The 56,520-nt window shown below is 57.8% G+C and carries 54 protein-coding genes (2 of these 54 running past the window's edge); 25 read left to right on the plus strand and 29 right to left on the minus strand.

The window, feature by feature from the left end; genetic code table 11:
• From phnC to AC2TDA_RS00305, 5 genes are all read left to right on the plus strand, one after another.
• A protein-coding gene (gene phnC / locus AC2TDA_RS00285) for a phosphonate ABC transporter ATP-binding protein (protein WP_480878201.1) crosses the window boundary here: on the plus strand, positions 1–436 show its 3' portion. The gene continues 386 nt to the left of window position 1, outside the view; 436 of the gene's 822 nt are visible here — the last part of the coding sequence; its start codon lies off the left edge, out of view; its stop codon occupies positions 434–436.
• A 65-nt stretch (positions 437–501) separates the two neighbouring features.
• A complete protein-coding gene (gene phnD, locus AC2TDA_RS00290) occupies positions 502–1,404 on the plus strand; it encodes a phosphonate ABC transporter substrate-binding protein (protein WP_480878203.1) in 903 nt (300 codons plus the stop codon).
• A 67-nt stretch (positions 1,405–1,471) separates the two neighbouring features.
• On the plus strand, positions 1,472–2,353 hold the full coding sequence (gene phnE / locus AC2TDA_RS00295; RefSeq protein WP_480878205.1) for a phosphonate ABC transporter, permease protein PhnE: 882 nt from the start codon (positions 1,472–1,474) through the stop codon (positions 2,351–2,353).
• Positions 2,350–3,717, plus strand: a complete 1,368-nt coding sequence (phnE, locus tag AC2TDA_RS00300; RefSeq protein ID WP_480878207.1) for a phosphonate ABC transporter, permease protein PhnE — start codon at positions 2,350–2,352, stop codon at positions 3,715–3,717. Before phnE (AC2TDA_RS00295) ends, phnE (AC2TDA_RS00300) begins: the two co-directional genes overlap by 4 nt.
• A 24-nt stretch (positions 3,718–3,741) precedes the next feature.
• On the plus strand, positions 3,742–4,356 hold the full coding sequence (locus AC2TDA_RS00305) for an LbetaH domain-containing protein (RefSeq protein ID WP_480847807.1): 615 nt from the start codon (positions 3,742–3,744) through the stop codon (positions 4,354–4,356).
• 97 nt (positions 4,357–4,453) lie between these two features.
• Here the strand turns inward: AC2TDA_RS00305 and phnF are convergent, their stop codons facing one another.
• Positions 4,454–5,164 (minus strand): phosphonate metabolism transcriptional regulator PhnF, encoded by a 711-nt coding sequence (gene phnF, locus AC2TDA_RS00310; RefSeq protein WP_480847806.1) that lies wholly within the window; start codon positions 5,162–5,164, stop codon positions 4,454–4,456.
• 103 nt (positions 5,165–5,267) lie between these two features.
• Here phnF and phnG point away from each other — a divergent pair, with 103 nt between their 5' ends.
• The 8 genes from phnG to phnN are packed head-to-tail and all read left to right on the plus strand — an operon-like array spanning position 5,268 to position 10,852.
• Entirely contained in the window at positions 5,268–5,726 is a 459-nt protein-coding gene (gene phnG, locus AC2TDA_RS00315) for a phosphonate C-P lyase system protein PhnG (RefSeq protein WP_480878209.1), read from the plus strand.
• Positions 5,726–6,301, plus strand: a complete 576-nt coding sequence (gene phnH, locus AC2TDA_RS00320; RefSeq protein ID WP_480878211.1) for a phosphonate C-P lyase system protein PhnH — start codon at positions 5,726–5,728, stop codon at positions 6,299–6,301. Before phnG ends, phnH begins: the two co-directional genes overlap by 1 nt.
• Before the next feature lie 2 nt (positions 6,302–6,303).
• Positions 6,304–7,395, plus strand: coding sequence for a carbon-phosphorus lyase complex subunit (locus tag AC2TDA_RS00325; RefSeq protein ID WP_480878213.1), 1,092 nt, complete (start codon positions 6,304–6,306; stop codon positions 7,393–7,395).
• The gene (locus AC2TDA_RS00330) at positions 7,392–7,988 is read left to right on the plus strand and encodes an HAD family hydrolase (protein ID WP_480878214.1); all 597 of its coding nucleotides are present in this window, start codon (positions 7,392–7,394) and stop codon (positions 7,986–7,988) included. Before AC2TDA_RS00325 ends, AC2TDA_RS00330 begins: the two co-directional genes overlap by 4 nt.
• Positions 7,985–8,845: an alpha-D-ribose 1-methylphosphonate 5-phosphate C-P-lyase PhnJ gene (locus AC2TDA_RS00335; RefSeq protein WP_480847801.1), complete on the plus strand. Its 861-nt coding sequence runs from the start codon at positions 7,985–7,987 to the stop codon at positions 8,843–8,845. The genes AC2TDA_RS00330 and AC2TDA_RS00335 overlap by 4 nt, the downstream gene beginning before the upstream one ends.
• Positions 8,842–9,612 carry a phosphonate C-P lyase system protein PhnK gene (gene phnK, locus AC2TDA_RS00340; protein ID WP_480878216.1) on the plus strand — a complete coding sequence of 257 codons (771 nt, stop codon included), beginning with the start codon at positions 8,842–8,844 and terminating at the stop codon, positions 9,610–9,612. Before AC2TDA_RS00335 ends, phnK begins: the two co-directional genes overlap by 4 nt.
• Positions 9,613–9,623: 11 nt before the next feature.
• Positions 9,624–10,307: a phosphonate C-P lyase system protein PhnL gene (gene phnL, locus AC2TDA_RS00345; RefSeq protein WP_480878218.1), complete on the plus strand. Its 684-nt coding sequence runs from the start codon at positions 9,624–9,626 to the stop codon at positions 10,305–10,307.
• Positions 10,304–10,852, plus strand: coding sequence for a phosphonate metabolism protein/1,5-bisphosphokinase (PRPP-forming) PhnN (phnN, locus tag AC2TDA_RS00350; RefSeq protein WP_480878221.1), 549 nt, complete (start codon positions 10,304–10,306; stop codon positions 10,850–10,852). The genes phnL and phnN overlap by 4 nt, the downstream gene beginning before the upstream one ends.
• Here phnN and AC2TDA_RS00355 read toward each other — a convergent pair.
• The gene (locus AC2TDA_RS00355; RefSeq protein WP_480878223.1) at positions 10,834–11,517 is read right to left on the minus strand and encodes a DUF1045 domain-containing protein; all 684 of its coding nucleotides are present in this window, start codon (positions 11,515–11,517) and stop codon (positions 10,834–10,836) included. The two genes, phnN and AC2TDA_RS00355, sit on opposite strands and share 19 nt — an antisense overlap.
• A 53-nt stretch (positions 11,518–11,570) precedes the next feature.
• Between AC2TDA_RS00355 and AC2TDA_RS00360 the strand changes: the two genes are divergently transcribed.
• Positions 11,571–12,713 (plus strand): alpha-D-ribose 1-methylphosphonate 5-triphosphate diphosphatase, encoded by a 1,143-nt coding sequence (locus AC2TDA_RS00360; RefSeq protein WP_480847796.1) that lies wholly within the window; start codon positions 11,571–11,573, stop codon positions 12,711–12,713.
• On the opposite strand, the gene AC2TDA_RS00365 is transcribed toward AC2TDA_RS00360, so the two are convergent.
• Genes AC2TDA_RS00365 through AC2TDA_RS00395 form a run of 7 tightly spaced genes read right to left on the minus strand, consistent with a single transcriptional unit; the run spans position 12,714 to position 19,213 of the window.
• A complete protein-coding gene (locus tag AC2TDA_RS00365; protein WP_480878225.1) occupies positions 12,714–13,190 on the minus strand; it encodes a class I SAM-dependent methyltransferase in 477 nt (158 codons plus the stop codon). It abuts the gene before it with no gap.
• A 19-nt stretch (positions 13,191–13,209) separates the two neighbouring features.
• Complete coding sequence (locus AC2TDA_RS00370; RefSeq protein ID WP_480878228.1) at positions 13,210–13,962, minus strand: polysaccharide deacetylase family protein; 753 nt, start codon at positions 13,960–13,962, stop codon at positions 13,210–13,212.
• A complete protein-coding gene (locus tag AC2TDA_RS00375) occupies positions 13,959–15,101 on the minus strand; it encodes a glycosyltransferase family protein (RefSeq protein ID WP_480878230.1) in 1,143 nt (380 codons plus the stop codon). The genes AC2TDA_RS00370 and AC2TDA_RS00375 overlap by 4 nt, the downstream gene beginning before the upstream one ends.
• Positions 15,101–15,682, minus strand: a complete 582-nt coding sequence (locus AC2TDA_RS00380; protein WP_480878232.1) for a histidine phosphatase family protein — start codon at positions 15,680–15,682, stop codon at positions 15,101–15,103. The genes AC2TDA_RS00375 and AC2TDA_RS00380 overlap by 1 nt, the downstream gene beginning before the upstream one ends.
• The gene (locus AC2TDA_RS00385; protein WP_480878235.1) at positions 15,679–16,755 is read right to left on the minus strand and encodes a glycosyltransferase family 4 protein; all 1,077 of its coding nucleotides are present in this window, start codon (positions 16,753–16,755) and stop codon (positions 15,679–15,681) included. The genes AC2TDA_RS00380 and AC2TDA_RS00385 overlap by 4 nt, the downstream gene beginning before the upstream one ends.
• Positions 16,755–18,002, minus strand: coding sequence for a glycosyltransferase family 4 protein (locus AC2TDA_RS00390; RefSeq protein WP_480878237.1), 1,248 nt, complete (start codon positions 18,000–18,002; stop codon positions 16,755–16,757). Before AC2TDA_RS00390 ends, AC2TDA_RS00385 begins: the two co-directional genes overlap by 1 nt.
• Entirely contained in the window at positions 17,999–19,213 is a 1,215-nt protein-coding gene (locus AC2TDA_RS00395) for a glycosyltransferase family protein (RefSeq protein WP_480847789.1), read from the minus strand. Before AC2TDA_RS00395 ends, AC2TDA_RS00390 begins: the two co-directional genes overlap by 4 nt.
• 365 nt (positions 19,214–19,578) lie before the next feature.
• Here AC2TDA_RS00395 and AC2TDA_RS00400 point away from each other — a divergent pair, with 365 nt between their 5' ends.
• On the plus strand, positions 19,579–21,960 hold the full coding sequence (locus AC2TDA_RS00400) for a mechanosensitive ion channel domain-containing protein (protein WP_480878239.1): 2,382 nt from the start codon (positions 19,579–19,581) through the stop codon (positions 21,958–21,960).
• Positions 21,961–22,050: 90 nt separating this feature from the next.
• Here AC2TDA_RS00400 and AC2TDA_RS00405 read toward each other — a convergent pair whose 3' ends face one another.
• The 5 genes from AC2TDA_RS00405 to AC2TDA_RS00425 are packed head-to-tail and all read right to left on the minus strand — an operon-like array spanning position 22,051 to position 29,274.
• On the minus strand, positions 22,051–23,406 hold the full coding sequence (locus AC2TDA_RS00405) for a CoA transferase (RefSeq protein WP_480878241.1): 1,356 nt from the start codon (positions 23,404–23,406) through the stop codon (positions 22,051–22,053).
• Entirely contained in the window at positions 23,403–24,557 is a 1,155-nt protein-coding gene (locus tag AC2TDA_RS00410) for an ABC transporter permease (RefSeq protein WP_480847786.1), read from the minus strand. Before AC2TDA_RS00410 ends, AC2TDA_RS00405 begins: the two co-directional genes overlap by 4 nt.
• Entirely contained in the window at positions 24,554–25,582 is a 1,029-nt protein-coding gene (locus tag AC2TDA_RS00415; RefSeq protein ID WP_480847785.1) for an ABC transporter permease, read from the minus strand. Before AC2TDA_RS00415 ends, AC2TDA_RS00410 begins: the two co-directional genes overlap by 4 nt.
• Before the next feature lie 13 nt (positions 25,583–25,595).
• On the minus strand, positions 25,596–27,509 hold the full coding sequence (locus AC2TDA_RS00420; RefSeq protein ID WP_480847784.1) for an ABC transporter substrate-binding protein: 1,914 nt from the start codon (positions 27,507–27,509) through the stop codon (positions 25,596–25,598).
• Positions 27,502–29,274, minus strand: coding sequence for an ABC transporter ATP-binding protein (locus tag AC2TDA_RS00425; RefSeq protein WP_480847783.1), 1,773 nt, complete (start codon positions 29,272–29,274; stop codon positions 27,502–27,504). The genes AC2TDA_RS00420 and AC2TDA_RS00425 overlap by 8 nt, the downstream gene beginning before the upstream one ends.
• A gap of 230 nt (positions 29,275–29,504) precedes the next feature.
• On the opposite strand from AC2TDA_RS00425, the gene AC2TDA_RS00430 reads away from it, so the two are divergent.
• The 6 genes from AC2TDA_RS00430 (at position 29,505) to AC2TDA_RS00455 (ending at position 36,759) form a co-directional block, all read left to right on the plus strand.
• Positions 29,505–30,002 carry a class I SAM-dependent methyltransferase gene (locus AC2TDA_RS00430; protein ID WP_480847782.1) on the plus strand — a complete coding sequence of 166 codons (498 nt, stop codon included), beginning with the start codon at positions 29,505–29,507 and terminating at the stop codon, positions 30,000–30,002.
• Between the two features lie 90 nt (positions 30,003–30,092).
• Positions 30,093–30,722, plus strand: a complete 630-nt coding sequence (locus AC2TDA_RS00435; RefSeq protein ID WP_480878242.1) for a glutathione S-transferase family protein — start codon at positions 30,093–30,095, stop codon at positions 30,720–30,722.
• 109 nt (positions 30,723–30,831) lie between these two features.
• Positions 30,832–33,240, plus strand: a complete 2,409-nt coding sequence (locus AC2TDA_RS00440) for a GcvT family protein (protein WP_480878244.1) — start codon at positions 30,832–30,834, stop codon at positions 33,238–33,240.
• Positions 33,237–34,787: a trimethylamine methyltransferase family protein gene (locus AC2TDA_RS00445; protein WP_480878246.1), complete on the plus strand. Its 1,551-nt coding sequence runs from the start codon at positions 33,237–33,239 to the stop codon at positions 34,785–34,787. The genes AC2TDA_RS00440 and AC2TDA_RS00445 overlap by 4 nt, the downstream gene beginning before the upstream one ends.
• Complete coding sequence (locus AC2TDA_RS00450) at positions 34,788–35,471, plus strand: TetR/AcrR family transcriptional regulator (RefSeq protein ID WP_480878248.1); 684 nt, start codon at positions 34,788–34,790, stop codon at positions 35,469–35,471.
• Complete coding sequence (locus tag AC2TDA_RS00455; RefSeq protein WP_480878250.1) at positions 35,458–36,759, plus strand: NAD(P)/FAD-dependent oxidoreductase; 1,302 nt, start codon at positions 35,458–35,460, stop codon at positions 36,757–36,759. The genes AC2TDA_RS00450 and AC2TDA_RS00455 overlap by 14 nt, the downstream gene beginning before the upstream one ends.
• Here AC2TDA_RS00455 and AC2TDA_RS00460 read toward each other — a convergent pair.
• Positions 36,756–40,151 (minus strand): indolepyruvate ferredoxin oxidoreductase family protein, encoded by a 3,396-nt coding sequence (locus AC2TDA_RS00460; RefSeq protein WP_480878252.1) that lies wholly within the window; start codon positions 40,149–40,151, stop codon positions 36,756–36,758. The genes AC2TDA_RS00455 and AC2TDA_RS00460 overlap by 4 nt on opposite strands.
• 143 nt (positions 40,152–40,294) lie before the next feature.
• On the opposite strand from AC2TDA_RS00460, the gene AC2TDA_RS00465 reads away from it, so the two are divergent.
• Complete coding sequence (locus AC2TDA_RS00465) at positions 40,295–40,756, plus strand: Lrp/AsnC family transcriptional regulator (protein WP_480847775.1); 462 nt, start codon at positions 40,295–40,297, stop codon at positions 40,754–40,756.
• A gap of 3 nt (positions 40,757–40,759) precedes the next feature.
• Here AC2TDA_RS00465 and AC2TDA_RS00470 read toward each other — a convergent pair whose 3' ends face one another.
• Positions 40,760–41,149, minus strand: coding sequence for a DUF3307 domain-containing protein (locus AC2TDA_RS00470; RefSeq protein WP_480847774.1), 390 nt, complete (start codon positions 41,147–41,149; stop codon positions 40,760–40,762).
• 213 nt (positions 41,150–41,362) lie between these two features.
• On the opposite strand from AC2TDA_RS00470, the gene AC2TDA_RS00475 reads away from it, so the two are divergent.
• On the plus strand, positions 41,363–44,359 hold the full coding sequence (locus AC2TDA_RS00475; RefSeq protein ID WP_480878954.1) for an ABC transporter transmembrane domain-containing protein: 2,997 nt from the start codon (positions 41,363–41,365) through the stop codon (positions 44,357–44,359).
• A 7-nt stretch (positions 44,360–44,366) separates the two neighbouring features.
• Here AC2TDA_RS00475 and AC2TDA_RS00480 read toward each other — a convergent pair whose 3' ends face one another.
• The 9 genes from AC2TDA_RS00480 to AC2TDA_RS00520 all read right to left on the minus strand — a co-directional run bounded on the left by AC2TDA_RS00480 (position 44,367) and on the right by AC2TDA_RS00520 (position 52,554).
• Complete coding sequence (locus AC2TDA_RS00480; RefSeq protein ID WP_480847873.1) at positions 44,367–44,654, minus strand: ArsR/SmtB family transcription factor; 288 nt, start codon at positions 44,652–44,654, stop codon at positions 44,367–44,369.
• A 112-nt stretch (positions 44,655–44,766) separates the two neighbouring features.
• Positions 44,767–45,999 (minus strand): mandelate racemase/muconate lactonizing enzyme family protein, encoded by a 1,233-nt coding sequence (locus tag AC2TDA_RS00485; protein ID WP_480878255.1) that lies wholly within the window; start codon positions 45,997–45,999, stop codon positions 44,767–44,769.
• A 21-nt stretch (positions 46,000–46,020) separates the two neighbouring features.
• Positions 46,021–47,115, minus strand: coding sequence for a Zn-dependent alcohol dehydrogenase (locus tag AC2TDA_RS00490; RefSeq protein ID WP_480878257.1), 1,095 nt, complete (start codon positions 47,113–47,115; stop codon positions 46,021–46,023).
• An 82-nt stretch (positions 47,116–47,197) separates the two neighbouring features.
• A complete protein-coding gene (locus AC2TDA_RS00495; protein WP_480878259.1) occupies positions 47,198–48,397 on the minus strand; it encodes a TCR/Tet family MFS transporter in 1,200 nt (399 codons plus the stop codon).
• A gap of 83 nt (positions 48,398–48,480) precedes the next feature.
• The gene (locus AC2TDA_RS00500) at positions 48,481–49,194 is read right to left on the minus strand and encodes an alpha/beta fold hydrolase (protein WP_480878260.1); all 714 of its coding nucleotides are present in this window, start codon (positions 49,192–49,194) and stop codon (positions 48,481–48,483) included.
• A gap of 12 nt (positions 49,195–49,206) precedes the next feature.
• Complete coding sequence (pcaD, locus tag AC2TDA_RS00505) at positions 49,207–49,995, minus strand: 3-oxoadipate enol-lactonase (RefSeq protein ID WP_480878262.1); 789 nt, start codon at positions 49,993–49,995, stop codon at positions 49,207–49,209.
• 74 nt (positions 49,996–50,069) lie between these two features.
• Positions 50,070–51,044 carry a threonine ammonia-lyase gene (locus AC2TDA_RS00510; protein ID WP_480878264.1) on the minus strand — a complete coding sequence of 325 codons (975 nt, stop codon included), beginning with the start codon at positions 51,042–51,044 and terminating at the stop codon, positions 50,070–50,072.
• Positions 51,041–51,868: an alpha/beta fold hydrolase gene (locus AC2TDA_RS00515; RefSeq protein WP_480878265.1), complete on the minus strand. Its 828-nt coding sequence runs from the start codon at positions 51,866–51,868 to the stop codon at positions 51,041–51,043. The genes AC2TDA_RS00510 and AC2TDA_RS00515 overlap by 4 nt, the downstream gene beginning before the upstream one ends.
• Positions 51,868–52,554 (minus strand): haloacid dehalogenase type II, encoded by a 687-nt coding sequence (locus AC2TDA_RS00520; protein WP_480878267.1) that lies wholly within the window; start codon positions 52,552–52,554, stop codon positions 51,868–51,870. Before AC2TDA_RS00520 ends, AC2TDA_RS00515 begins: the two co-directional genes overlap by 1 nt.
• 124 nt (positions 52,555–52,678) lie before the next feature.
• Here AC2TDA_RS00520 and AC2TDA_RS00525 point away from each other — a divergent pair, with 124 nt between their 5' ends.
• Entirely contained in the window at positions 52,679–53,107 is a 429-nt protein-coding gene (locus AC2TDA_RS00525) for an FKBP-type peptidyl-prolyl cis-trans isomerase (RefSeq protein ID WP_480847765.1), read from the plus strand.
• A 10-nt stretch (positions 53,108–53,117) separates the two neighbouring features.
• On the opposite strand, the gene AC2TDA_RS00530 is transcribed toward AC2TDA_RS00525, so the two are convergent.
• The 4 genes from AC2TDA_RS00530 to fabA are packed head-to-tail and all read right to left on the minus strand — an operon-like array spanning position 53,118 to position 55,939.
• Positions 53,118–53,312 carry a hypothetical protein gene (locus AC2TDA_RS00530; protein WP_480878268.1) on the minus strand — a complete coding sequence of 65 codons (195 nt, stop codon included), beginning with the start codon at positions 53,310–53,312 and terminating at the stop codon, positions 53,118–53,120.
• Between the two features lie 59 nt (positions 53,313–53,371).
• Complete coding sequence (locus AC2TDA_RS00535; protein ID WP_480847763.1) at positions 53,372–54,163, minus strand: enoyl-ACP reductase FabI; 792 nt, start codon at positions 54,161–54,163, stop codon at positions 53,372–53,374.
• A gap of 5 nt (positions 54,164–54,168) precedes the next feature.
• Positions 54,169–55,398 carry a beta-ketoacyl-ACP synthase I gene (gene fabB / locus AC2TDA_RS00540; protein WP_480847762.1) on the minus strand — a complete coding sequence of 410 codons (1,230 nt, stop codon included), beginning with the start codon at positions 55,396–55,398 and terminating at the stop codon, positions 54,169–54,171.
• 31 nt (positions 55,399–55,429) lie between these two features.
• Positions 55,430–55,939, minus strand: coding sequence for a bifunctional 3-hydroxydecanoyl-ACP dehydratase/trans-2-decenoyl-ACP isomerase (gene fabA, locus AC2TDA_RS00545; RefSeq protein WP_058279458.1), 510 nt, complete (start codon positions 55,937–55,939; stop codon positions 55,430–55,432).
• 188 nt (positions 55,940–56,127) lie between these two features.
• Between fabA and irrA the strand changes: the two genes are divergently transcribed.
• Positions 56,128–56,520 carry the 5' portion of an iron response transcriptional regulator IrrA gene (gene irrA / locus AC2TDA_RS00550; RefSeq protein WP_480847761.1) on the plus strand. The gene runs 27 nt beyond the window's last position, so only the first 393 of its 420 coding nucleotides appear in the window; it begins with the start codon at positions 56,128–56,130; its stop codon lies off the right edge, out of view.

Below are 56,520 nucleotides of genomic sequence, written 5' to 3' on the forward strand. Positions count from 1 at the left end.
GGATCGTCTGGGTATCGCGGAACACGCACCGAAACGGGCCGAAGCTTTATCGGGCGGTCAGCAGCAGCGTGTCGCGATTGCACGTGCCCTGATGCAGGACCCGAAGATCATTTTGGCGGATGAGCCCATTGCCTCGCTGGACCCTATGAATGCGCAAGTTGTGATGCAGGCGCTGCGCCGCATCCATGAAGAGGACGGGCGTACCGTCATCGCCAACCTGCACACGCTGGATACCGCGCGCCGGTATTGCGACCGCGTGGTCGGCATGCGCGACGGGCGCATCGTGTTCGACGGGCTGCCCGAACAACTGACCACTGGTGTCGCCCGCGAAATCTACGGCGCCGATGCCAATTTCTCGGAAGAGGCGACATCGACCGAGATCGACACGCTCGACACCACCCAAAAAGCCCTGATGGAAGCAGAGGCCACCATCTGAGCCATACCAAACCCTTTCATCGACCGGCCGATGAAAGGCCGGCACATCAAACCGGAGAGAGACAGATGAAAAAACTAATTGCCGCCCTTGTTGCGACCACTGCCATGGCCGCGCCTACAATGGCTCAGGACATCAGCGAATTTCGCATCGGTATTCTGGGTGGAGAAAACGCTCAGGACCGTCTGAACAACAACGAATGCCTGCGCGAATATACCGAAGAGACGCTGGGCGTTGAAACCAAGCTGTTTGCCCCTGCCGATTATAACGGCGTGATTCAGGGCCTGCTGGGCGGCACTATCGACATGGCGTGGCTGGGCGCGTCAGGCTATGCGAAAACCTATCTGTCAGACCCTGAAGCCGTCGAGCCGGTTCTGGTCAAGGTGAACGTTGATGGTGGGTATGGCTACTACTCGATCGGCTTCGCCCGCAAAGACAGCGGTATCGCCTCGCTGGACGACATGAAGGGTAGGACTTTCGGCTTCGGCGACCCGAATTCGACCTCGGGTTACCTGATCCCTTCGATTGAAATCCCGCAGGCCACCGGCGCGACCATGGATTCGGGTGACTACTTCGGCGAAGTGAAGTTCACCGGCGGTCACGAGCAGACCATTGTGGCCGTGAACAACGGTGATGTTGACGGTGGTGTGACCTGGGCTGATGGTTTGGGCAACTGGGAAGACGGCTTCAACTCGGGTGCTTTGCGCCGCGCGGTTGATGCGGGTCTGGTCGACATGAACGATCTGGTCATGATCTGGCAGTCGCAGCCGATCCCCGAAGGTCCTGTCGTTCTGCGCACTGCGTTGCCTGCAGACGTCAAAGAAAAGATGACCGCGCTGATGGCCGGTCTGCACGAGAAGGACGATGACTGCTTCTACGGTGTGGCCGCAGGTGAAGCGAAAGCGTTCGAGCCGATCACGCACGACGCCTACGAAATCATCATCGAAGCGCGCAAGCTGAAATCCAACTAAGCCTGCACATCCAATGATCGGTGTCCGGTGCCGAACCGGACCCCGGTTTTCCCCTCAGGAGCATTCCATGACAGACCTGACTGCAGGGCCCCAAAGCGTCGATCTGATCCGCGACGAATACACAGCGATGACACGACGCAAAAGGGTCTATGGTGGCATCCTCCTGATCCTGTTCGTTGCGCTGATGGCGGCGGGATTCCGCACCGCCGACGACCGCAACGCAGGCAGCTTTATCGATGGCTGGCATCGAATTCTGGACTACCCGTCCGAAGTGCTTGCAGAAGCATGGGAAAAGATCGCCGAGATGCCCTCGCATCTGGTCACGTTCTTCCCGGCGCTGGTCGAGACACTGAATATCGCAGCGGCTGCGACCTTGGTCGGTACTATCGTGGGTACGTTTCTGGCGCTGATGTCGACGCGCGGCATGGCGCAGTGGCCTTCGCTGATCCCTGTCTTCCGCCGTATCTCGGATATCTTTCGCGCCATCCCGGAAATCGTAATTGCGCTGGTTCTGATCTTCATTCTGGGCGGCGGGCCGATTCCGGCAATGATCGCCATTGCCATTCACACGGCGGGCGCTCTGGGAAAGCTGTTCTCGGAAGTAAACGAAAACGCCTCGCTTAAGCCGGTTGAGGGGTTGCATTCAGTGGGCGCAAACTGGTCCCAGCGCATGTATCTGGGCGTGATCCCGCAGGTCGGGCCAAACTATGTGAGCTATGCGTTGCTGCGGTTCGAGATCAACATTCGCGCCTCGGCCATTCTGGGGTTCGTCGGCGCGGGCGGACTGGGCTACGAGTTGCGCAACGCCATGTCCTGGGGGCAGGGGCGCTACGATGAGGCCGCCGCCATCTTCATCCTGCTTTTCGTCACAATTGTCGTCGTAGATCAGCTGTCCGGTTATCTGCGCGACCGTCTGACCCATGGGTCGGAAAAAGGAGCCTCGGCATGAGTACCTTTGCGACCGACCTGTCCATTAACGAGCTCAAGGCCGAGGCCGATCACCTGTTCAGCCGCAAGCGGATCGTGAATTTTGGATTGCCGGGTCTGGTTCTTGTCTATCTGATCTACGTCTTCTTTGCCTTCGACGTGCCCGGCCTGACCGAACGTGTCAATTGGGACAACGGCAAGACGCTTGTATCGGACAGTTACAGCTTTAAAACGCATGTGACGCGGGACAATCGCAAGGGCGAAGTGTCTGTTGCCATCGAGGGAGAGCGCAAAGGGGCCTATCCCGACGGAACCGCACCCGAATGGGTGGCGCCGGGCGAGACCACCGTGATCGATCTGGAAGGAGGTCACGAAGTGCGGTTTGGGCCCGAGACCGTCGAATACGACATTCCCGGTTATGGTACCGTGCGCGCCCCGCCCAGTCGGTCCGCAGGTGTGCAGGCCGACTTGCCAGCGGGGGACGTGCCCGACTGGATCAACGTTTCAAAGAACCGTCTGGCCATCACCACGGATGCGGGCCGCCTGACCGTGACGCGTAACCGGTCAGAAGTATTCCGCTACTTCACCGGGTGGGAGCTGTTCTGGTTCACGCTCGACAGCCCCTATTACGGCAAGTCCTTTCCTGAACTGGCAGGACGTGCGGCATCGGGTGAAGCCGGAGCGATCTTCAACGATTTCTGGACCAACAAGATGTGGCGGCATCAGGACGTGGCCTGGGCTATCTTCGAGACGATCCTGATGGCGTTCCTCGGAACGCTCGGTGCCGGCATGATCGCGCTGCCGCTGGCCTTTCTGGCAACGCGCAACTTCAACCCGCTGCGGTCGGTGCGGTTTGCGACCCGCCGGGTATTCGATTTCGTGCGCGGTGTAGATGCGCTGATCTGGACCGTCGTTCTGGCCCGTGCCTTCGGGCCTGGCCCTCTGACCGGCGCGCTGGCCATTTTGGTGACAGACACTGGCACCTTCGGCAAGATCTTCTCTGAGGCGCTGGAAAATGTAGACCAGAAACAGATCGAGGGCGTTCAGTCTACGGGAGCGAACGCACCGCAACGGTACCGTTTTGGTGTGATCCCACAGATCACTCCTGTCCTGCTGAGCCAGCTTCTCTATTTCCTCGAGTCCAACACCCGCAGCGCAACCGTGATCGGTGCGATCACCGGTGGTGGGATCGGTTTGCTGCTGACGCAAGCGATCATCACCCAGAAAGACTGGGAGGAAGTGGCCTATTACATCGTCCTGATCATCCTGATGGTGATGTTGATGGATTGGTTTTCGGGCTGGCTGCGCAAGCGTCTTATCCAGGGCGAGGCCGGTAAAAAGCGCAAGCCGCGGGACACCAAGGCCAAATCATTCTTGCTGCCGTGAACTCAGAACAAGGACAAATTAACCATGGCGCGACTGCGTTCCGACCAGCCGTTCATCCATCCCGATTGTCAGATCAGCGGCAGCACCTTCGGAGAATATGTCGAGATTGGAGCTGGAACGCGGGTCGCGAACTCCAGGTTTGGTGACTATTCCTATTGTGACCGGACTTGCGACATCGCCAATGCCCGGATTGGAAAGTTCGCCAATATCGCCAGCTACACGCGGATCGGGGCGACTGATCATCCGATGGAGAAGGCCTCGCTACATCATTTTCACTATCGCTCTGCCGACTATTGGGATGATGCTGAGGATGATGCCGACTGGTTTGCCCACCGTGCTGGACGCACAGCTTTTATCGGCCATGACACCTGGATCGGGCACGCGGCCATCATCAAGCCCGAAGTAACCATCGGCCATGGCGCGGTGGTTGCGTCGGGGGCGATCGTGACCAAGGACGTGCCGCCTTACACCATCGTCGCCGGAGTGACCGCTAAGGTAGTCCGCCGCCGTTTCCCTGACCGTATTGCAGAGCGCATGACGGCATTGGCCTGGTGGGATTGGGGCAATGCGCAGCTACGTGCCGCCCTGCCAGACTTTCGCGCGCTGCAGGCTGAGGCGTTTCTGGAGAAATACGAGTAGCACTGGTTGATCGAGCAGCGGGTGCTCGCGCCCGCCGCGCCCAATGGAATGAGGCCTCCGGAGGTAGGTCGAAAACCGGCGGGAGCGCTTCTGGGTGTCAGGTATCGCTGATGGTCAGGGTCACACGCTCGCCCGCAAATACGGTCTTGCCATATTCAACCGGCCGCCCGTCCGGGTCAGCATTGATACCGACAGAATGCAAAACCGGAGCCCCTTCGCTCAGGTTCAAGTGCAAGGCCTGCGTGGCAGTGGCTGCGCGAGCCGTTAGACGCGTGGATGCCCGTACATAGTCCTCAACACCGCACCGCTGCAGGGCCTTTGTGACAGATTGTGTTTCAGTCAGGGTCTGCAGGATGTCCGGGAAGCGGATCGCCGGAAAACAGCTTTGAAACACAGCCACCGGCTGACCATCGGCAAGGGACAAGCCGTCATAGACATGAACGGGGTTGCCAGGGTTCAGCTCAAGCGCTTCTGCCTCTGTCTCGTCTGCGGCTCGTGTCGTCAGGGACAGTATTCGCTTGCCCGGGATCTTGCCGCTGGCTGAAATGCTCTTGTGATATCTGACCCGTTTGCCAATCGGATAATCCGTGGGCTGCGCAGTCACAAATACCCCTGCGCCGCGCCGAGCAAGGACCAAGCCCTGATTGGCCAGTTCTGCCAGAGCGCGTCGGACAGTATGGCGGTTAACCCCATGTTTTGCGGCTAACTGCGCCTCGGTCGGCAGGCGATCTCCGGTCCCGTAGCGACCCTCCGCAATGTCCGAGGTTAGGCTCAATGCGATGCTTTTCCAGACAGGCGTTTTGTTCATGTCATTAAAACTTCATGGAAACATGGATTGCGGGACGTGGGCGTAAGAGTTAGTATTTGTCTAGTTGTATAGTTCACACAGACAACCGCGACAAGGGCCTTCGATGACAGATCAGACAAAAACCGATACCGCCGCGCGGCAGGAATGGATGGGGCTGTTGGCACGTGCTCCTGAACAGGCGGTCATGAAGCTTTGGGCCGGAGTTGCGGATAGACCGTCATTCGAGTGGTTGCGCAAACCGGAAATCGGCGGCGTGATGGTGCGCGGTCGAACAGGTGCGACAGGTGCGCCATTCAACCTCGGAGAAATGACAGTAACGCGCTGTTCGCTGGTACTTCCGGACGGCACCGTTGGGCACGGCTATGTCCAGGGCCGTTCAAAGCCCAAGGCCGAGGCGGCGGCAATAGTTGATGCGCTGATGCAGACCGGGGCTGAGAATGCGATCCGCGACGCTGTGATCGAGCCTTTGAAGCAGCAGATAAATGCAACCCAGACAGCTCGGGCTGCGAAGGCGGCGGCAACCAAGGTGGAGTTTTTCACGATGGTTCGGGGAGAGGATTGATGGCTGCGCAAACGCCTTACACAGGTGGATTTCAGGATGCCCCCTGCGACGCTGCTATTGCATTTCGCGCGGCGATGACCGTCATGGCTCGACCGGGTGAAATCCGGTCTTTGAAGGGGTGCGAGCCTCCGGTACCCCTGTCCGTTGCTGCCGGCGCTTTGCTGCTGACGTTGTGCGATGCAGATACCGGAGTTTATCTGGCGGGCAAAATCAATACAGCGTCTGTGCGTCAGTGGCTGACTTTCCACACGAGCGCACCGATTGTTGGCCCAGCCCAAGCTGATTTTGCCGTTGGCACTTGGACAGACCTGATGCCCCTACACGACTATCGCATTGGCACACCAGAATACCCCGACCGCGCTGCTACGCTGATCGTCGAAAGTGACGTCTTGCAACCTCATGGCACTGTGCTGAGAGGGCCGGGCATAGAGAATTCGGCAAAATTCTCGCTGCCGGATGTTGCGGCGCTGCAAGGTAATGCGAGGCTCTATCCGCTGGGTTGCGATTTCTTTTTCACAAGCGGTGACCAGGTTGCGGCTTTGCCGCGCAGCACGCAGATCGAAGTGGAGGGCTAGAGATGTATGTTGCCGTCAAAGGTGGCGAAAAGGCCATTGAAAACGCCCATGCCTGGCTGGCCGAGGAACGGCGCGGTGATAGGGGTGTGGCCGAACTGAGCATAGCGCAGATTCGTGAGCAACTGAGCCTTGCCGTAAACCGGGTGATGGCCGAAGGATCATTGTTCGATCCTGACCTTGCCGCACTAGCCATCAAGCAGGCGCGCGGAGATCTGATCGAAGCGATCTTTCTGGTCCGCGCATATCGCACGACGTTGCCACGCTTTGGGTATTCCAACCCGGTTGAAACCGGAGATATGGCATGCGATCGCAGGATTTCGGCCACCTTCAAGGAAGCGCCCGGAGGACAAGTACTGGGGCCGACTTTCGATTACACCCATCGTTTGCTGGATTTCAAACTGACGGCTGATGGTGAAACGCCGCCCGCGCCGGAAGGGACGGCCCGGAATGAACCAACGCCACATATCACAGAGTTCTTAAGGGGCGAGGGTATTATTCAGAACGAACCTGCAAACGACATCACGCCGGGCGATTTGACACGCGAACCGATGGAGTTCCCGTCGAACCGCCCGTTGCGCCTGCAATCGCTGACACGCGGGGACGAGGGATTTGTGCTGGGCATGGCTTACTCGACACAGCGTGGCTATGCACGCAATCATGCCTTTGTCGGCGAGTTGCGGATTGGCAAGGTTGCAGTTGAGATGGACATTCCCGAACTGGGGTTTGCTATCGATATCGGTGAGATCGAACTGACGGAATGCGAAACCGTGAACCAGTTCAAAGGCTCCAAGACGGAACCACCCCAATTCACCCGCGGTTATGGTCTGGTCTTTGGTCAGTCCGAGCGCAAGTCCATTGCCATGGCTCTGGTTGATCGTGCCCTGCGATGGGAGGAGCTGGGCGAGGACAATCTGGGCGCGCCCGCACAGGACGAGGAATTTGTTCTAAGCCATGCCGACAATATTCAGGCCACTGGCTTTCTCGAACATATCAAACTGCCGCACTACGTGGATTTCCAATCGGAACTTGAACTGGTGCGCAAACTGCGCCGCGAGGCAGAGGAACGGATCACGCTGAAGGAGGCCGCAGAATGAAAGCTGTTGTTTTTGACATAGGCGGCGTGCTGATCGATTGGCAGCCACACCTGGCATGGGTTGATGAACTGGGTTCGGAAGAAGCTGCGCGCGCCTTTATTGAACGCACGGATTTCCGGGCAAAGAATGCGCGGGGGGATAATGGAGAGCTGTTCGCCGAAATGGCGCAAGAGCTTGATGATCCCGACGACCAACGTTTGTTTGCGGCCTATGTCGGGCTCTATGCCCGCACCGTTGAAAATTCAATTCATGGGACATGGGCGGTGCTGGACAGGCTGAAAGCAAATGGCACGCCAGTCCATGCCATCACAAACTGGTCTGCCGAGACCTGGCCGGAAGGTGTGAAAGCGCATCCTCGTTTAGCCAGGGCGTTCGGAACGTTGGTGGTGTCGGGGCAGGAAGGTATGATGAAGCCGGATGCGCGGATCTTCCACCTGCTATGCGACAGGGCAGGTATCATTCCTGAAGATTGTGTCTTCATCGATGACAGCCCTCATAACGTCGATGGCGCAAAAGCCGTTGGCATGGATGCAATCCACTTCACCACTCCACATGCGCTGGAAATCGCACTGACTGAAAGAGGTTTCCTATGAGCGAATACAACTTCGCATACCTGGACGAGCAAACGAAGCGGATGATCCGCCGGGCAATTCTCAAAGGTTTGGCTGTTCCGGGCTATCAGGTGCCTTTTGCCAGCCGCGAGATGCCGATGCCCTATGGGTGGGGCACAGGCGGGGTGCAGGTTTCGGCTGCGACGTTGACCCCAGATGACACGCTTAAGGTGATCGACCAGGGCGCGGATGATACGACCAACGCGGTTTCCATCCGCAAGTTCTTTGAGAATACCGCAGGCGTCGCGACGACCGAGGAAACCGACCGGGCGACGATCATCCAGACCCGCCACCGCATTCCCGAGGCCAAGCTGAGCGCAGATCAGATAATCGTGTATCAGGTGCCGATTCCGGAGCCACTGCGCTTTCTTGAGCCGCGTGAGACTGAGACGCGCAAGATGCATAGCCTTGAGGAATACGGGCTGATGCATGTGAAGCTGTATGAGGACATTAGTCAGCACGGCGCGATCTCGACCGCTTATGCCTATCCGGTGAAAGTGTCAGGCCGCTATGTGATGGACCCGTCCCCGATCCCGAAGTTCGACAATCCAAAGCTTGAGATGGACGCGATCCAGCTGTTCGGTGCAGGGCGCGAGCAGCGGATTTACGCAGTGCCGCCGCATACCAAGGTCGTTAGCCTCGACTTCGAGGATTACCCCTTCGAAGCGACTAAGGCAGATCATCCCTGCGATTTGTGTGGGGCGGAAGACAGTTATCTGGACGAAGTGATCATGGATGACGCCGGCAACCGGATGTTCGTCTGCTCTGACACCGATTATTGCCGGTCCCGCCGCGAGGCGGGCCATGTGGGCCGACTGGCCGAGGAGGATGCGGCATGACCCCTCTGTTGCAGGTAAAAGGCATCGAGAAACACTATGGCGCGCGGATCGGATGCATGGATGTGAGCTTCGATCTGTATCCCGGTGAGGTGATGGGAATCGTCGGAGAAAGCGGCTCGGGTAAGTCAACCTTGCTCAATTGCATGGCAGGTCACCTTGAGCCCGATGCGGGGCAGGTGATCTTTGACACGCGGGTCGATGGACCGGTCGATACGGTCACCATGTCGGAACCCGAGCGCCGGATGCTAAGCCGCACCGACTGGGCTTTTGTCCATCAGCATGCTCGCGACGGTTTGCGCATGTCGGTCAGTGCCGGCGGCAACATTGGTGAACGGTTGATGGCCGTAGGCGACCGCCACTATGGCAATATTCGAGGCCAAGCCATCGACTGGCTGGGTCGGGTCGAGATCGATGAATCTCGCATCGATGATCGGCCGACCGCGTTTTCCGGCGGGATGCAGCAGCGATTGCAGATTGCGCGGAATCTGGTGACCGGGCCGCGGCTGGTGTTCATGGACGAGCCGACCGGAGGCCTGGATGTCTCGGTGCAGGCGCGGTTGCTGGACCTGTTGCGCGGACTGGTTCGCGAGATGGGGTTGAGCGCGATTATCGTCACGCATGATCTGGCCGTAGTGCGCCTGCTGGCCGACAGGCTGATGGTGATGAAAGACGGCCATGTGGTCGAGGCCGGGCTGACGGATCAGGTTCTGGATGATCCGCAGCATGCCTACACGCAGCTGCTCGTATCGAGCGTTCTTCAAGTGTGAGGGTAAGAAAGATGATTGAGCTTAAAAATGTGAGCAAGAGTTTTACTCTGCACAATCAGGGCAGTGCGGTCATTCCGGTGATGGATGGTGCCTCGCTGAAGGTCGCGCCCGGTGAGTGCGTGGCTCTGACCGGGGCTTCTGGTGCGGGCAAGTCGACGCTGATGCGTGTGATTTATGGCAATTACCTTGCCGCGTCAGGTCAGGTTTTGGTGGGTGGTCTGGATGTCGCCCAGGCAGAACCTCGCGAGATTCTGGCTTTGCGTCGTGAAACGCTGGGCTATGTCAGCCAGTTTCTGCGGGTGGTTCCACGCGTTCCGACGCTTGAAGTTGTGGCCGAACCGTTGCTGGCAGTTGGCTGTGACAGGCAGCAGGCGATGGAAAAGGCCAAGGTCCTGCTGCGGCGGCTGAACATCCCCGAACACCTGTGGTCCCTCAGCCCAACAACGTTTTCCGGCGGTGAGCAGCAGCGCGTGAACATCGCTCGTGGTTTTGCGCACGAATACCCTGCGGTGCTGCTGGATGAACCAACGGCGAGTCTGGATGTCCAAAACCGTGAAACCGTCCTTTCTTTGATCGATGAGGCTAAGGCGCGCGGTGCGTCGATTGTCGGGATCTTCCATGATGTCGGTGCCCGGGATCGTGTCTGTGATCGCGAGGTCAACGTTTCGGATTTCACACCCGGATTGGCGGCATGAGCCTTGCCCCGGTCATAGCAGTTGTCGGTCCGTCCGGTGTCGGTAAGGACAGCGTGATGGAAGCGCTGGTCGCACGAGCGCCCGGTTTTGAAAAGGTGCGCCGGGTGATCACGCGGCCCGAAGGTGAAGAAGGCGAAGATTTCGACCGGGTCTCTGTCGAAACGTTTGACCAGATGGCTCAGGCCGGAGGCTTTGCTCTGAGTTGGCCTGCACACGGGCTGTCCTATGGAATACCCCGGCAAATCGAGACGCAGAGGTGCGAAGCCGAAGCCGTACTGGTAAACCTGTCGCGGGGCGTATTGCTACAGGCGCAGGAGGTTTTCGGTAACCTCATCGTGGTATCACTGACTGCGGATAAGCAGGTTCTGGCACAACGCCTCTCGGCCCGGGGCCGAGAAAGCGGCGATGAGCAGGCGCGGCGTTTGGGGCGATCCAAGGCTCCGCTACCGGGTGGATTGAACCGTCTGATCGAAATTGACAACTCCGGCACATTGGAAGCGACCGTAGACGCCATACTGCTCCAGCTTCAAGCAGTGAGGGCGTAGCGATGGATCAGGTGAAACCGCCCGTCCTCGGCCTCGCCCACCAACGCCAGATCACTGATCAGGAACGGCGAGGGCAAAAGCGGGGTAAGACGATGTTCCAACGTGGACTGCACCTGCGCCAGCATGGATTTGCCCAGCTTGCCGCTGAGCGTGATATGAAAGCGGAACGAATCCAGCACGTAGGGGTAGCCCCATTGGGCCAGATTGGCGTCTTGCTCGGATGTCAGGTTCGCATTGCGTCGGCGGGCCAGCTCCGCCTCTGGCGGCGGCGCGCGGAACATGTCCAGATGGCGAACACAGGCCGCAGCCAATGCGTTCAGATCAGTGGTGTCGCCCAACGGCCGCAAAGCCAGAAACCGGCCCAGCCGCGCGATTTCGAGCCCATCGAGCGTGACCGCTGCACAACAAGCCGCGAGCTGCGCGCAGGCGTCTTGCAAACCGTCAATCGATTGCCCGTCTTGCAATCGAAACGGTGGTTTCATCGTCGCGTGCAACCCGTATCTGCGCGGCACATCGGTAACGGTTGCAACATCCACCCCATCGATTGTCGGGTGCGCGACCGCTTGCCCGGTCTCCATGTCCCAACCCAGCCAATGGGTGGCGCATTTCGCCCATTCCGCCTCGGCCGGGGGCGCATAGTAGATTGCGTATCGCGTGAATGTCACATTGGCCTCCTATTGCGTGGTCATCCCTATAGCTCAAACCACGTGAAGTTCAGATGACAGAAGAAATGATCCTTGCCAATGCCACGCTTGTTCTGCCTGATGAGATCGTCACCGGCAGCGTTCAGGTCGTTGGGGAAACCATCGCCAATATCGACACAGGTGCGGTTGTTCCGGCTGGAGCAGTGGACTGCGGCGGGGATTACGTCAGCCCCGGTCTGGTCGAACTGCACACGGATAACCTTGAACGTCATATCCAGCCTCGTCCCAAAGTGGACTGGCCCCATGCCTCGGCCATTATCGCGCATGATGCCGAGCTGGCCAGCACCGGCATCACAACCGTTTTCGACGCGATGCGAGTGGGATCGATCCCTAGCGGGGCCGGAAGATACCTGAAATACGCGCGAGGCTTGTCTCGGGAACTCTGGCAATTGCGCGAGCAAGATGCGTTGAAGATCAGTCACTTCCTGCATTTGCGAGCCGAAGTTTGCTCGGAAACGTTGGTTGATGAACTGGATGAATTCGGTCCCGAGGACCGGGTTGGTTTGGTTTCACTGATGGACCACACCCCGGGACAACGCCAGTTCCGAGATCTGTCGAAGCTCGAGGAATACATGAAAGGCAAGTACGGCCTCGTCGGTGAGGCATACCAGCAGCACATTGCTCAGCTAAGAGCACTGCGTGACCATCACGGGGACAAGCACGAGGTCGAAGTGGTTCAGGCCGCCCGCCGGTTTGGCGCCGTGTTGGCCAGCCACGACGATACTACCGAAGAGCAGGTACGCGTGTCCGCAAATCACGGTATTCGATTGGCCGAATTCCCGACCACGGTCGAGGCCGCGCGTGCGTGTCACGATCACGGCATCAAGGTGATGATGGGCGCCCCCAATGTCATTCGGGGTGGGTCGCATTCCGGCAATGTCGCAGCACGCGAACTGGCTCAGCTAGGGCATCTGGATATTATGTCTTCGGACTACGTCCCCTCGGCGCTTTTGTTGTCCGCCACACGGCTGGGCCAGTTGTGGGGCGACATGGCACGCGGGATGCGAACGGTGACACAAACGCCCGCTCAAGCTGCAGGATTGGAAGACCGTGGAGCATTGCGCGTCGATGCGCGGGCGGATCTGATCCGATTTAGGATGCGTGCAGACGTTCCCGCTCTGAGGGCGGTCTGGTCGCGAGGCCAGCGCGTCGCCTGATCAGGCGCGATAGAACAGATACCGATCCGGCGCGATGGTGTCGGGCCCTTTGATCTGTTCGAAACTGACCAGTGGTTGGCCCGAGATCAGCAGCCCTCCCGGTTGCATCACTTGCGCGATCAGGGGGCTGAGACGGGCGGCCTCGGCCACGTCCTCGGACTTGATGCCGCGCCCGAAATCGTAATGCGCCAGTGCAATGCGATGACCTTCTTCGGATAGTTTTGCCAGCATGGGCTCCGCCTCACCCTGCAGGAAATCCTCGGCCGGAGGCGTGCTTTCTGGGTGGCATTGCAGAACCCGGTCCATCACCCAGATCCGGTGAGTAGGCAGGATTTCTCGCAAGTGATCATAGGTCCGACCGTTGCCCAGCCCCATGTCCAGAATATCGCCGTTTAGTTCGCCGATCTGCGCGGCAGCCCAGTTCAGCCCGTCACGTTGCGCGGTCAGGCGGCGCAGCATGGAATCGAGTCGGCTCATTCAGGGTCTCCTTGGTATTTCAGCGTCTTATTCCGGTCCACATGACACCGGAGCCGTCCAGTAATCGGCAAAGCAGGTCACGTGTAAAACTCCAGATGTCCTGATCATGAACAAGATGGTGGGTCAACACGCCAAATGGCTCGGTGTTGTCTGCGCGTCCTTCACGACGGTCTCGCAAAAGGTTGGTTGTATCGGCAATCAGGACGTCTGGACTGACCAGTCCACGGGTTCCGCGCCAGTCGATCGGATCCAGATGAGTGTTGACCTGTTCCAACCCTGGCGCGGCCATTGCCCTGCTGCGTGGAGTTGCAGTGGACAGCACACGATAGCCCAAACCGGGCAAATTTACCGCCACTTCCGGTGCGATACGGTTCCATGGGGGCACGAACATGGGCTGCGTTTGATCTCCGAACAGCTCGATCAGACGGGATAATCCGGCCCTTGCATCCTCTACGATATTGTCCATGGGACGATGCAGGCGGAATTCGGATTTTTTCTCATCGGCAGGCGCGTGGTTCTGGTGAGCCCAACCGTGCACGACAGGGATCAGACACGACGTGTCGGCGATGTATTCGGCCAAGACGGATTCTGCGTTTCGTGGAATGATGGCAAGATACACCGGCAGGCCCAGGCCTTCGGATAAAGCAGACAAGCTTTCTAGTTGAGGCGTCACTGCAATCGCGTCGTCATCACGCCACCAGATAGGCAAGGACAGGCCATCGGACTGCCATCGCCGCAATTCAGTTCGCAAGGGCGTCCAATCCGTCGTCAACCCTTCGCCTCCACCATAGCTGCCGCAATATCGACAGACCGCAGTGCGCCATCAAAGCCCTGTGTCATTGGTGCGCGCGGCCCCTCTGCGATCACCCTCGAAACAGCCTCCGCCAGTGCTTGCCCGGTCAGATCAGCGCTGCGCAGGACTTTCACGGCCTTCAATTGAGACAGGCTTTTTCCACGCAGGCTCTGTTCCACTTCCTTACCATCGTCAAAGGGGATCAGTACCGAAGGGGTTCCACTTTGCAACAGATCCATCGCCGTGTTGTAGCCACACATGCTGACCGAGGCCGCGGCCAGGGGCAGCATCTGCCGGAAGTCGGGTCGTACTGGCTCTAGTTCGATTGGTGCACCTTCTGCCAAACCGGACAATTCCGTGATGCGGTCTCGCGCGTCGGGCCCGCCGACCAACAATCGCCAGTGCCTGTTGGGCATCTTGCGGGCGGCCTCGATGGCCGCGCGAAAGATCGGTTGCCCCACGGAACCGCCCCCGGCACTGACCAGTACATCCTCTTGCCCAACGCCATCGGGGTGCGGGCACACGGGTTCTGGTGCGACAAATCCCGTGTAGTGCAGACGTTCTGCCAGACTGGCTGAAACCGGCCAACTGATCTCCAGCGGTGTGATCTGCGGATCGGAGTGAACAAGCACACCGGCGTAGAATTGTGTCAGGATCTCATCAGTTCGGGTGGCCTTGGCGGGTTTGGAAGGTGGCGCAAGGATGTCGCGGACCGAACCGAGAATGATAGGGCTGTTTGGCAAGTTTTGTGCAGCTGCTAGCAACTCTTGAAATTCTGCAGTCAGGGACCTGCGGCCGAAAGGATAAAGCTCGGTGATCAGGACCTGAGGCCGAAAGCTGCGCACAGCTTGCACAAGCGCTGTCGATCGTGCGGATAGATAGTCATCCCCTGCAACGCGACCGCTTTGATCCAGTAGGCGCGCGAAGTCGACACCATCCGACCGTAGTGGCGGAAGTCCCAGTAGGGACATACCCGCACTACTCAACTGCGGTGCGGGCATTCCACCCGACACAACAAATACCTCATGCCCATTTTCGACGAACGCCCGACCAATCGTCAAAGCACGGCTCAGATGCCCGGTGCCCAACAGATGAGTTACGACGATCATAACTTTCATCAGGACACCTGACGCTGTTGCAACCGAACGGGTTCGACTTCGGGTCGCATGGAGTCGAGATCCACGATAAACAGACGGTTGCGTTTAACTTTGAATGGCGGGTCGCCGCGGAACTCCCATCCCCATGTCTTTGCCAGAATGACGCGCATGATGCCGATGTGACAGACGGCAAGATTGTCGCCTTGTAGCTCTGCTATCCAAGGTTCAAGGCGGTTCCACAACTCGGCGGGGCTTTCCCCAGACGGGGGGCGGAAATCCCATCCCCAATCCTCGATATGGCAATATCCGCTATCGGGTTGTTCGATCAAATCTGCACCGCGTTTGCCTTCCCAATCTCCCCAATTCATCTCGGTCAGAGCGGGTGAGGTGAGCGGGTCACGGTCCGCGACCAGCTGCGCGGTTTCAACAGCACGAGACAGCGGACTGGACCAAAGGGTTGCTGCACCCCACGGATCGGGCAGTCGATAGCTGGCAAGATCAGATCGGGCTTCGGCGTCCAGTGGGATATCACTGCGGCCCTGTATCTGACCCGCGCGGTTCCAGGCCGTGTGTCCGTGGCGTAGCAATGCCAATCGAGTCATGGGTTTGCCTCCAACAAGGGTCGCACGGTCGCCCAAAAGCGTTCGGTTGCCGAGGGCATCAGATGACGTTCCGCCACATAGGCACGAGCATGTGCTCCCTCGGTGCGGCGCAGGTCGGGATCAGAAATGAAATTCTGGATGCGTCGCGCTAGACCTTTTGGTCCGCATTCCTCAGTAGGGTGGTCCGACGGTGCCAAGACATCGCGCACGCCAGGTCGGTCTTGTGCGACAACGGGCAATCCGGCGGTTTGAGCCTCAAGATAAACCATGCCGTAGGCCTCGTTCACACCGGGCCAAAAGAACATCGAGGACGTCTGATAAACCCGTTGAAGGTTATCGCGATCCAACTGCCCCAGGAATCGCACCCGTGCCCCGAATGGCGCCAATAGGGCTTCGATCTCTGGCCGGGCGGGTCCGTCGCCTGCGATGTTCAAGGCCCACTCACCGGTCAGTTCCTTCAGTGTTTCGGCCAGTATCCGGTAGGACGCAAGTTTGTCTCCATGTCGCATCATTCCCACGGTCAACATCGGCCCGTCGCCCGTAGACGGCGCAGGCAATGTCGAAATAGGCAGAAAAGGCGGCAGTTCAACGAGGCTTTGATCCCCGAACCGTTCCCGTTCCAGCGTGATCAGATCGTTTGCCGTATGATAAAAGATGACCTTGGCGGCGTCGCAGGCCAAATGTGCGGCCTGAGCAAAACCAGCCCAGTTTCCGTTGAGGCGGCTGGTCGCACGTGTGCTTTCCAACTGAACGTATGGAATGCTGCGGGCGCGACAAACCTGTGGTCCCAGCAGATCGGGAGCCTTGTAGTAATTGTGGTAGGTGACCCACAGATCAATGTCGGCAGGCAATTCGGCTATGAGTCTGTTTCCTTCAGCCTTAGCCTCTGCGCGCAGAACTTCCTGAACCTTTGCGTCGCCTGCCTTGTCGTACACACGCAACCGGGACACCAGATCCACCCGGTCGCCCAGAGCGCCGATGGCCGCCATCAGGTTGCGGGCCATTTCTCGGTCACCCGAGGGCTTCGAACTGTCGGGGGGTTTCATCGGGGCGTAGAAAGCCACGCGCGCCATCAGGTGTCACCCGAGCAAAGGGAGTTCAGACGCGCGGATAAGCGCGCAATACCTGGATCCATGCGAAATTCGGCAATCAGCCGTTCGTGGGCTTTAACGGCCATCCGTTCAGCGCTTTCGGGATCGGAGGCCAGATCTGCGATCGCCTTGGTCAAAGCTTTTGGGTCGTCGTCGGACAGAACACCATGAGTTCCGTTGACGATGAACTCGGGAATAGCCGAAACCGGCGTGGACAAAATCGGCAGGCGTTGTGATGCTGCTTCCATCAGAACATTGGGCAGTCCGTCCCGATCCCCATCTGCTGCAATTCGGCTGGGCAAAACGAACAGATCAGCACGTTGCATTTCCGCAATGACCTCAGGTTGATCGCAAGCCCCCTTCCAGGTGATCCGGTCGGATACACCGGCCGAGGCAGCCCGCGCGCGCAATGTGTTGGCAAGCGCGCCGCCGCCAATATGAGTCCAATGCCAGTCCAGCGTCCGGGGCAGCAGGGCAAAGGCGTCGATCAATCGGTCAAAGCCCTTCTTTTCCACCAATCGCCCGACCGAAAGCATGTGAAATGGCCCATCCGCCGCCCGCATTGCACGCTCAGGTGCCGTAGGAAACCGGGAGAGATCGAGCCCGTGATAGATCAGGTCGACCCGCGCCGGGTCATCTGCGAGGCCGCGCAGATGGTCGGCGCCAACAGCCGTGCAGGTCGCTCCGAAGGCGGCCCCAAAAGTCGCGGCCTGCAGCTTTTCGCGCTTTTCCCAATCGGGTGAGGTCCAGATGTCCTTGGCGTGTGCCGAAAAGCTCCACGGCAAGCCGCGCATGATTGCCGCATAGCGTGCGACCGAAGACGGTGTGTGCATGAAATGCGCGTAGAGTGCGCGCGACTCCGCCGGCAATTCGGCGGCCAGAACACAGGCCTGACCAAAGCGGCGGATGCGGTTGTGGGTGGGATCTCGACGCAAATCCTGACGCCAGGTTTGGTAGGCTTGCGCATAGCCGGGCAGGCGGGTCGCGATCTCTCGCGCAGCGATCAGGCGAGATGGTTCGTCATGAAGGTACTCCGGCAGATAGTGGACTGTGCCACGAAAGCGGTCGTGCAGCGGGTGCCGTTTGGTGTCTGTGGGATGACGCAGCGACCAGATATCGAATGCGTGTCCTGCCTCTTGCAGGGCGACCAGTTCCTGCGCGATGAATGTCTCGGACAGGCGCGGCCATCCTTTGACCAGCACCGCAAGTTTAGGATTTGTCGCCGTCATCCGGTCGCGCGCTCTTGTTCCGTACCCAGCAGGGCGTCAATGCGATGTGTGACGTATTTCAAACCGTCCAGCAGTCCGGCCTGGATTGCTTGCGAAGGCAACGGTTGATGCGGCAGCTCCCGGATCGCGTTGATCATCGCGTCTGCGGTCAGTCCATCGCGACTTTCATCCAGCATCCGCACCAATCCGAGTTCTTCGGCGCGTGAGGCGCGAATCCACTGTTCCAGACGAGGTGTGGTGCGTGGGACGATCACAGCGCGCTTGTCAAAGGACAGCACCTCGCAGAATGTGTTGTAACCGCCCATGCTGACAACGCCGGCAGCACCGGCAAACAAGGTTTCGATCTCGGATTCGAAACCAACTGCCGTGACCCGCCCGTTCAACGCAGCCACACGGGTTTCGAATTCCTCGCGCAGCTCGCCCGAAAGAAACGGGCCGTAAACCAGTATCGCCCGTGGGTTCAGGTCGGGGTCTTTTTCGTAGGCGGAAAGGACCAGGTTGACCATCGACTTGCCATCGCCGCCACCGCCAGGGGTAATCAGGATGTAAGGTTGCTCGGGCGCTTCGCCGACAGGACCAAGATCTCGACGCAGGTAACCGGTCCAGTGAATGCGGGATTGTGTCGCCGGACTCAGTGGCAAGCCTTCGGTCGGGTCATAGACCGAACGTAAACCGTAAACCCAGATTTCGTCATAGAACCGCTCGGTCGCTGCAACGGCGTCTTTGCGCTCCCATTCGGCGGCCAGAACTTCGGGCTCGTCCAGAACATCGCGCAGACCCAGAACCAGCTTGGTATTCTGGGAGTGTTCGAGATGTTCCAGAGTTGGCAACAACTCTCCACGAAAACCCGTCGGCTCTTTGTCGACAATCAGAACGTCAGGATCGAATTGATCGACTGCGGTCTGAATCAGACTTGAGCGCAGTTCGGTTACTTCGTCGATGCCCATGCCAATCGTCCGCGCCGCATAGGTGCCATCTGCACGTTTGGTGACACCAGGCAGACGCACGTGATCAACGCGGCGGGGAAACGTGAATCGCCCAGCTATTGGTGATCCGGTCAGGATCAAAGCCGAAGCGCGTTGGTCAGCCTGAGTCATAGCAGAAGCCAGCGCGCGCGACCGGCGCAAATGGCCCAGCCCGAACGTGTCATGGCTATAGAACAGGATGCGCGGAGCGCGGCCGTGTTTTTCGTTCATAGTGCCTAGGCTCATGCCTTCGCCTGCTTAAGGTTTCAGTGCAAATCCGCGCGCTTGCACCTGTTATCGTATATCTTGTGCCCATGCTTGCCAAAGGGACTTTTGTAAACCAGCAAATGCGACAAGCATTGCGATTTGGCAACAGCCGATCTGCACACGTGGCGGCAGGCGGCTTGCCGAGATCGCCTAAATCTCGCCGAGCGCACACAGACTATCAGAAAAAGTCATATTCAAAAATCTGCGAGTTGAAAACACATTATCCCCGCTCGTGCGGCAGGAACCCGGTCTCGACACGATTTCGCGAGATTTCTGCGGAAGATTGTGCTGGTTGACCGGCTTCTGTAATCTGGCCGTTACCTGCGAACTGGATGCAACACACTATGAAAACAAACTTTCTTGCCGGGGTGATCCTGGTTTTCTGGCTGGCAACCCTGGGGTTTGCACAAGGGGTGGCTGCGCAGACGTCGCTGATACCGGGATATCCATCCGGCACGACGGAAGAGACTTCCGCCACACCCGAAGGAGATCTGTCGGCAGCGATCCGTGCTGCCACCGAGGCAGGCGCAAGTGTCATTGTGATCGACAGCGCAGGTCAGGTGGTCACTTCTACAGGTCAGCAAGCCAGTGGAGCTGGGGAAGAAGCACCTTCCGATCCGATGGCAGATGGCTCGCAACTGATGAAGGCGCAAGAGAAGTTTTCGAAATTCCGCGCATCACTCGAGTCGCGCCTGCAGGCCTTACCTTACTCAATTTTCGAGGTTCAGTACGTTCTGCGCCAGACAAGCCCGGACGGGCGGATCATGACTTACGTCGAGGTATTCTTCTGGGCGATTCTGTTCCTGATGATCGGGCGATGGCTGTCGATTGAGATATACGGAAAACGCATCGCCCGGCGACATGTGGTGTCGCGTATCAAGGATAATCCCCAAGGTTATCGCGAAAAAATGCCGTTTCTGGTGTTCCGTTTCCTCATGGGAGTTGGCGCAACGGTGTTTGCGATGCTGCTGGCATACATCGTTGGGGAGTTGTTCTTTGTCGGAACAGAAAAGGACATTTCGATACAGTTCACGGTGACTGCCATCTTCACCGCCTTTTTTCTGTCCCGCACCGTTTCTGACCTGTGGCGCATGGTTCTGTCTCCGTATCTGAGCCAGTACCGCCTGCCTCCGTTTTCGGACGGCCATGCAAAACGGTTGTATATCTGGGCGTCAGCTTTGGCGACTTATGATATCTCGGTTGTATTGTTCGCGACCTGGGTGGCGGATTTTGGATTGAACTACAACGTCTACGCCATGGTTTACGGCGTTCTGACGATGATTGGTGCGCTGGGTAATGTTCTGATGATCCTGTTCAATGCGCGCGCTATTTCGAATGCCATTCGGGGTGGGCGTTCTGCAGATCAGGTCTCGTGGATTCTGCGCGTTGTCTCGTTTGGCTGGGCTCCGGCACTGATCGTCTATATCGTGTTCAGTTGGTTCCGGCTGGCGGTTGATCTGGCGCTGGAAAATCCGACGCCGATACCGCTGATCGCCAGCACCTACCTCATCTTCATGTCCGTTGTCATAGCATATGGGGCAATGAACTACATGCTGGAGCGTTACTTCGATCGCTCGCGCAAGATCGAGGAAATGAATGCTGAGGGTCCAGACAGCTTTCAAGACACCGAAGTTGTTGAATCCGCCGAGGCAGAGCAGAGAAAACACTATCTGCTGACTTATGAGGATCTGGCCCGCCGGGTGGCCGGTATTCTGGCTTTTGTCATCGGGGCCTATGCTCTTGTGGTGATCTGGTATCCGGACGCGGACTGGAGCGAAGATCTGCCGGTTGAACGGGCATTGGATGTGATGGTGATCATCTTCATCGGGTACGTCCTGTTCCATTTTTTCCGCATCTGGATCGACAGCAAGATCGCCGAGGAATCCGATGACGGAATCGGTGAAGCCGAGCTCGGCGATGAAGGTGGTGAAGGCGGGCAAAGCCGCTTGGCAACTCTGCTGCCGCTGTTCCGGGGCGCGATCCTTGCCGTGGTTGTCGTCACCATGGCGTTGATCGTGCTGATGGAGCTGGGCATCAATGTCAGTCCGTTGTTCGCGGGTGCGGGCGTTGTGGGTCTGGCCGTTGGCTTCGGCTCACAAACATTGGTGCGAGATATCTTCTCGGGTGCGTTCTTCCTTATGGATGATGCGTTCCGAAAAGGGGAGTATATCGACATCGGGGATGTGAAGGGGACAGTCGAGAAGATCTCGGTTCGGTCCTTCCAGCTGCGCCACCATCTGGGCGCACTGAACACCATCCCATTTGGCGAGATCAAGGTGCTGACCAACTATTCTCGTGACTGGGTAATCATGAAGCTGCCGCTGAGGGTTACGTATGACACCGATGTCGAGAAGGTGCGCAAGCTGATCAAGAAGTTGGGCCAGCAATTGCTGAGTGATCCGGTGATCGGAGACAACTTCATTCAGCCACTGAAGTCTCAGGGTGTTATCGAGATGCAGGACTCGGCAATGATCATTCGGGTCAAATTCATGACCAAGCCGGGTGATCAGTGGCTTGTACGCAAGAAGGTTTATCAGGAAATCCGCGAACTCTTTGCGCGCGAAGGCATCCGCTTTGCGCACCGCGAAGTCACAGTACGACTGGCTGATGGTAAGGACACCGAAGACCTGACACCGAAGGAACGCGAGGCGGTAACTGGCGCGGTTCAGGCAGCGATTGACGAGGATTATCTGGACGATATCGGCCCGGGCGGGGACGACCGCTAAAAATGGTTCTCCCGCCCCTTTTGATCTGCGTCTCTGATGAGACGCTGGTCAAAGCGTTGGGCCGGGCCGCGCGTTTCGCGCGGCGGGTTCTCAGTCTTCCAGCGATGGCCAGGCCGGTTCTGATGTTCCTGTTTTCGGCGCTGGCAAGGACCAGCGCATGGTTGCGCCTCCAACGCTAAGCGCGGGTTTCAGCCGGTGGCCCGGACCCCAGCCGGACGCTTCAATTGTCTTAGTATAGTCTTCAGGTTTTGCATCCGTGATGTCGTCGCCAGCGCCGGTCTTGGCGAGGCTTGCAAGCAATTCAGCGGTACGGGCAAGCGACAGACGCGCATCCATCACCGTGCTGTGCGAAGCGGACTCGGCCAGCGCCGACAGAACCGCACCTGCCATCAGGTAACCGGTGGCATGGTCCAGCGCCTGAACAGGCAATGGGGTCGGTTTGTCCGTCTTTGCCCAGTCGCGACCGGCATCCGCGATCCCCGAGCTCATTTGGACCAGGCTGTCAAAACCACGCCGCGAAGCCCAGGGGCCTTGCCAGCCATAGGCGTCCAGCGTCACCTCAACGCGGTTGGGGGCCAGTGTATCCCGTTGGGGCTTGCCCAGCCCGAGCGCGTCGAGCGCGCCTGGCCGATAGCCGTGGACAAAAACATCAGCCTGTGCCAGCAAGTCTTTTAATCGATCCAGCCCGGCTGGTGTTTTCAGATCCAGAAAGGCGCATGTCTTGCCAAGCGAGATATCCGGGATCACGCCGGGCTCGTCCCATCCGGGCGGATCTATACGAAGTACTTCGGCACCAAACCCGGCCAAGGTACGGGTGGCGACGGGTCCGGCCAGCACGCGCGTCAGATCAAGTACTCGCAGACCAGCCAAGGGGCGTTCAGCTGTCGCTTGCGGCCTTTCACGCAACGTGATGCTGCGCGGCCCCTGCCACCCAATCAACGGATCGCGCGCCACCGCGCGACCTTGCGGGTGGTCCAGCCACTCGGTCCGGCTGCGCATGGCTGCTGCAACGCCTCCCTCAGCCGCGATTGCGGCTTCCAGTTCAGCAATTGCCCAGGATTTAACAGCTTCGCCAACGGCGCTTCGGTCGGCTTTTACATCGAGTACCTTCAGAGCTGCGGCGCGGTGATGCGGCAGATTGGTGTGGAGTCGGATCCATCCGTCTGATGCCTTGTAGTCACCTGCGACTGTGTCCCAGAGGTTAGGCATGTCCCAACCGTCCGGTCTGAACGAATATCCGAACCACAGCGAGGCGAGCCGGTGATCAACTGTCACTTTGGGCGGCTTCTCTGACAAATTCAGGGCAACCGAAAGGCGTGCCAGTTCCCGGCCGACAGTGGCGAAACTGGCACTGGCAAGCTCGGACACTGCAAAGGCGCTTGGGCGTGTTCCTGTCCCCTTCACCTCATAGGTGTCAGCGGCGGGGAGGGATGCCAGCAGGCTCATTGCTGATAGGGGTCCAGACTGTCGCGCAGCCCGTCACCTAGGAAGTTGAAGGCCAGCACGATGACGATGATCGGCAGCATCGGGATTGCTGTCCACGGATAGATCTCGATCGACGCGAGGTTCTGTGCGTCGTTCAGCATAACACCCCAACTGACAGCCGGTGCGCGCAAGCCAAGGCCAAGGAAGCTGAGCGCCGTTTCACCCAGGATCATCGCCGGGATCGACAAGGTGGCCGAGGCGATCAGGTGCGACATGAAATTGGGCAGCAGATGCTTGCGGATTACCCGGCCCGAACTGGCCCCCATCATTTCGGCCGCGCGCACGTATTCCTCTTCGCGCAGGGACAGGAATTTCGCGCGTACGGATCGGGCGAGGCCGGGCCAGTCCAGGATGCCGAGGATGATTGAGATGATGAAGAAGACTGCGACCGGGCTCCAGTTCGAAGGCACGGCGGCGGACAGTGCCAACCACAGGGGTAGTTCCGGTAAGGATCGCAGGATCTCGATCACTCGGTTGATCACCCAGTCGATCTTACCGCCGAAATACCCGGCAATGGATCCGAACAGGATACCCAGAAAAAACGAAACAGAGATACCGATCAGACCAACTGTCAGTGACAGTTGCGCGCCGTAAAGAATGCGACTGAACACGTCCCGGCCCAGCCTGTCAGACCCCCACAGGAATAACGTTGCGCCTTCGGGGGCGCAGAACAGATGGGTATCCGTGCGGATCAGACCAGCCAGTTTGTATTCGGACCCTTCGCACAAGAAACGGATCGGCCGGGGATCTTCAGTATCGGGAACAAATTTCCATTGGAACGTCTCAAGATCTGCCTCGGCCACGATCGGGTAGACATAAGGGCCGACGAATTCACCATCGTGGAACCAGTTGATCGACTGTGGCGGCGCATAAAGATGTTCGCCGTTCCGATCATTAGGACCATAGGGCGCGATGAACCCTGCGAAGGGCAGCATCAGATAGCACAGCAGCAGAAAGATGCCTGAAATCAGCCCTAGCTTATGGGTTCTGAACTTGCGCCAGACCAGCACCCAGTTGGGAGCATCCAGATCCGCGCGCTCGAGCTGTTGCAGAGCTTCCTGCGGGTCGTAAGGGGCGTCGTCTACATAGCGGCCGTCGGGTTGTTGGGTCATGCTTCGCGCCCCTCATAACGAATGCGCGGGTCGAGCATGACCAGCAGGATGTCCGAGATCATGGTGCCAATCAGAGTCAGCAAAGCGACGAACATCAGAATGAAGGCGGACAGGAACTGATCCTGTGTCTTGAGGGCGGTCAGCAAAGTCGGGCCGATGGTCTGTAACCCCAGCACGACGGACACCAGAACCGAACCCGACACCATCGACGGCAGCAGGTTGCCGATGTCTGCGACGAACGGGTTGAAAGCGACGCGCAGCGGATATTTCGCCAGCATCCGGGACGGTGCCATGCCTTTGGCAATAGCGGTTTCCACGTAAGGTTTGCCCAGCTCATCCAGCATATTGGCCCGCAGGCGCTGCATCATCGCTGACGCACCAGATGTGCCGATGACGAAGGTGGGCACGATCAGGTGGACAAGAATGGATTTCAGCTTGTCCCAGCTCATCGGCTGACCTTCGTACACCGGGTCCATCAATCCGCCGATGGGCAGGTTGAAATAACGGTGGCCGTAGTAGAACAGGATCAGCGCCAGCAGAAAGTTTGGCGTGGCCAGCCCAAGGTAGCCGACAAAGGCCGAAGTGTAATCGATCCATGTCCGTGACCGTGCGGCGGCAAGGACACCAAGCGGCAGGGCAACCGCATAGACAAACAGGATGGCGGCGAGATTGACAACGACGGTTAGCCAAAGCGTATCACCGACGATCTCGGACACGGGTCGGTCAAACTCAAAGGACCAACCGTAGTTGCCCTGCAAAAGCCCCTCAAACCCATGGGGGCCTGGCCAGAAGCCCACCCAGACCAGGTACTGCTCCCACATTGGTCGATCCAGGGCATATTCTTTGCGCAGGAACTCGGCCTTAGCCACGCCCGCGGATTGACCCGAAGCCTGCAGTTCTGCGATTTGGTTGCTGAGGTAGTCACCGGGCGGCAAGTTGATGATCACGAAGACCAATACTGAAACCACCAGCAGCGTAAGCAGCATCGTGAAAAAGCGATACACCGCATAGCGGAGCATGATCATTTAGTCGCTCCTGTCAGTCGGCGAAAAAGAATTCGTCCGGGCGGTGAATGCCGAAATGTGCACCGGGTTCCCAAGCCCACATGGCTTGTTCGGGGACGTTGCGCAGGCGGTTCGATACGACGATCGGTTGGGGGGCGCCGTTCAGAATACCAATGGCATATTGCTGGTCGGCGTGAATTTTCAACATTTCTGTCCAGACGGCGTTGCGTTCCTCGTCAGTTGTGGCGATTTCCCAGGAATGAGCCAGTTCCATCAGGCGTTCGGCCTCGGGCATGTCAGGCGGTTCGCCAGCGTCGCCGCCGGTCTGATAATACTGTCCCCATTTGGGCCAGGCCAAAAATACCTGATCCGTCGGGGCAAGATAGGCCGGGGACGTGTGGTACTGCGGGATACCGTCGTCCCACCCAAACCAGACTGAAGCCATTGTGCTGCCTGAAAAAACGCGGTTGCGCAGGATGTCCCGATCCAGCGGACGCATTACGAGCTTGACGCCGATCTCGCGCCAGTTATCTGTAACGATCTGCAGGGCGTTTTCGACTTCCTGCCGCTCACCCGCGGTTTCAACGACCAGTTCCATCGGGCGGCCGTCGGGCAGCATTCGGATACCGTCCCTGTTCCGTTCGGTCAGGCCGGCCTCATCCAGAAGGGCGTTAGCCATCTCAATATCGTATTGCGCCCAGGCTTGCGCGTTCTCTTCGTTGTAGAACGGCGATGCCGGCAGGACTGACATTGCACCGGGTTGCGCCAGCTTGAAATACAGAGCCTGATTAATCGTCTTGCGGTCGATCGCCAGCGACAGCGCGCGCCGGACACGCACGTCGCGCAGAACATTGCGCCAGCCCTCATCCCCAAAATTCAGGTTTGGGTAGATGGCAATCTGTGATGCGACCCCTGTTTTCCAAAGCAGCGTCTTATAGTCACCCTGGGTTTCACCTTTTTTCAGGATCGACGCGTCGCGGAATGCCAGACCGCGCCCTTGCAGATCGCTTTCGCCTGCGTTTGTTTTGGCTGCGACCAGACCTGCGGCTACGATCTCCATCTCGACAACGTCGATATAAGGAAGTTGCACGCCGTTGCTGTCGATGCGGTGATAATAGGGATTGCGCACAAAGTTGTGCCGGATTTTCTTACCCGAGCTGGCGTTCAGCCAAGGTTGCAGCGTCGGCAGATTGTGGTTGTCGAATTTATAGAGGTTATCCAGTTTGTTATGAAGTGCGGCCCAGCTTTTGACGCGCGCATCCTCCACATGATAGGCCAGCTCTTTCTTGTCGGCGAATTTCTCGTGGTACTGCTTGAGAAACTCCGATGGTCGGTAGATGAACGGCGGGCGGGCCTGTGCCAGCGATTGCAGGAAGTTCGGGTTCGGATCCTCCCACTGATAGATCACTGTCTTTTCATCCGGGTAGGTCACTTCGGGCGGTTTACCTTCGACAAGAAGGAAATCGGGTGGGCCAGAGGGGCTAAGAAGTTCGTTATTTGCGACATCCTCCCACCAATAACGGAAGTCTTCGGTCGTGAAAGGTGAACCATCGGACCACTTGTGGCCCTCGCGCAGATGCAAAGTGAATTTTCGATTGTCTTCGTTTTCGACTGAGGCCAACAGGTCCGGAACGATTTCGTAATTGGCGTCGAAACCCACCAGGCGTGCGTAGCCATAGACGACCATCTGCCGGATGTCCTTGGATCTCGTGACCATGGTGCGCAAGGTTCCGCCCGGCGTCCCGAATGCGCGTCCCTTGGCGGCCAGATCGATTATCAGTGGGTCCTGCGGGACGCGTTCAGCGGCGGGCGGCAGGTTTCCGCTTTCGACTTCGGACTTCCAGAACGCGCTTTCTTGCAGGTTAGTCGGGACTTCTGCCGTAGCGGGCAGCATTCCCGCTAGGGCCAGCACCGAGCCCAAAAACAAATGTCGAGTGGTCTTAAACATGGCAACGTACCTTATGGCCGGGCTCCATTTCTACAAGCGAGGGTATCACGGAGTCCGAGAAACGAAAGGCGTCTTCCCAACTGTCTGGCGAACCCGCACCCAAAGCGACCAGTTTCAAGTCGATCGGGCGGTTGATATCGGGTTCCGGCTGGGCAGCGATCAGGGCCTTGGTGTAGGGATGACGAGGATTATAGAAAAGCGTCTCGGGCGGTGCCTGTTCGACTACCAGCCCCTGACGCATGACCGCCACTTCGTCGGCGATGCGGGCCACGACGGCAAGGTCGTGAGAGATGAAGAGATAGGACAGGTTCAAACTGTCCTGCAGGTCTTCGAGCAGGGTTAGAATCTGTTCCTGTACTGACACGTCCAGTGCCGAGGTCGGCTCGTCACAGACAATCAACGCAGGGTCCAGCATCATGGCGCGTGCAATCGACAAGCGTTGCCGCTGACCACCAGAAAAGGCATGCGGATAGCGTTTTAGCATGTCGGCATTTAACCCGACCCGTTTGAGCATTTCACCGGCTTTGTCCCGTTGCTCGGCAATTGAACCAATACGATGAATCTCCAACGGTTCGGTCATGGCGTCCTGAATGCGCATTCGGGGGCTGAGCGAGCTGTAAGGATCTTGAAACACCATTTGCGCCTTGCGCTGAAAGGCCGTGCGCTCTGTACGCGTCATCCGGTGTACAGTGATGGGATCTTCGTCGGCAGATGTCCGGAACAGAACCTGGCCGCCCGGGTCGGGCAGTTCAGCCCCCAGCGCGATTCGCGCTGCCGTTGTTTTGCCCGAGCCGCTTTCACCGACAATCGCCAGTGTTTTGCCGCGTGCCAGCTTCAGATCCACGCCCCGGCAGGCATGGATCAACTTGTCCGCCTTCCAGCCGCGAGTTGACCGCATTGTGTAGGTTTTCGAAACATCGGCCATCTGCAGGATCAGGTCTTCGTCCGGCATCGGTAGGCCCACAGCTTCCTGGTCCGGGATTTCAGGGGCGGCGTCGAACAGCTGTTGTGTGTAAGGATGTGCCGGGTCGTTCAGGATGAGATCGGCAGGACCTGCCTCCATCACGCGTCCCTTGTGCATGACCACAACGTGCTCGGCCATATTGGCCACGACGCCCAGATCGTGGGTGACCAGGATCAAGGCCATTCCCGTTTCTCTTTGCAGCTCCTTGATCAGCCCCAGAACCTGCGCCTGTGTGGTCACGTCCAGCGCCGTTGTCGGTTCGTCCGCGATCAGCAGTTCGGGCTTGGAGACCATCGCCATAGCGATCATGGCGCGCTGCCGCATTCCTCCTGACAGCTCGAACGGATAGGAATCGTAGGCTCTCTGCGGGTCCGGAAAGCCGACCCGTTCAAACTGGATCAGAACCTCTTTTCGGGCCTGAGCCTCTGATGCGCCGCGGTGCAACCACAGCACTTCGCTCACCTGGTTCCCAATTTTATGCAAGGGCGACAGTGATCTCATCGGTTCCTGAAAGATCATTGAAACTCTGTCGCCACGAACGGAACGCATCTGACGCTCGGTGATGGCGGTCAGATCTGCTGTTCCCTTGGAGTCGTTCAGGGTGATTGTACCACTGCGGATTTGTGCCGTCCGCGGTAATATGCGCAGCGCCGCTCGGCACGAGATTGTCTTACCCGAGCCGGATTCGCCCACCAGTGCAAGCGTTTGCCCCGGAGCGACATCGAAACTGACATTCTGAACGACGTCGGCCCCCGCGCCAAAACCGATGCTGAGATCCCGGACGGACAACAACGGATTCATGCGGGTTTTCCACCCGGTTGGCCGTGGATTGGCATCGGCTTTTTGAACTCCCTGACTTTTTTGTGCAGTTTCGCGCGGTTGGGACGGGCTAGTCAAACACCTTCTTCGGTAGAAACGTCGCGGAATCACGAAATACCGGTCAGATCGACTACACAAAGTGTTGAGAGTTTGTCATCAAGTGCGCGTTCGGCACCGTTTATGTGTCGATTGAATGAAAAGAGGTTTAGCCCGTGTCCAAAAGTCAAAGCCGCCTGGATCTGTTTATTGACCGCATGGTATCGCAACGCGCCTGCCTGGATTTTGCCATCACGCAAACTGCGGGGCAGTCCGGCCCGGTGTTTGAATTGGGCTTGGGCAATGGGCGCACATATCACCACATGATGCAGCGTATTCAGGGCCGCCCCGTATACGTATTTGAACGCGCGGTCGCCTCTCACCCGGATTCCACTCCGCCTGACGAACAGGTGATTCTGGGTGATGTGAGGGAGACTCTGCCGGCTTCGGTTGAGCGGTTTGGGGCAACGGCCAGTTTGATCCATGCGGATCTTGGAGGGCACAATCGCGAAAAGAACGACGCGTTTGCCCGCTTTGTCTCACCTCTGATCGAGCCGCTTCTCGCGCCGGGCGGGCTGATGGTGTCCAGTGACCGGATGTATTTCAATGGCCTGACCGAGCTGGAGCTGCCTGACGGTGCAGTCGAAGGGCGTTGTTTCATCTATCAGCGCTGATCTGTCGTCAGGTCACTTCGGCTCTGACTCGCGCTATTGTCCTCGGTCGGTCTAACCTGCTGGCGTGTTGCCTCAGGAAGGACTGCCCGAATGCTGTTTTACGACTGCTCCACCGCGCCAAGCCCACGCCGTGCCCGAATGTTCATTGCGGAAAAGGGTCTTGAGATCGAGACCCGCGACATCTCGATCGCGAAGGGAGAGCAACTGGCAGATGCATTCAAGGCAGTGAACCCGAGGGCGACGGTCCCCGTGCTGGTAACAGACGAAGGAACCGTTCTGACCGAAAACCTCGGCATTGCAGCGTATCTTGAGGCACGCTTTCCGGAACCCCAGCTGATGGGGCGAACCGCAGATGAAAAAGGCGCGGTTCTGATGTGGAACGCGATTGTCGAGCAGCAAGGCGGAGCGCCTATTGCTGAAACCCTGCGTAATACGCACCCAGCCTTCGAGAACCGCGCCATTCCCGGTCCGGTCAACTACAGTCAGATACCGGAACTGGCGCAACGTGGTCGTGATCGGGTTGGTGGGTTCTTTGATTTGCTTGAAACGCGTTTGCAAGAAAACACATTTGTGGCCGGCAAGGCTTTTTCGCTGGCCGATATTTCGACATTCGTCTTTGTCGACTTTGCCCGGGTTATCGAGATGCGCATCCCTACCGAAAACGTGGCCTCTCAGGCTTGGTTTGATGCGATTAAAGCACGCCCCAGTGCTCAACTCTGACAGGAAGTCTGGCGTGCAATCAGCACTTCTCCCCCACTGTACAGAAATGTCTAGACAGAAGTGAACAGTGCTACTAGCTTCGGTCGAGACTCATCCAGGGGAGGTCGGGATGAAAACCCATTATCGTGTAGTTGTCATTGGCGGCGGCGTTGTTGGTGCCTCGGTTTTGTACCATCTGGCTAAATTCGGCTGGACAGACGTGGTCATGCTGGAGCGGCGTCGGCTGGCGTCGGGGTCCTCGTGGCATGCTGCTGGCGGAATTCACGCGCTGAATGCCGACCCGAACATGGCTTCGTTGCAGGCCTATACCATTGATCTGCTGAGCGAGATCGAAAAGGAATCCGGCCAGAATATCGGTTTGCATATGACCGGCGGCCTGACGCTGGCTGGAACGCCCGAACGCTGGGAGTGGTTGCAGGCGAATTATCGTATTTTCCAGTCTATCGGTATTGACGATTGCGAATTGCTGACACCGGAAGAGGCGCAGAAACGTTGCCCGATTATGTCTACTGATGGTGTGCTTGGGGCCATGTGGGCGGACCGCGAAGGTTATATCGACACAACCGGCACCGTGCAGGCCTACGCGACAGCCGCGAAGAAACGTGGCGCTGAGTACTATGAAGAAACCAAGGTCGACGAACTGATCCAGACCGATGATGGTTGGAAGGTTGTGACAGACAAGGGTACGATCACGTGCGAGCATGTGGTCAACGCGGCTGGTCTATGGGCCAAGCAAGTAGGCCGTATGGCAGGTGTCGAGCTGCCGGTTTCTCCGCTCAAACACCACTACCTGATCACTGACACGGTGCCCGAAGTTGCGGCGGCTGATTTCGAAATGCCGATGACCGTGGATCTGGAAGGCTTCACTTATATGCGGCAGGACCAGAAAGGTGTTCTGGTTGGTATCTACGAGGTCGACCACGAGCATTGGGCTATGGACGGAGCACCCTGGAACTATGCCGAGGAGCTGTTTCAGGAACAACTTGATCGGATCGAAAACGAACTGACGCTTGGCTTTGAACGCTATCCGTCGATCCAGAATGTCGGCATCAAGACATGGGTGAATGGGGCTTTTACTTTCTCGCCCGACGGCAACCCGCTGGTGGGTCCGGTGCCCGGCAAGCGGGGATACTGGTCGGCCTGTGCCGTGATGGCCGGGTTCCTTCAGGGTGGCGGCGTTGGAAAGACCTTGGCTGAATGGATGATCCATGGCGAGCCAGAGGCAGACGCATGGCCCATGGACGTGGCGCGCTATGGCGATTTCGCTCAGAACAAGCGATATATCCGCGAGACCACCGGCCAGTTCTATTCCCGCCGCTTCGTGATGACCTATCCGAATGAGCAACTGCCTGCGGGGCGTCCGCTGAAAATGGCCCCCGCTCATGACGCGATGACCGAGGCGGGGTGCAAATGGGGCGTCAGCTGGGATCTCGAGGTGCCGCTGTATTTCGCGCCGAAAGGGTTCGAGGAAACCCCGACGCTCAAGCGGTCGAACGCGCATGACATTGTCGCCGAGGAATGCAAGGCGATCCGCGAAGGTGTTGGCCTTTTGGATATTTCAGGCTTCTCGCGGTTTGAAGTGACGGGACCTAATGCCAAGGTGTGGCTGGATAAGGTCATGGCCTCGAAGCTGCCGGCGCCAGGCCGCGCCAAGCTTGCGCCGATGCTGGGCGAGAACGGGCGTCTCAAAGGCGATCTGACCGTACTGAATTGGGGCGATGGTAGCTGGTGGATCATGGGCAGTTACTATTTGCGTGCCTGGCATATGCGCTGGTTCGACGACCAAATGATTGATGGCGTTGAAATCCGTGATCTGGGCGAAGAATACTGCGGTTTCAGTGTTGTTGGCCCGAAGTCTCAGACTGTGATCGAGAAGCTGGCCGAGCAGGATATCTCAGACATGATGTTCATGGGGTGTGGTGATTTCGATATCGGTCTTGTTCGCGCGCGCGTCGCCCGCATGTCGGTGACCGGTGAAATGGGTTATGAAATCAATTGCCGCTACGGGGATCACATCAAGTTGCGCCGCATGTTGCTGGATGCCGGAGCCGAGGAAGGAATTCGCGAGTGCGGGTTCAACGCCATGCTGTCCACGCGGTTGGAAAAGAGCTTTGGTATTTGGTCGGCGGAGTTCACCCAGCTTTATACGCCGGGCATGACGGGCATGGATCGCTGGATTGACTGGGACAAGAACTTCGTCGGCAAAGGGGCCGCCGTGACCGAACGTGACGGCAATGGCCCGGCACAGGTTCAGGTGACGCTTGAGGTGGATGCGCTGGATGCGGATGCCAGTGGGTACGAGCCTGTGTGGTCAGGCGAAAAGCGCGTTGGGTTCGTGACGTCGGGCGGGTATGGACATTACACCGGAAAGTCGCTGGCGATGGCTCTGGTGGACCGCGAAATGGCGGAACCGGGCACGGACCTGTCCGTGCATGTTGTCGGTGTCGAGCGGTCAGCGCGCGTCATTGCGCCGTCGCCCTATGACCCGCAAGGCAAAGCGATGAGGGGCCAAGGATGATCTCTCAAACCCAAGAACGCGGGCGAAGACGGCGGGGGCGCGGCGCGGAAGCCGCTCCTGTCGCCAGTCGCGATGTGAATTACCGTCAGTTGAAGAACCCGTTCCCGTTGATGGAAGTGTTTTCTACGGATCAGATCGCGGACATACACGAAACCGCCTTGCGTACGCTTCAGGAGCTTGGCGTGAAGGTTCTGTTGCCCGAAGCGCGACGTATCTTCGAAAAGGCCGGCGCGCTCGTGGATGAAGACAGCGAGATGGTCTTTATCGGGCGGGATATGGTCGAGGCAGCTGTTGCCTCGGCTCCCAAATCGATTGCGTGCCGTGCCGGTGCCCGGCGTCGCGATTTCACGCTGGAGCTCGGAAACCTGGTGTTTCAACCGGGGGCAGGGGCTCCGAACGCGACCGATCTGGAGCGCGGGCGTCGCCCGGCGACCGGAGGGGACTATCTGGATTTTCTGAAACTCACTCATCATTTTGATGTGTTCCAGATGATTTCGCCACAGGTCGAACCGCAGGATGTGCCGACTCATTTGCGCCATTACTTCACCACGCGGGCGCAGATGGAGCTGACGGACAAGTTCCCGTTCTTTTTCTCGCGCGGCACGCCGCAGGTGTTGGACTGCTTCGAGATGCTGTCCATTGCGCGCGGCTTGTCTGACGACGAATTTCGCGCAAATCCACATAGTTACACAATTATCAATACCAATAGCCCTCGCACATTGGATATACCGATGGCGCAGGGTCTGATCGACTTTGCCCGCCACGGTCAGATGTCGATCATCACACCGTTCACCCTGATGGGAGCGATGGCTCCGATCACGGTCGCCGGAGCCATTACGCTTTCTCATGCCGAGGCGCTATCTGCACTAACCTTGACGCAGCTAGTAAATCCTGGCGCGCCGGTCTGCTACGGAACGTTTACCAGCAATGTGGACATGAAATCAGGCGCGCCCGCTTTTGGGACGCCTTCCCATTTCCAGGCGTCGCTGGCGGCCGGTCAGCTGGCGCGGCACCTGGGCCTGCCTTGGCGCTCGGCGGCGGGATCGGCATCGAATACCAATGATGTACAGGCGGCTAATGAAAATCAGTTCGGCCTTTGGGGCTGCCTGATGGCCGGTGCAACTGTGATCATCCATTCCGCGGGCTGGTTGGAAGGGGGCTTGACGGTTTCTTTCGAGAAACTGGTTTGTGACGCCGAAGTGCTGAATATGGTGGCCGAACTGTGCGCCGGGGCGCAGGCCGGGGCATCCGAGATCGGTTTCGACACTGCTTTGCGCGAGGTTGAGCCAAGCGGCCATTTCTTCGCCACCAGTCAGACAATGGAGCACTATAATACAGCGTTTTATGAGCCGCATCTGCACGATTACGCCAATTTCGGCACGTGGACTGAACGTGGCTCACTGGATGCTAATCACCGTGCGACTGGGGTTTGGAAAGACATCTTGGCGAATTTCAAAGCGCCAAATCAGGATGCGGACCGCCTTGGTGCATTGCAGGATTTCATCGCACGCCGTACCGAAGAGGGCGGCGCGCCGCCGGAGAGCTAAATGAACACAAAACCCATCCTTCACCGTGACGATCCCGAGGCTGAACCTCTGGTCGGGAACATCAAGGTCACGCGCGATGACTGGCTTAATGTGGCGCTGGACGTGTTGATTTCAGACGGGGTAGAGCAGGTCAAAGTCATGAACCTGGCTGAGCGGATGGCCGTGTCGCGGTCGTCCTTCTACTGGTACTTCAAGTCCCGGCAAGAATTGCTGGATGCGCTGCTCGCTCGGTGGCAGGCGACCAACACCGCAGCCTTGATTGCGCAGTCCGAGCTGCCAGCGGAAACGATCACGGCGGCGGTGTGCAATGTCCAGCGCTGCGTGGTGAATACCGATCTCTTCGATACAGCGCTGGATTTCGCAGTTCGTGATTGGGCGCGTCGTTCGGGCAAAGTGCGGCGGATGCTGGATCAGTCGGACGTACGGCGCCTGGCGGCTTTGTGTGCGATGTTCATTCGATACCATTATGACGAAACCGAGGCTGAGACGCGCGCGCGTGTGTTGTACTATATGCAGATCGGGTACGATCTGGCACAGATGAACGAGCCGATGGCCTTCCGACTGTCGATGGTTCCGCACTACCTCTATGTCTTCACTGGGGTCGAACCACGGCCCGAAGAAATCGAAGAATTCAGCGCCTATGCAAAACGTTTGTGGGAGGGGGCACATCATGAGCCAACCTGACGCAATCATCATCGGAACCGGGGTGATCGGCGCAGCCATCGCGTTCGAAATGGCCAAGAAGGGTTGGAAAGCCCTGTCGCTGGATCGCAATTTACAAGTAGGCCACGGCTCGACCGCTGGGTCCTGCGCCATTATTCGCATGCACTATTCGACATTCGACGGAACGGCATTCGCATGGGAGGGATACCATTACTGGCGCGACTGGGCCGACTATCTGGGATTGCCCAACACGAACCTGGCGCAGTTCCGAGAAACCGGATGTCTGGTCATGAAGACCGAAGCCAACGGAATGCTGGAAAAGCACAAAGAGAACAGCGCCGCGTTGAAATGCCCGTTCGAGGAATGGTCGCCGGAGAAGATTGTCGATCACCTGCCGATCTATTCACTGGACAGTTTTGCCCCCGCCCGGCGCATGGACGACCCGGAATTTGGGCAGCCAAATGGCGGCCACTTGCAAGGTGCAGTGTTCTGGCCGAAAGCCGGTTATGTCACGGACCCGGCGCTGTCGGCGCAAAACCTGATGGATGCGGCCAAAATACACGGCGCTGAAGTGCGCACTGGGGCGGAAGTGGTTGAAATCCTGACGCATGATGGCCGTGTTTCGGGGGTCAGACTGGCCTCTGGTGAAGAAATAAACGCTAAGGTGGTTGTGAACGTTGCGGGCCCCGGATCGGCAATCGTCAACAAAATGGCTGGCGTTCTGGGCGATATGACGATCGAAACCCGACCCTTACGACAGGAAGTTGTACACGTGCCTGCTCCGGCGGGCTTTGATTTTGAGCATCAGGGCACAATCGTGTCGGACAGTGACATTGCGCTCTATTGCAGGCCAGAGCATGGCAACCACATTCTGATCGGATCCGAAGACCCTGAATGCGATCCACATCAGTGGTGTGATGACGACCAGAATTACAACCACGAGTTCACGGACCAGTGGACGACCCAAGCAATGCGATATGCGCAACGCGTTCCAAGCTTGGGAATTCCGTCGAAAACGCGCGGGGTCGTCGATCTTTATGACGCTTCGACCGACTGGATACCGATATACGACAAATCCAGCTTGCCGGGATTCTACATGGCCTGTGGCACCAGCGGGAACCAATACAAGAATGCGCCGATCGCCGGCAAGATGATGGCCGCCCTCATAGACTATTGCGAGGGCGGGGCAGACCATGACACCGAACCCCTACAATTCGAGTTGCCCTATATAAAGCACACAATCGACGTTGGGTTCTATTCTCGCAAACGCCCGATCAACACGGATAGCAGCTTCTCGGTGCTGGGCTAGACAGAGGCATTGCGTGCTTGTTCAAAGCTTTCTTCCCGAACGGGCCCGTAACCCCGAACCTGATCTGCTGTCGACAGGATATCCATCCAGTCTGTTTCCGACCGGCTGGAATAATCTGTTTCAAGCTGGGTTAGCAGGCCTTCGTACCAAACTAGGATACTGCGGTGCAGTCGTGCCTCGGTGTGATAGCCGAATGGGTTCCAGATCTTGCCGCGCAGCCCTTTGGCACGGGCAAGTGTCGTGAGCACAGGGCGGAACCAAGGACCGAATTGCCTTTTCACCGGGCGACCCTGTTCGTCCTTTCGCCAACCCATCAGGGGAGGGGCGAAATGATATCTCGTCTTGAAGTCACCATCGAAGGTGCGAGTAAGCTCGTCCGCGAACGCATCAGAGGTTTGCAGGCGGGCCACCTCAAACTCGTCCTTGTAAGCCAGGAAACGGAACAGGTTGCGAGCGGTGCTTTCAATAACGCGATCCGTGATCAACGGCTGCGCTGCGCGTAAGGCAGCGATCCGGTCGGTGTAGCGCTTCGCATAGTCTGCATCCTGATAGTCTCGCAAAAATGCCGCACGTCGCTCGATCATCTGATCCAGAGTTTCATCACTGTCTTTTTCACCAGTCACCGAAGGAATGCGGTCGGGGTCAGCCGCCAGACAACGACCGATGGCGAAGGCCAGCCGGTTTTTCTCAACGGCGACCCCGTTCAGCAGAATGGCCTGTCCCAATGCGCTGTGCGAAACGGGCACCAGACCCTTTTGCCACGCAAAGCCCAGCAGGATCATATTGGCGAAAACCGTATCCCCAAGCAGGTTTTCGGCAGCCCGGTTCGCATCGAAACCCGACAGGTTCTCAGCCCCCACTACACCTTCTATTGCCTGTTCACGGGCGGTAGCGTTCAGCTGAGCATCGCGGTGCAGTACCAGATCCCCGGTCGGCATCTCGGCCCGGTTCAGCACAACCGCCGTTCCTTTTCGGTAATGCGCCGAAGCCTTGGGCGCCGAGCTGACGACTATATCACATCCGATCACGGCATCCGCGGCGCTCGTGTCGATCCGAACCTGGTTCAGAGCATCCGGAGTTGATCCGAGGCGAATATAACTGAGGACAGTTCCAAACTTCTGAGCAAACCCGGTGAAGTCCAAAACGGATGCCCCTTTGCCCTCGAGATGCGCAGCCATAGTGATCAGTGCACCCACGGTCACGACGCCTGTTCCGCCGACGCCGGTGACCAACAAATCGTATGGCTGGTCCAAAGTCGGCAAGGGAGGCACGGGCAGGTCGATTTCAAGATTGGTCAGGTTCAGGTCGACGGCCTGTTTCCGACGCTTGGCATTTTCAATGGTCACAAAGCTGGGACAGAACCCGTTCAGGCACGAGTAGTCCTTGTTGCACGTACTCAGGTTGATTTTGCGCTTGCGGCCAAACAGTGTTTCGCGCGGTTCGACGCTGAGGCAGTTCGAGGCGATAGAGCAATCCCCGCAACCTTCACAGACTAGATCGTTGATCCACACGAACCGATCCGGGTCCTCCATCGTGCCCCGTTTCCGGCGTCGGCGCTTTTCAGTGGCGCAGGTTTGTTCATAGATCAGGACCGTGACACCGGGGATTTCACGTAATTCCCTCTGAAGCAAATCCATATCGATCCGGTCGTGAAAGGTGGTGCGCTGCGGGAAATCCGAGTGACGGAATTTAGTTATGTCATCCGAGACCAATGCGATCCGGTCCACGCCCTCGGCGCGACAAGTCTGGGCGATGCCTGCGACACTGATCGGCCCGTCCACCGGCTGCCCTCCGGTCATGGCGACGGCGTCGTTGTAGAGGATTTTGTAGGTGATATTCGTCCCGGCAGCGACTGCCTGCCGGATGGCCAGAGACCCTGAGTGATACCAGGTCCCTTCGCCAAGATTCTGGAAGATGTGTTTTCCGCCGTTGAACTTCGAGGCCACTACATGCGGCACTCCTTCTCCGCCCATCTGTGCATACCCGGCGGTCTCGCGGTCCATCCACGACGCCATGACATGACACCCGATTCCGCTGGCCGCGGTCGAGCCTTCGGGCACCTTGGTCGAAGTATTGTGCGGACAGCCCGAACAGAAATACGGCGTGCGCGTCGCACCTGGCACACTAATCAGCTGTGGTGGCGTATCCGTCAGAGCTTTGGCTTTGGAAGGCAGGTTTTCTTCCGGGAAGAAAGTGTGCAACCGCGCGGCGACGATGGGGGCCAGCATCAGGGGGCTCAGTTCGCCCGTCCAGGGGATCAGCGGTTCACCGTGACTGTCGTATTTGCCAACCATTTTGTGCGGCTTGTCGCCGGGCCAGTCATAGAAATACTCTTTGAACTGGCTTTCGATGATGCCGCGCTTTTCTTCGACCACCAGCACCTCGGCTTTGCCTTTCACAAAGCGTAAAGCGTTGCGGCGGGCGAGAGGCCAGACCATGCCGACCTTGTAAATGTCGATACCCAAACGACGGCAGGCGGCCTCGCCCAGACCAAGCAGTCTCAGAGCCTCCATCAGGTCGAGATGGCCTTTGCCAGTGGTGACAAACCCGAATTTGGCTTTCTCGATGTCATAGATGCGCCTGTCGATTGGGTTTTCCTCGGCAAAGGCACGGACGGCGCGCAGCTTGTGCTGAATGCGGGTTTCGATTTCAGGAGAGGGCAGATCGGCCGAACGCACGTGCAACCCGTTCGGCGGCAGCTCGATCTTAGGCAAAGTGAATTGACGATCCGGGCGCAGTTCTACTGAACGCGCACTTTCTACGGTTTCAGAAACCGCTTTGAACCCCACCCAAGTACCCGAAAACCGGGACAGCGCCAGCCCGTATTCCCCGTATTCCAGATATTCCGCAACTGATGAAGGGTTTAGCGTTGGCATGAACCACGCCATAAATGCAACGTCCGACTGATGCGGCATTGAAGAGCTGACGCAGCCATGATCGTCGCCCGCTACCACTAGCACTCCGCCCTTGGGGGACGATCCATAGGCGTTGCCGTGTTTCAGCGCGTCCCCCGACCGATCGACGCCAGGTCCTTTACCGTACCACATGGAAAAGATGCCCTCGACCTCGCAACGTGGATCAAGGGTGGATTGTTGCGCGCCCAGAACAGCTGTTGCCCCTAAATCTTCATTCACCGCAGGCATAAAGGTGATGCGGTCGGCCTTTAGTCGATCCTTCGCACGCCACAATTCCAGATCCAGACCGCCCAGCGGAGACCCGCGATACCCTGAGACAAACCCAGCCGTGTTCAAACCTGCCTGTCGATCGCGCCGGGCCTGATCCATCATGATCCGGGCTAAGGCCTGTGTGCCGGTCAGAAAGACGCGGCCCACGGTCTGGGTGTATCGATCCTCAAGTTGATAAGTGCGTAGCGCGGGGGTGTGTTGGGTCATCGCGTGCGTCCGTCGGATTGTCTGTGTTGTTGAGGAATTCTAGCCCACTTAGGATGAAGAGATGTGCCATGTTTGACTTGGTATTGAAGAAATTCCGAAAAATTTGTTCACTAGTATGGCAATATTAGAAAGGAATCACCGAAGTGGATCAGTTGGACGACAGAGACCGTAGTATTCTGGAGCATCTGCAGAATGACAGCCGTATGTCGAATGCTGATTTGGCGGATAGGGTGGGCATGTCCGCCTCGGCCCTTTGGCGCAGGGTACGCGGGCTGGAAGAGGCGGGGATCATCGAACGTTATGGCGCAGTAGTCAGCCCATCCGCCATGGGGTTGGCTTTCGAAGCCATCGTTCACGTGCATTTGACGCGCCACGATCCGGAAAGGATTGTCGATTTCATCAGGGCGGTAGAGTTCAGCCCGGAGGTGCAGGAATGCTATGCCACGACCGGGCAGGCAGACTACCACCTGCGTGTTCTGTGCCGAGATTTGGCGACTTACAATGAATTTCTGGAAGACTTTCTGTTTCGTCTGCCCGCCGTTGCCAGCGCGCAGACGAATGTAGTGTTACGCACGATCAAACGTAATCGACCGATTGTGCCTTGACCCTCAGGCCGCGAATGTCGCCCAGGCCCACGCCATAGCGATATACGTGAGATTGTGCAGACACTGGTCCAAACCCGCCGCGCGCCAGAAAGCAGCCTGATTGGGCTGCAGCTGTTTTTTGTCGGAATAGCTGGCCTTGGCAAAGTCGATGTGGAAATGAACAATCCATTCAAGCGCCGCGATGATCAGGATGAATTCAATCGGCGCGCGAAAAAGGGCAAAAATAATGACAGAGCCCACGACATGCACTGCCGCATGCTGTGCTCGGCCCATATGAAGATATGAGCCCCGCCCCGAAAGCATCTTGGGCGTTTGTAAATAGTAGTCGGCAAACATGTGTTTGATCTGCAGCAGGCAGAGCAACAAAAACACAGCGCCTATTGTTGCAGGCAAATGGACCCTCCCGATATCGTCCTGAATCAAAGACTAGGGGGTAAAAGTGCTGCACGCAAATGAACTTGTTCACACAATTGAAAATTGGCGTAAATCGGGAATTCATTTGCGTCGTTGGATACGATTGCGGTAAATTCGGCCCGTTGTATTCGCGACGAAGTCAGTGATTTAAGTGACGGAACAGTAGCAGGGGCAGGTTCCATAGAAAGCACGATCTTTCGATTTATTTGGAAATACTCAAAACGCGACCAGTTGATACTACTGGCCGTGACCTCAACGCTGTTTCCGCTGCTCTACCTGACGTTGGAATTACCCAAGCGTATAATCAATGACGCCATCGGGGCCGCAAGCCCGATTGTGGACGTCTGGGGGTATGGTCTGGAACAGACTACGTTCCTGATGGTCCTGTGCTTTGCCTTTCTGATCGCGGTTCTGGCCCACGGGTTGATGAAGATGCGCATCAACACCATGAAAGGCGTACTGAGCGAACGGATGTTGCGCCGGTTCCGCTATCAGCTAATCAGCCGCGCGCTGCGCTTTCCGCAGCCGTATTTTGAGCGGGTCAGCCAGGGCGAAATGGTGTCGATGATCACCGCTGAAAGCGAGCCGATGGGCGGGTTGATGGGTGATGCGATCAGCCAACCGGTTCTGCAGGCCGGGCAGATGATAACAATCCTGTCCTTTCTGTTTCTGCAAAGTGTCTGGTTTGGCCTGGCGGCGGTTGCGCTGATCCCGCTGCAGGCTTGGCTGATCCCACGCCTGCAGCGGCAGATCAATTTGCTGAACAAGAAACGAATCCAGGAAGTGCGCGTACTGGCCGCTCAGATCGGCGAGAACGCAGCCGGCGCCTCGACCCTGCGTGCCAATGGGGGATGGCGGTATCGCCGCGCCAAGGTTTCGGATCAGCTGGGGCGCTTGTTCGCCATTCGGTTCGATATCTACCAGAAAAAGTTCTTCATGAAGTTCATCAACAACTTCATTTCGCAATTGACCCCATTCATGTTTTATCTGGTCGGTGGTCTGCTGGTTTTGCAAGGCTCGGTCTCGTTGGGGGCGCTGGTTGCGGCGCTGGCGGCATACAAGGATCTGAGTTCGCCGTGGAAAGAGCTGCTGACTTATTACAACCAGACTCAGGACATGTCGTTGCGCTGGGAGGTTGTGGTCGAACGGTTTGCGCCTTCTGGCATGCTGGATGAAAAGCTGTTCGAAGGTGAGCCGGAAACACGGCCGCATCTGACCGGCGATATCGTACTGGATCACGTCTCGGTCCGCGATATCGATGGCAATCACATTCTGGACGATCTGGAGCTGACCTTTCCAGCGGGTCAGACCATTGGCATTTCCGCGCCCAGTGAAGAGGACCGGCGGGCGCTGGCTGATCTGTTGACGCGTGAAGTTCTGCCTGGTTCCGGACGGGTTGAAATCGGGGGTCAGAACCTTTCGCAGCTGCATCAGGCGGTGGTGGCATCACGCATCGGCTATGCCTCATCCCGACCGGTGATGTTCCAGGGCTCGCTGGGTGACAACGTTATGATGCCGATGCGTTTCAAGCCACTTGCGGCGCCTGCGGATGATCCCGATTTCGCCGAGACCCTGCGTGCCGGCAACAGTAACGATCCATTCAGAACCGAATGGCTGGACCCGTCATTAGCTGGTTTTGAGAGCTCTGAAAACCTGCGTGACTGGTGGTTGAAGCTGATCGACGGAATGGGATCCGGAACCGCATTGTTCCTGCGCGGCGCGGAACAGGCTTTTGATGCGAGCGAGCACCCGGCACTGGCGCAAAAACTGGTTGAGGTACGTCCGCGGGTGCGACAAGCCATACAGTACGCCGGGCTGGAGCACCAAGCGTTGATCTTTGACCGGAATACCTACAACCCGGCATTGCCAGTGGTCGAGAACCTTCTGTTTGCCACGCCGCGCGTTCCCGTCACCCAAGAGGTACTTGCCCGGCAGACGGTGTTCCTGGGACAATTGCGTGAATTGGGGTTGGACGAGACTCTGATTGGTCTGACGCGTGATGTGATCGAGATGTTACGTCAGATCTTTGGTTTGGACGGCACAGATCACCCGCTGTTCCGCAAGCTGGGGCTGGAGGTCCAAACTTACGAAGCCGCCGTTGACTTGATGGAGTACACAAGGAACGAAGGCGTCTCCGGGTTGGATGACGAACAGTTGGCCAGCCTTTTGGCAGTTCCCTTCGTTATCTCGGCGGAACAGATTGGACCGGCCTTCACGGACGAGTTGAAAAACCGCATTCTCGAGCTGCGTGCAAGCCACTCAGAAAAGCTAATGGAGCGGCTGCATGATGTGTTCGTGCCGCTGGATGTGGATGAATTTGCGCCCGGGTTGACGGTCATGGAAAACGCCTTGTTTGGCAAAGTCAGCCAGATTGGTGGTGCACGGTCGGATGAGGTTCGCAAGACAATTATCGATGTGCTGGCTGAGAACGGTGCACGTCCATTAGTGGTCGAACTGATCTACGATGTACCCGTGGCGCTGGGCGGGCAGAACCTGCCTGCGGTTTTTGCTGAACCTTTGGCATTCACCCGCGCGACAATAAAAAAGCCTGATGTTCTGATCCTGGAAAATGCGTTGGCCAGCTATGACATGGAAACTCAGGTGGCCGTATACAAAAACCTGCGTGCTTTGTTACCAGAGACGACTGTCATATACTTGAATGACCAGTTTCAGAACCCGCAGGCATTTGACATGTTTGTCGAAATTCGCCAGGGGCGGGTTGTTTCGGACGAAGGACCCGCAGACGTGGAAGAAGATGGTGCTTCCTCAGCCGATCTGGCGCGCAAGCTGCGTGCGCTTGAACAGACCCCGCTGTTTTCGGGGTTGGACCGGCGCCAATTGCGGCTATTGGCCTTTGGTGCACGCTGGTTTGATGCGAGACCGGGCGAAGTCGTCTTTCTGAAAGATGATCAGCCGACAGACGGGGCCTATGTGATTCTGGACGGCGAGGCTGGCTTGTACTTGCCGCAGCCCGACGGGCCCGATCAGCTGATTGCCAAGGTCGGCGCAGGTGCTCTGGTTGGTGAACTGGGCCTGATCCGAAAAGAACCCCGTGCACTGAGCATGATCGCAGAAACCCAGCTGTCCTGTTTGCGCATCGGAGAAGAGGAATTCCTGGCTGTCGTGGAAAACGACGCGGCGACGGCATTCAAGCTGTTGCAGGTGATAGCTGGGTACGTCTCCAACTGATCAGTGTTCATCCGCCGGGTTTGCAGAATAAGTCGTACAATAGTTCGATGACCTGAGCGGTTTTTCCGTCATGCAGGGCATAGTAAATCGTCTTACCCTCGCGACGGGTGGTCACCAATTTCTCTTCTCGCAGTCGCGCCAGCATCTGGCTGACTGCGGCCTGCCGCATGTCCAACAGGGCTTCCAACTCGCCTACGGACTGTTCACCCGTGCTCAGATGGCACAGGATCATAAGCCGCCCCTGATGTGCCAGAGCCTTGAGAAACGCGGCGGCCTGAGCCGCGCTTTCCTCCATGTCCGCCGGAGTTTTCGGCGAAAGAGCGCCAGAATTGAGGTCTTGAACAGTCACGTTTGAACCGTATTGCAACGAGGGGTCGTTGCAATATGCCTTAATCCCTGACGGTTTGTCACCCCTCCGTCGCTGGGGCTCCGCCTTGAAAGGCGTTACCATTGACGTAATCGCAGGGGTCTTCTTGCATCTGTAAATGTAGGCCGTCGCCGGTGTAGGGATGCGCTCGGGCAAGGTCTTCATCCACTTCGATACCCAACCCGGGCGCCATGGGAGCGCGAACAAAACCGTCCTGAACCTGGATCGCGCCTTTGATCAGCTGGTCATGGAACGGAGTTTCGATGGTTTCCAGAAGCAGCAAGTTCGGGATCGAAGCCGCAAGGTGTACGTTAGCGGCCCATTCAACAGGACCCGCATAAAGATGTGGCGCCATCTGGGCGTTGAAGACTTCGGCGATGGCGGCGACTTTTTTCATCTCCCAGATACCTCCGGCGCGGCCGAGCGCGGGCTGGAGGATTTCAGCGGCGCCGGCGCGCAGCACGGCACTGAACTCGGCCTTGGTGGTCATGCGTTCGCCAGTCGCGACTGGAATACGGACATTACGGGCCACGCGGGCCATATCTTCGATCATGTCGGGCGGCGTGGGTTCTTCGAACCACAGTGGGGAATAAGGCTCCAGCGCCTGACCCAATCTTATGGCTCCAGCTGTGTTGAACTGGCCATGTGTGCCGAACAGCAAATCGGCCTTGTCGCCGACGGCTTCGCGAATGGCTTTACAGAACGCAACCGACATCGAGATATCGGACATCGCAGGCATATGGCCGCCGCGGATCGTATAGGGGCCAGCGGGATCGAATTTAACGGCCGTATAACCCTTTTTGACCATTTCAGCCGCACAATCGGCGGCTTGTTCCGGCGATGTCCAGAAACCTGTCAGATTATGTTGGGGAAGCGGGTAGAGATAGGTGTAGGCACGAATACGGTCATTCATCAGCCCTCCGAGCAGCGCATAGACCGGTCTGTCCCGATCTTTTCCCAGAATGTCCCAGCATGCGATTTCCAACCCCGAAAACGCGCCCATCACGGTCAGGTCCGGGCGTTGGGTGAAGCCACTGGAATAGACGCGGCGAAACATCAGTTCGATATTTTCGGGGTTTTCGCCCGCCATGTTCCGGTCAAAAACGTCTTGGATCACATGGCGCATGGCTTCGGGCCCTACAGAGGAGGCATAGCATTCGCCCCAGCCCGTGATCCCCGTATCGGTCGTCACCTTGACCAGTATCCAATAGCGCCCACCCCAACCCGGAGCAGGCGGGGCGGTGACAATGATATCGAGATCCTGAAGTTTCATCGGATGTCCTTTCGCCTGGGCTCAGCCCTTGTCGAACATGATCACGTTACGTTTGGCCGAACCTGTCTTGGTGTCTTCGATCGCCTCGTTGATCTGCGATAGGGACCAGCGGCCCGAAATAAGTTCGTCGAGCTTCAGCCGCCCTTGTTCGTACAGGTCAATCATCCATGGGATATCCCGCTGGATGACCACATCGCCCATCTTCGAGCCGATCAGGCCTTGCCCCAGTGCAGCCAGGATAACGGGTTCATAAGAGGATTGATCTCCGGAATGCGGCATCCCGATCATGATGGCTTTGCCGCCGCGACCGAGATAGCGCGGGGCCTGATCATAAGCCGGAATTGCACCTACGGTGATCAGAACCGCGTCCGCGCCCCGGCCTCCCATAGCCTTGTAGGCTGCTTTCCACGGCTCTTTCAGACTGGCTAACACGCCATCCGTCGCACCGAATTCACGGGCGATCTCCAGTTTTTCTTCGGTCATATCCACGGCTACGATGCGCCGTGCGCCGGCAATACGGGCGCCTTGGATGGCGTTCAGTCCAACGCCACCGGCGCCTATCACAACAACGTCTTGACCCGCGCGCAGCCCGGCGGCATTCACCGCTGCGCCGACGCCTGTGATTACTCCGCAGGACAGAAGGCTGGCCACGTCCTTTGGCATGGCCTCTGGTATTTTCACGATCTGCCGATGGCTGATCACGACTTTTTCGGCAAAAGCGCCACAGGCCATCGCCTGTTCCAATGGCCCACCGTCTGCCGTGCGCAACGGACCCTTGACTGTGTCATAGGGTGTTTCGCAAATAGTCGGTTTGCCGCTTGCGCAAGACGGGCAGGACCCACACGCGCGGATCAGAGTAACAACGACAGAATCGCCAATTTTGAAATCACCTGCATGGTCGCCCACGGCCGTGATGACGCCTGCGGCCTCGTGCCCATAAACGGCAGGCAGAAACCCGCCCCAGGCACCGCTGGCATAAGTGATGTCTGAATGGCAGATTGCCACCGCGTCCAGAGTGACTTCGACCTCGCCCATGCCGGGCGGTGCGATCTGGATATCTTCGATGACCATGGGTTCACCGAACGCGCGGCAAACAGCGGCTTTGATGGATTGCATTTCTGTCCCCGTTTCCTGTTCAGGCCACGGTGAACCGTCGTGGTGCAGCCTGCAAGACGGTTTCCGTCACGACCGTGTCGTTTTACGCTACGGCGCGTGCGGGGCGCAGGAATAACAGCAAACCTGCTAGCATAAGGATCAATGCCAGCAAGAACGGTGCACCTGGCAAATAGATCGGGGCGCCCGGTTCGGCGAATTTCGCGAAAACGTAGGTCATCACCAGTGGCGATATGATCATCGACAATGCGTGCAATGCGGCAAGCACGCCCTGCAACTCGCCTTGTTGCGAGTCCGGAGTCGTCTTGGACATCATCGCCTGCAGGGCCGGGGTCACGACGGCCCCCAACGCCGTTACTGGAATCAGCATCAGGGCAATGAACCCATTGGTCAGAAAGGCCAGCAGAACAAAGCTGATGATTTCGAACCCCATACCCCAGATGATCGTCACTCTTTCACCCAAATATCGGGTTGCCGGGCGGATCAACCCGCCTTGTACGGCAGCCATGCCAAGCCCGTAGACACCCAGTGACAAGCCAATCATCTGTGGCGACCACCCGAACCGTTCAAGAGTGAAGTAGGACCAGATCGCCGGGTAGACGTATATCGAAATCGAGTACAGGAAGTAGACCCATAGAAGCGGTCGAATGCCCGGAAGAGAGGCAACAGCTCGTAACGCTCCGGCCGGGTTTGCCCGCCTCCAATGGAAGGGTCGTCTGGTCTTTTCCGTGACGGTCTCGGGCATAACCAGAAGCCCGATCAGAAACCCGAATGCAGAAAGTCCCGCCGCGGCCCAAAAGGGCGCGCGGGTGCCAAATTCGCTCAGTAATCCGCCCATTAGCGGACCTAGAACGAACCCTACACCGAACGCTGCGCCCAGTAGCCCGAAATTGGCCGCCTTCTCGTAAGGCTTTGAGACATCGGCCATAAAGGCCGCCGCGGTGGAATGTGTGGCAGCGGTTATCCCCCCGACAACGCGACCGGCCAACAACAACCAGATGCTGCCCGCAATAGCCATCACCACGTAATCCAGAGCCATGACAAAAAGCGAAACCAACAGAACCGTTCTGCGCCCATGTGCATCCGACAGATTGCCAAGAACCGGTCCGAACAGGAACTGCATGGCGGCAAAGGCTGTACTGAGAACACCGCCCCAAATGGCGGCGCTGGCCAGCGTACCGCCCTGAACGTCCACGATCAGTTGCGGCATGATAGGCAAAACCAGACCGATGCCCATTGCGTCGATCATCACGGTTCCAAGAACGAAAAGAAATGGCAGGCGCATGGGAATCCGGAGCTGGTTCGTAGCCGGACCCTATCTGCGGATCTGTCTAGTGAAAAGAGAGGTCTTGTCGGTCAATGGTGCCGTCACATCTGTTGTGCAACCCGGTCGATCAACTCGGCCAAGTGCCTGGGATGAGAGAAAAACGGCGAATGTGAACTATCTATGGTCAACCGCAAATCCGGTTTGGCGCATTGGCCCATCTGCGCCTGGTATTCCGTTGGAATCGTCCTGTCGTCGGCAGTGCGGATATAAGCTTTGGGCACTTTGGCAAAGTTATCGCCTGTAGGCAAAGGCGTATCTTGCGGCAGGATCGCCTGCGGGCAAAGACGGGCGAGTGCATAGGTCACGACCTCGGACGGGCAGTCGTGATAGAACAAGTCCTGCACCCGGTCCGGCAGCACGCTATATGATAAGCCGTCAGCTGACTTTTCGACAGCATCGCCAATCAATTGGCGCGATGCGTTCTTTCTCATCTCGACCATCGACCGGCCCGATTGCGGCACATATGCACATAGGTAGATCAGGCCTCGCATGGCATCCGGATTAGCTTCAGCCGCCGCACTGACGGGATAGCCTCCCCACGAATGCCCAAGAACGATTGTTTCTGGCGTTGTCGCGGCCAGAACGGAATCACGACACAGGTCCAATGTAACATCTGAGATCGAAGTTGGATCGGAACCGTGGCTTGGCATATCCATGGCGCGGGGAGAATGGCCCAGAGATGCCAGCGCGGGAGCCAGATCGCGCCAACACCAAGCGCCGTGGCAAGAACCATGAACTAACAGAATATCCGCCATAATCGTTCTTCCTCAGATATGCCCTATCTCGGTCAGGAAACCTGTCAGCAACGCCGCGTATTTCTCAGGGCGCTCGACACAGGGTAAATGGCCCGCCTTTCGGATCAGCTCAAACCGAGAGCCCGGGATCAATTCAACTGTTTCCCGCACGAGATCAGGTGGGGTCGAGCCGTCCTCACTGCCGGCAATTCCTAGCGCCGGAAGACGCAGCCCGCTGGTCGGGGTGTAGAAATCCGTGCCGGAGATCGCCGCGCAGCAGCCCAGAAACCCATCGAGTGGCTGCCGAACCATCATATTGCGCCAAAGGACCATGTCGGGGCTTGCGCGGAATGGTTTTGAGAACCAGCGTTCCATGGTCGCGTCCGCCAACGCCTCGACACCGCCAGAACGTGCGGCAGCGATGCGATCTTTCCAGATTTCAGGGGTGCCGATCTTAGCCGCCGTGTTCGACAGCACCACCGCGCGGATCTGGTCCAGACGTTTCACAGCCAGTCCCTGCGCGATCATACCGCCGATGGACAGCCCAACAAAAACGCAGTCTTTGACCTGCAGATGATCCAGCAGTTTTTCCGTATCGCGCACCAAACTACCCATGGAATAGGGTGCGGGAGGCAGCGTCGACAGGCCATGTCCGCGCTTGTCAAAGCGAATGATGCGCAGACCCTTTGGCAGAAACGGCAACACTGGATCCCATAGACGCATGTCGGTTCCCAGCGAATTTGCAAAGACCAATGGCGCGCCATCGTCATCTCCGTCGATACGATAGTGTAGACCAACGTCTCCGAGGTCGGCGATGTGCATAGTTTTGGTCCCCGTAATCTCACACATTTGAGTGAGTATCTGTTGGTGGATTGTGCACCGGTCTTGCCGAATTGTCAGGTCAGGTATTCCAACGCCTGTGCAAATATCTGCGGGTCGACATTTCCACCCGAGGCCACCACGATTACCGCGTCACCTTCGATCTCGTCGTTGCGAAACAAGGCCGAAGCCAATGAGACCGCGCCGCCAGGCTCCAGTACGATCTTGAGGCGCAGAAAGGCAATGGCCATGGCTTGCAGGGCTTCTTGTTCTGAAACAGATAGGCCCGGACCACAGAGGCGGTTCAGGATGGGGAAGGTGATCTGTCCCGGTTGCGGTGTCAGGATCGCGTCGCAGATGTTACCGGAGGTGGCATCGTTTTTCTGAATGCGACTCGACACCAACGAGCGTTTGACGTCGTCGAACCCTTCAGGTTCACATGGTCGCGGCCGCAAACCCGGCGCATGCCCTTCAAGTGCGAGTGCGATGCCCGAGGTCAGACCGCCACCGCCGCAACAGATCAGAACATCCGCCTCTGTCACACCCAGCTTCTGCGTCTGTCGCGCCAATTCCAGCCCTGTAGTGCCTTGCCCGGCGATCACCTGCGGCTCGTCATACGGGCGGATCAGCGTCAGGCCGCGTTGCGCGGCCAGAGCCTCGCCGATCTCTTCCCGGCTTTCGTTGGCGCGGTCATACAGCACCACTTCGGCCCCCAATGCGCGGGTGTTTTCAATTTTAAGCTGCGGCGCGTCCGAGGGCATGATGATGACCGAAGAGATGCCATGCTGCGATGCTGCATATGCCACGCCTTGTGCATGGTTGCCCGACGAGAATGCGATGACGCCGCGCTGGCGGGCTGCCTCATCCAGCGCCGAAATGGCTGACCACGCCCCGCGAAATTTGAAACTGCCGGTATGCTGCAGACATTCCGGCTTTACCAAAACCCTGCGGCCTGCGATTTCGTCCAGGAAGGGAGAGGTCAGGATCGGTGTTTCACGCACATGCCCCTTCAACCGCAATGCTGCAGCCTCGATCAACTCCAACGTGCTCATGCGGCCCCCAAAACTCTGCGAATAAGGTCTAGTGACTCTGGCTCATCCAGAAAAGGAACATGGCCACGGTCTGGCACCTCAACGGATATCATACCGGGATACCGGCTGTGCATTTCAGTCAACGTTGCCGCGCTCAGAACGTCCGAGTTTGCGCCGCGGATCACGCCGGTCGGAATCGCGCGTAGCGCATCGAAGAACTGCCAAAGGTCAGGAGGGGCGCCGATCGCGGATTGTTCAATCAAGGCAGTACGCAAAGCTGGATCGTAGCGCAGCGCCAGCCCACCGTCGGTTTCCGAAAACTGCGCCTCGGCCTGTTGGCGCCACCTTTCGATGGGCACGCCAGGAAAACGCGGCTCCATCGCATGTTTCAGCGCTTGCGCGGCTTCGTCATAGGTTTTTGAGCCGGGTTGCTTACCGACATAATCCATGATCTGCGCGATCCCCGAGGGTTCGATAACCGGGCCGACATCGTTGAGAATGACACGCGACAGCCGCTTGGGATGACTGGCGGCGAGCGCCATCGCAATCAAACCGCCGCGCGACGTTCCCAAAATACTGACCTTATCCAGGCCAAGATGATCAAGCAACTCGATCGCATCAAGAGATTCACGAAAAATGTTGTAGTTCATGTAATCCGGGTCGAATTCTGACTGACCGCGCCCGCGATAATCCATCGTGATCATGCGCAGGTCAGTGATATGAGGCGCCAAGTACCCAGAATCGCGGCTCGTTCGGGTCAAACCGGCCAAACATATTACAGGTGTTCCAGCGCCGGTGTCTTCGAAATAAAGGCGCTTGCCGTCCGACGTCGTGAAACTTGCCATTACAGCCCGGCCAGATCTGGAATTGTTGTCAGATCAGACAGAACATGAGCGGGTTTCCACGGCAGGCGGTCCATCGGCTCACCTGCACGGTTGACCCAGGCGGTGACAAAACCGTACCCGCTGGCCCCGGCGGCGTCCCAGCCGTTTGAACTGACGAACAGAACTTCGTCACAGGCGCATCCGAACCTCTCCTGCACCAGATCGTAAACCCGCGCATGAGGTTTGAAGATGCCGACGCTTTCTACCGACAAAATGTCGTCCAGCACATCGCCGATCCCTGCAGATTGCACGGCGCCATTCAGCATCGGGGGAGAGCCGTTGGACAGAATAGCGGTCTGCATTCCTCCGGCCTTGAGGGAGGCCAGCATCGCGGGCACTTCGGAGTAGGCCTGCAGCTCCCAGTAGAGATCCAGCAATCTCTGGCGCAGCGTGTCATCACCTTGAAGGCCTACGGCCTCTAACGCCCAATCCAGACCATCTTGAGTTACATCCCAGAAATCGGCATGGGCGTTTGCCACGGCCCGCAGCCAAGTATATTGCAGCTGTTTTAAGCGCCAGTGATTGGCCAGCTCAGGCCATTTCTTTTGCAATGCCTCAAAGCCAGGCTGTGCTGCGGCCTGTCGCGCGGCAGCAGCCACGTCGAACAGCGTGCCATAGGCGTCGAATACACAAGTTGTGATTGCCATCTGATCCTCCCCTGGTCGGGCGCAGGTAAACATAACGGTCGCGAGGGTTAAAGGCCTTAGGGTTTACAATATGGTGTGAGGCCCTAGGCTGCGCTGTTCAACCCCCTTGAGGCCGGAGGCCAACATGACCGCAATCAAACAAGGCGACACAGTTCGCATCCATTACACCGGCACATTGCTGGACGGCAAAGTGTTCGACAGCTCTGATGGGCGCGATCCGCTGGAGTTTGTGGTCGGGTCCGGGCAAGTCATCTCCGGTTTGGACGCCGTATTGCCCGGAATGGAAGTGGGTGAGAAAAAACGGGTCGAGATTGCATGCATTGACGCCTATGGCCCGATCAATCCTGGCATGCGACAGGAAATCCCGCGCGAAGGTATTCCCGATGATATTCCATTGGACCCCGGAACCCAGCTTCAGATGCAGACACCTCAGGGGCAGGCCGTACCGGTAACAGTGGTGGATGCGAACGAAGCCACCGTGACGCTGGACGCAAATCACCCGCTTGCCGGACAAGACCTGGTCTTCGATTTCGAGATCGTTTCGGTCAGCTGAACGGCAAGGATCAGAGGCCGGGAACCCAGCCTCTGAGTGCCTCAAATGCTTCAACGACTTCTGGCTGCGTGAAAAAGACAAACGCAGTCAGTAAGGCAATCAGTGCTACCAGCAGAACACGTGCACGACTTCCCTGGATTGCGGGTGTCTTTCTGGTGTGCTGAACGCGCCCGTTATTGGCTAGGATGTGGTCAACTTTGCTCATAACCCAATCCCTGCCGCCGAAAGATGGTTAAATCTAGGCGTTGGCAGGGAAAGTTATGGTCACATCGCTTCTGGTTGAGGCATGCCAAGAATATGGTACCCGCCATCCACACGGATAATTTCGCCCGAGGTATAGGCACCAGCATCCGAGGCCAGATAAACAGCTGTGCCGCCTACAGCCTCCAGCGTCGCATTCGAGCGCATGGGGGCGTTCTGGTCGCAGAACTTGTAAGTCTTCCGTGCACCGCCAATGGCAGCCCCGGCCAGAGTCTTCATCGGACCAGGAGAGATAGCGTTCACACGGATCCCCTCAGGCCCAAGATCGTTGGCCAGGTAGCGTGTGGCCGATTCCAACGCAGCCTTGGCCACACCCATCACATTGTAATTCGGCACGACTTTGTTTGATCCCTGATAGGTCAGCGTTAGCAGCGTACCGCCGCTTTCCTGCATCATGGGATACGCGCGGCGTGCGACTTCGATGAAAGAATAGGCGGATACGTCCAACGAGTGTTTGAAGTTCGCCCGTGTGGTGTTCAGGAACCGACCCGTCAGTTCAGATTTGTCCGAATAGGCGATGGCGTGAACCACAAAGTCGATGGTCGGCCAGCGCGCCGCCAATTCATCAAAAGCACGGTCCAGAGATTCGTCATCGGTGACATCGGCATCGACCATGAAATCGCTGCCAAGGCTTTGGGCCAGCGGCTCGAGTCGTTTGCCGAATGCCTCACCCTGATAAGTGAATGCCAGTTCAGCGCCTGCTTCGTGCATGGCCTTGGCAATGCCCCATGCAATCGAGCGGTCATTGGCCACGCCCATGATCAGGCCGCGTTTACCCTTTAGAAGATCCGACATCACATTCACCCGTTATACTTTGACAGAACCATGGAACCGTTGGTGCCGCCAAAGCCGAAGCTGTTGGTCATCACGCTGTCCAGTCCTGCGTTTTCAACTACTTGAGTTGCAATTTCACCGGGCAGGATGCCTTCGGCAAGAGTGTCGACATTGATCGACGGAGTAATGAAGTCATGGTGCAACATCAGCAGGCAGAATATCGCCTCGAGCGCACCAGCCGCGCCTTGAGCGTGGCCTGTCATTGATTTTGTAGAAGAAATCGGCGGCACGTTGCCTTCGCCAAAGATGCGGCGGACGGCTTCTACCTCACCCACATCCCCGACCGGGGTCGAAGTGCCGTGGGCGTTGATATAGCCTACCTTATGCCCGTCGGGCACGGTCGATAGGGCCAGCCGCATCGCGCGCTCGCCACCCTCGCCGGAGGGAGCGACCATGTCGTGGCCGTCTGACGTGGCTGCGTAGCCGGTGACTTCAGCGTAGATCTTGGCTCCGCGTGCAAGAGCGTGCTCCAGATCTTCAAGGACAACAATGCCGCCGCCGCCTGAGATCACGAAACCGTCGCGATCCTGATCGAAGGCGCGGGACGCCTTTTCCGGCGTGTCATTATATTTCGACGACATGGCGCCCATTGCGTCAAACAGGCAGGACAGGGTCCAGTCCAGTTCCTCGCCGCCACCTGCGAACATCACATCCTGCTTGCCCAGCATGATCTGTTCCGCCGCGTTGCCGATGCAATGCAGCGAAGTCGAGCAGGCCGAGGTAATCGAATAGTTGATGCCCTTGATCTTGAACGCGGTTGCCAGGTTTGCCGAAATCGTCGAGCACATGCATTTGGGCACGGCGAAGGGGCCTATGCGCTTTGTCGCGCCTGTCTTCAGAACGGTCTGGTGTGCTGTCAACATGGCGCTGGTCGACGGTCCGCCTGAACCAGCAACCAAACCGGTGCGCGGATTCACAACCTGATCTTCGCTCAGGCCAGCGTCGTCAATAGCTTGGCTCATTGCGATATGTGCGTAGGCAGCGCCGGGCCCCATAAACCGTAGGGTGCGCTTGTCCACATGCTTGGCGACGTCGATCTTCAGCGTTCCGGCGATCTGGCTGCGGAAGCCATGTTCGACCATCTGCTCATTGGCCTCGATCCCGGATTTACCGGCTTTGAGTGAGGCCAGAACCTCTTCGGCATTGTTCCCGATGGAGGAGACAACCCCCAACCCGGTGACAACTACTCGACGCATGTGCGTGCTCCTTATTTCGGGCCGGTCAGGCTCAGGCTTCGGACAGAACGACTTTCATGTCTTTGACGTCGTAAATCATTTCGCCGTCCGCTTCGACGATACCATCCGCCACACCCATGGTCAGGCGGCGGGTCTGAATCGCCTTTTTGAAATCGATTTTGTAGGTCAGCATCTTGCGGTCCGGGCGTACCATTCCGGTCAATTTGACCTCGCCGACGCCGACTGCCATGCCGCGACCCTGCCATCCGCGCCAGCCCAGGTTGAAACCGGTCAGCTGCCACAGACCATCCAGCCCCAGACAGCCCGGCATGATCGGATTGCCGGGGAAGTGGCAGTCAAAGAACCAGAGGTCCGGAGTGATATCGAACTCTGCCAAAATGTGGCCTTTGCCATGCGCACCGCCATCTGCCGAAATATCGGTGATCCGGTCCATCATCAGCATGGGCGGAGCAGGCAACTGCGCATTGCCCGGGCCGAATAATTCGCCGCGGGCGCATTTCAGCAGATCGTCCTTGTCAAAACTGCTCGGGAATTGGGCCATTCTGCCGCCTCTCCTGCCAGGGGTCCGTTCATTCAATCAGGCCTCGTCTATCACCCGTAGGCAAGGTCCTGCAAGACCGCCTCGCCACATCTTGTTGGGCTTACGACATTCTTTGCGAATGAATTTCATTTGAAATTGCAGGTCGAGCAACCCTATATATACTATCAGCAACAACGAGTATCGGATTCATGACGCTTCAGAGCCGAGACATTGCGACAAACTGGCTGGTCGATGCCGGATTGCGGCCCACGCGTCAGCGGGTTGCATTGGCCGAGTTGCTTGTCGGTGACGGGAACCATCGCCATGTGACCGCCGAAAGCCTGTTTGAATCCGCAAAGCGTAATGGTGACGCAGTATCGCTTGCGACGGTGTACAATACTCTGCGTGCTTTCTGTGAGGCCGGAGTGCTGCAGGAAATCACTGTGGATGGCTCGAAAAGCTATTTCGATACCAACACCCACGATCACCCACATTTCTTCTGGGAAGATGAAAGCCGTCTGAGCGATGCGCCGTCGGAACAGTTGGTGATACAACGACTGCCGGAGGCACCCGAAGGGGTCGAGATAGCGTCAGTGGATGTA

The sequence above is a fragment of the Ruegeria sp. HKCCD6426 genome, assembly GCF_057221115.1.

Excerpts from the sequence above, each read along its gene's own strand:
- phnD (WP_480878203.1), top strand. The coding sequence starts at position 502 with ATGAAAAAACTAATTGCCGCCCTTGTTGCGACCACTGCCATGGCCGCG.
- phnE (WP_480878205.1), top strand. The coding sequence starts at position 1,472 with ATGACAGACCTGACTGCAGGGCCCCAAAGCGTCGATCTGATCCGCGAC.
- phnE (WP_480878207.1), top strand. The coding sequence starts at position 2,350 with ATGAGTACCTTTGCGACCGACCTGTCCATTAACGAGCTCAAGGCCGAG.
- AC2TDA_RS00305 (WP_480847807.1), top strand. The coding sequence starts at position 3,742 with ATGGCGCGACTGCGTTCCGACCAGCCGTTCATCCATCCCGATTGTCAG.
- phnF (WP_480847806.1), bottom strand. The coding sequence starts at position 5,164 with ATGAACAAAACGCCTGTCTGGAAAAGCATCGCATTGAGCCTAACCTCG.
- phnG (WP_480878209.1), top strand. The coding sequence starts at position 5,268 with ATGACAGATCAGACAAAAACCGATACCGCCGCGCGGCAGGAATGGATG.
- phnH (WP_480878211.1), top strand. The coding sequence starts at position 5,726 with ATGGCTGCGCAAACGCCTTACACAGGTGGATTTCAGGATGCCCCCTGC.
- AC2TDA_RS00325 (WP_480878213.1), top strand. The coding sequence starts at position 6,304 with ATGTATGTTGCCGTCAAAGGTGGCGAAAAGGCCATTGAAAACGCCCAT.
- AC2TDA_RS00330 (WP_480878214.1), top strand. The coding sequence starts at position 7,392 with ATGAAAGCTGTTGTTTTTGACATAGGCGGCGTGCTGATCGATTGGCAG.
- AC2TDA_RS00335 (WP_480847801.1), top strand. The coding sequence starts at position 7,985 with ATGAGCGAATACAACTTCGCATACCTGGACGAGCAAACGAAGCGGATG.
- phnK (WP_480878216.1), top strand. The coding sequence starts at position 8,842 with ATGACCCCTCTGTTGCAGGTAAAAGGCATCGAGAAACACTATGGCGCG.
- phnL (WP_480878218.1), top strand. The coding sequence starts at position 9,624 with ATGATTGAGCTTAAAAATGTGAGCAAGAGTTTTACTCTGCACAATCAG.
- phnN (WP_480878221.1), top strand. The coding sequence starts at position 10,304 with ATGAGCCTTGCCCCGGTCATAGCAGTTGTCGGTCCGTCCGGTGTCGGT.
- AC2TDA_RS00360 (WP_480847796.1), top strand. The coding sequence starts at position 11,571 with ATGACAGAAGAAATGATCCTTGCCAATGCCACGCTTGTTCTGCCTGAT.
- AC2TDA_RS00365 (WP_480878225.1), bottom strand. The coding sequence starts at position 13,190 with ATGAGCCGACTCGATTCCATGCTGCGCCGCCTGACCGCGCAACGTGAC.
- AC2TDA_RS00375 (WP_480878230.1), bottom strand. The coding sequence starts at position 15,101 with ATGAAAGTTATGATCGTCGTAACTCATCTGTTGGGCACCGGGCATCTG.
- AC2TDA_RS00380 (WP_480878232.1), bottom strand. The coding sequence starts at position 15,682 with ATGACTCGATTGGCATTGCTACGCCACGGACACACGGCCTGGAACCGC.
- AC2TDA_RS00385 (WP_480878235.1), bottom strand. The coding sequence starts at position 16,755 with ATGGCGCGCGTGGCTTTCTACGCCCCGATGAAACCCCCCGACAGTTCG.
- AC2TDA_RS00390 (WP_480878237.1), bottom strand. The coding sequence starts at position 18,002 with ATGACGGCGACAAATCCTAAACTTGCGGTGCTGGTCAAAGGATGGCCG.
- AC2TDA_RS00395 (WP_480847789.1), bottom strand. The coding sequence starts at position 19,213 with ATGAGCCTAGGCACTATGAACGAAAAACACGGCCGCGCTCCGCGCATC.
- AC2TDA_RS00400 (WP_480878239.1), top strand. The coding sequence starts at position 19,579 with ATGAAAACAAACTTTCTTGCCGGGGTGATCCTGGTTTTCTGGCTGGCA.
- AC2TDA_RS00405 (WP_480878241.1), bottom strand. The coding sequence starts at position 23,406 with ATGAGCCTGCTGGCATCCCTCCCCGCCGCTGACACCTATGAGGTGAAG.
- AC2TDA_RS00410 (WP_480847786.1), bottom strand. The coding sequence starts at position 24,557 with ATGACCCAACAACCCGACGGCCGCTATGTAGACGACGCCCCTTACGAC.
- AC2TDA_RS00415 (WP_480847785.1), bottom strand. The coding sequence starts at position 25,582 with ATGATCATGCTCCGCTATGCGGTGTATCGCTTTTTCACGATGCTGCTT.
- AC2TDA_RS00420 (WP_480847784.1), bottom strand. The coding sequence starts at position 27,509 with ATGTTTAAGACCACTCGACATTTGTTTTTGGGCTCGGTGCTGGCCCTA.
- AC2TDA_RS00425 (WP_480847783.1), bottom strand. The coding sequence starts at position 29,274 with ATGAATCCGTTGTTGTCCGTCCGGGATCTCAGCATCGGTTTTGGCGCG.
- AC2TDA_RS00435 (WP_480878242.1), top strand. The coding sequence starts at position 30,093 with ATGCTGTTTTACGACTGCTCCACCGCGCCAAGCCCACGCCGTGCCCGA.
- AC2TDA_RS00440 (WP_480878244.1), top strand. The coding sequence starts at position 30,832 with ATGAAAACCCATTATCGTGTAGTTGTCATTGGCGGCGGCGTTGTTGGT.
- AC2TDA_RS00445 (WP_480878246.1), top strand. The coding sequence starts at position 33,237 with ATGATCTCTCAAACCCAAGAACGCGGGCGAAGACGGCGGGGGCGCGGC.
- AC2TDA_RS00450 (WP_480878248.1), top strand. The coding sequence starts at position 34,788 with ATGAACACAAAACCCATCCTTCACCGTGACGATCCCGAGGCTGAACCT.
- AC2TDA_RS00455 (WP_480878250.1), top strand. The coding sequence starts at position 35,458 with ATGAGCCAACCTGACGCAATCATCATCGGAACCGGGGTGATCGGCGCA.
- AC2TDA_RS00460 (WP_480878252.1), bottom strand. The coding sequence starts at position 40,151 with ATGACCCAACACACCCCCGCGCTACGCACTTATCAACTTGAGGATCGA.
- AC2TDA_RS00480 (WP_480847873.1), bottom strand. The coding sequence starts at position 44,654 with ATGGAGGAAAGCGCGGCTCAGGCCGCCGCGTTTCTCAAGGCTCTGGCA.
- AC2TDA_RS00485 (WP_480878255.1), bottom strand. The coding sequence starts at position 45,999 with ATGAAACTTCAGGATCTCGATATCATTGTCACCGCCCCGCCTGCTCCG.
- AC2TDA_RS00490 (WP_480878257.1), bottom strand. The coding sequence starts at position 47,115 with ATGCAATCCATCAAAGCCGCTGTTTGCCGCGCGTTCGGTGAACCCATG.
- AC2TDA_RS00495 (WP_480878259.1), bottom strand. The coding sequence starts at position 48,397 with ATGCGCCTGCCATTTCTTTTCGTTCTTGGAACCGTGATGATCGACGCA.
- AC2TDA_RS00500 (WP_480878260.1), bottom strand. The coding sequence starts at position 49,194 with ATGGCGGATATTCTGTTAGTTCATGGTTCTTGCCACGGCGCTTGGTGT.
- pcaD (WP_480878262.1), bottom strand. The coding sequence starts at position 49,995 with ATGCACATCGCCGACCTCGGAGACGTTGGTCTACACTATCGTATCGAC.
- AC2TDA_RS00510 (WP_480878264.1), bottom strand. The coding sequence starts at position 51,044 with ATGAGCACGTTGGAGTTGATCGAGGCTGCAGCATTGCGGTTGAAGGGG.
- AC2TDA_RS00515 (WP_480878265.1), bottom strand. The coding sequence starts at position 51,868 with ATGGCAAGTTTCACGACGTCGGACGGCAAGCGCCTTTATTTCGAAGAC.
- AC2TDA_RS00520 (WP_480878267.1), bottom strand. The coding sequence starts at position 52,554 with ATGGCAATCACAACTTGTGTATTCGACGCCTATGGCACGCTGTTCGAC.
- AC2TDA_RS00525 (WP_480847765.1), top strand. The coding sequence starts at position 52,679 with ATGACCGCAATCAAACAAGGCGACACAGTTCGCATCCATTACACCGGC.
- AC2TDA_RS00530 (WP_480878268.1), bottom strand. The coding sequence starts at position 53,312 with ATGAGCAAAGTTGACCACATCCTAGCCAATAACGGGCGCGTTCAGCAC.
- AC2TDA_RS00535 (WP_480847763.1), bottom strand. The coding sequence starts at position 54,163 with ATGTCGGATCTTCTAAAGGGTAAACGCGGCCTGATCATGGGCGTGGCC.
- fabB (WP_480847762.1), bottom strand. The coding sequence starts at position 55,398 with ATGCGTCGAGTAGTTGTCACCGGGTTGGGGGTTGTCTCCTCCATCGGG.
- fabA (WP_058279458.1), bottom strand. The coding sequence starts at position 55,939 with ATGGCCCAATTCCCGAGCAGTTTTGACAAGGACGATCTGCTGAAATGC.